Origin of the sequence: Leptolyngbya sp. GGD (assembly GCF_026735145.1) — a bacterium.
GTDB classification, from domain to species: Bacteria; Cyanobacteriota; Cyanobacteriia; order Leptolyngbyales; family Leptolyngbyaceae; genus Leptolyngbya; species Leptolyngbya boryana.
This window is the reverse complement of the sequence record NZ_JAPQKE010000002.1, coordinates 862,427-920,097: the sequence shown is the minus strand read 5'-3', so window position 1 is coordinate 920,097 and position 57,671 is coordinate 862,427. Positions and strand designations below refer to the sequence as shown.

At 46.7% G+C, this 57,671-nt stretch carries 56 protein-coding genes (2 of these 56 running past the window's edge); 25 read left to right on the top strand and 31 right to left on the bottom strand.

Annotated features, from left to right (window positions below; all coding sequences use genetic code 11):
• Together ftsH2 and OU814_RS13120 are read left to right on the top strand one after the other, a co-directional pair.
• On the top strand, positions 1-1,320 hold the 3' portion of the coding sequence (gene ftsH2, locus OU814_RS13125) for an ATP-dependent zinc metalloprotease FtsH2 (protein WP_017286410.1). It extends 567 nt beyond the left edge of the window; 1,320 of the gene's 1,887 nt are visible here — the last part of the coding sequence; the start codon falls outside the window, past its left edge; it ends in the stop codon at positions 1,318-1,320.
• Positions 1,321-1,452: 132 nt separating this feature from the next.
• Entirely contained in the window at positions 1,453-1,968 is a 516-nt protein-coding gene (locus OU814_RS13120) for a DUF1993 domain-containing protein (protein ID WP_268183414.1), read from the top strand.
• 207 nt (positions 1,969-2,175) lie between these two features.
• Here OU814_RS13120 and OU814_RS13115 read toward each other — a convergent pair whose 3' ends face one another.
• The gene (locus OU814_RS13115) at positions 2,176-2,688 is read right to left on the bottom strand and encodes a DUF4168 domain-containing protein (protein WP_144056143.1); all 513 of its coding nucleotides are present in this window, start codon (positions 2,686-2,688) and stop codon (positions 2,176-2,178) included.
• A 94-nt stretch (positions 2,689-2,782) separates the two neighbouring features.
• Entirely contained in the window at positions 2,783-3,772 is a 990-nt protein-coding gene (gene holA / locus OU814_RS13110) for a DNA polymerase III subunit delta (protein ID WP_017286407.1), read from the bottom strand.
• 142 nt (positions 3,773-3,914) lie between these two features.
• Between holA and OU814_RS13105 the strand changes: the two genes are divergently transcribed.
• Complete coding sequence (locus OU814_RS13105; RefSeq protein WP_026148424.1) at positions 3,915-4,700, top strand: DUF1868 domain-containing protein; 786 nt, start codon at positions 3,915-3,917, stop codon at positions 4,698-4,700.
• A 119-nt stretch (positions 4,701-4,819) separates the two neighbouring features.
• Here the strand turns inward: OU814_RS13105 and OU814_RS13100 are convergent, their stop codons facing one another.
• The 4 genes from OU814_RS13100 to sufR all read right to left on the bottom strand — a co-directional run bounded on the left by OU814_RS13100 (position 4,820) and on the right by sufR (position 6,389).
• Positions 4,820-5,200, bottom strand: a complete 381-nt coding sequence (locus OU814_RS13100; protein ID WP_017286405.1) for a hypothetical protein — start codon at positions 5,198-5,200, stop codon at positions 4,820-4,822.
• An 11-nt stretch (positions 5,201-5,211) separates the two neighbouring features.
• Positions 5,212-5,421 carry a type II toxin-antitoxin system HicA family toxin gene (locus tag OU814_RS13095; RefSeq protein WP_017286404.1) on the bottom strand — a complete coding sequence of 70 codons (210 nt, stop codon included), beginning with the start codon at positions 5,419-5,421 and terminating at the stop codon, positions 5,212-5,214.
• On the bottom strand, positions 5,418-5,618 hold the full coding sequence (locus tag OU814_RS13090) for a type II toxin-antitoxin system HicB family antitoxin (protein ID WP_017286403.1): 201 nt from the start codon (positions 5,616-5,618) through the stop codon (positions 5,418-5,420). The genes OU814_RS13095 and OU814_RS13090 overlap by 4 nt, the downstream gene beginning before the upstream one ends.
• Positions 5,619-5,753: 135 nt before the next feature.
• The gene (sufR, locus tag OU814_RS13085) at positions 5,754-6,389 is read right to left on the bottom strand and encodes an iron-sulfur cluster biosynthesis transcriptional regulator SufR (RefSeq protein WP_017286402.1); all 636 of its coding nucleotides are present in this window, start codon (positions 6,387-6,389) and stop codon (positions 5,754-5,756) included.
• A 203-nt stretch (positions 6,390-6,592) separates the two neighbouring features.
• Here sufR and OU814_RS13080 point away from each other — a divergent pair, with 203 nt between their 5' ends.
• The 5 genes from OU814_RS13080 (at position 6,593) to OU814_RS13060 (ending at position 11,964) form a co-directional block, all read left to right on the top strand.
• The gene (locus OU814_RS13080) at positions 6,593-6,955 is read left to right on the top strand and encodes a ferredoxin thioredoxin reductase catalytic beta subunit (protein ID WP_017286401.1); all 363 of its coding nucleotides are present in this window, start codon (positions 6,593-6,595) and stop codon (positions 6,953-6,955) included.
• 72 nt (positions 6,956-7,027) lie between these two features.
• Positions 7,028-8,464 carry a Fe-S cluster assembly protein SufB gene (sufB, locus tag OU814_RS13075; RefSeq protein ID WP_017286400.1) on the top strand — a complete coding sequence of 479 codons (1,437 nt, stop codon included), beginning with the start codon at positions 7,028-7,030 and terminating at the stop codon, positions 8,462-8,464.
• Positions 8,465-8,591: 127 nt separating this feature from the next.
• Positions 8,592-9,374, top strand: a complete 783-nt coding sequence (gene sufC / locus OU814_RS13070) for a Fe-S cluster assembly ATPase SufC (protein ID WP_017286399.1) — start codon at positions 8,592-8,594, stop codon at positions 9,372-9,374.
• Positions 9,371-10,699, top strand: a complete 1,329-nt coding sequence (sufD, locus tag OU814_RS13065) for a Fe-S cluster assembly protein SufD (RefSeq protein WP_268183407.1) — start codon at positions 9,371-9,373, stop codon at positions 10,697-10,699. Before sufC ends, sufD begins: the two co-directional genes overlap by 4 nt.
• A 2-nt stretch (positions 10,700-10,701) precedes the next feature.
• A complete protein-coding gene (locus OU814_RS13060; protein ID WP_268183404.1) occupies positions 10,702-11,964 on the top strand; it encodes a SufS family cysteine desulfurase in 1,263 nt (420 codons plus the stop codon).
• A 79-nt stretch (positions 11,965-12,043) separates the two neighbouring features.
• Here OU814_RS13060 and OU814_RS13055 read toward each other — a convergent pair whose 3' ends face one another.
• The 5 genes from OU814_RS13055 to rsmH form a co-directional block, all read right to left on the bottom strand.
• Positions 12,044-13,648 (bottom strand): DUF3352 domain-containing protein, encoded by a 1,605-nt coding sequence (locus OU814_RS13055; RefSeq protein ID WP_268183402.1) that lies wholly within the window; start codon positions 13,646-13,648, stop codon positions 12,044-12,046.
• A gap of 168 nt (positions 13,649-13,816) precedes the next feature.
• Entirely contained in the window at positions 13,817-14,236 is a 420-nt protein-coding gene (locus tag OU814_RS13050) for a helix-turn-helix domain-containing protein (protein WP_268183399.1), read from the bottom strand.
• A complete protein-coding gene (locus OU814_RS13045) occupies positions 14,208-14,516 on the bottom strand; it encodes a type II toxin-antitoxin system HigB family toxin (RefSeq protein ID WP_268183397.1) in 309 nt (102 codons plus the stop codon). Before OU814_RS13045 ends, OU814_RS13050 begins: the two co-directional genes overlap by 29 nt.
• Before the next feature lie 10 nt (positions 14,517-14,526).
• The gene (locus OU814_RS13040; protein ID WP_268183394.1) at positions 14,527-15,600 is read right to left on the bottom strand and encodes a histidinol-phosphate transaminase; all 1,074 of its coding nucleotides are present in this window, start codon (positions 15,598-15,600) and stop codon (positions 14,527-14,529) included.
• An 80-nt stretch (positions 15,601-15,680) separates the two neighbouring features.
• Positions 15,681-16,544: a 16S rRNA (cytosine(1402)-N(4))-methyltransferase RsmH gene (gene rsmH, locus OU814_RS13035; protein ID WP_268183392.1), complete on the bottom strand. Its 864-nt coding sequence runs from the start codon at positions 16,542-16,544 to the stop codon at positions 15,681-15,683.
• 191 nt (positions 16,545-16,735) lie between these two features.
• Between rsmH and OU814_RS13030 the strand changes: the two genes are divergently transcribed.
• From OU814_RS13030 to OU814_RS13020, 3 genes are all read left to right on the top strand, one after another.
• Positions 16,736-17,920 carry an NAD(P)H-quinone oxidoreductase subunit H gene (locus OU814_RS13030; RefSeq protein WP_017286391.1) on the top strand — a complete coding sequence of 395 codons (1,185 nt, stop codon included), beginning with the start codon at positions 16,736-16,738 and terminating at the stop codon, positions 17,918-17,920.
• Positions 17,921-18,644: 724 nt separating this feature from the next.
• Positions 18,645-18,863, top strand: coding sequence for a hypothetical protein (locus OU814_RS13025; protein WP_017286390.1), 219 nt, complete (start codon positions 18,645-18,647; stop codon positions 18,861-18,863).
• Positions 18,864-19,132: 269 nt separating this feature from the next.
• Positions 19,133-20,215 (top strand): class I SAM-dependent methyltransferase, encoded by a 1,083-nt coding sequence (locus OU814_RS13020; protein WP_268183389.1) that lies wholly within the window; start codon positions 19,133-19,135, stop codon positions 20,213-20,215.
• A gap of 202 nt (positions 20,216-20,417) precedes the next feature.
• Here the strand turns inward: OU814_RS13020 and OU814_RS13015 are convergent, their stop codons facing one another.
• Entirely contained in the window at positions 20,418-21,470 is a 1,053-nt protein-coding gene (locus OU814_RS13015; protein ID WP_017286388.1) for a septal ring lytic transglycosylase RlpA family protein, read from the bottom strand.
• A gap of 343 nt (positions 21,471-21,813) precedes the next feature.
• On the opposite strand from OU814_RS13015, the gene purM reads away from it, so the two are divergent.
• The gene (gene purM, locus OU814_RS13010; RefSeq protein WP_268183386.1) at positions 21,814-22,842 is read left to right on the top strand and encodes a phosphoribosylformylglycinamidine cyclo-ligase; all 1,029 of its coding nucleotides are present in this window, start codon (positions 21,814-21,816) and stop codon (positions 22,840-22,842) included.
• A 1-nt stretch (position 22,843) separates the two neighbouring features.
• Entirely contained in the window at positions 22,844-23,656 is an 813-nt protein-coding gene (rsmA, locus tag OU814_RS13005; RefSeq protein WP_268183383.1) for a 16S rRNA (adenine(1518)-N(6)/adenine(1519)-N(6))-dimethyltransferase RsmA, read from the top strand.
• Between the two features lie 120 nt (positions 23,657-23,776).
• Here rsmA and OU814_RS13000 read toward each other — a convergent pair whose 3' ends face one another.
• A complete protein-coding gene (locus OU814_RS13000) occupies positions 23,777-24,397 on the bottom strand; it encodes a hypothetical protein (RefSeq protein ID WP_017286385.1) in 621 nt (206 codons plus the stop codon).
• A 148-nt stretch (positions 24,398-24,545) separates the two neighbouring features.
• Here OU814_RS13000 and ispE point away from each other — a divergent pair, with 148 nt between their 5' ends.
• Positions 24,546-25,487: a 4-(cytidine 5'-diphospho)-2-C-methyl-D-erythritol kinase gene (ispE, locus tag OU814_RS12995; protein WP_017286384.1), complete on the top strand. Its 942-nt coding sequence runs from the start codon at positions 24,546-24,548 to the stop codon at positions 25,485-25,487.
• A gap of 112 nt (positions 25,488-25,599) precedes the next feature.
• On the opposite strand, the gene OU814_RS12990 is transcribed toward ispE, so the two are convergent.
• The 10 genes from OU814_RS12990 to OU814_RS12945 all read right to left on the bottom strand — a co-directional run bounded on the left by OU814_RS12990 (position 25,600) and on the right by OU814_RS12945 (position 34,283).
• Positions 25,600-26,079, bottom strand: a complete 480-nt coding sequence (locus OU814_RS12990; protein ID WP_190647160.1) for a DUF3368 domain-containing protein — start codon at positions 26,077-26,079, stop codon at positions 25,600-25,602.
• On the bottom strand, positions 26,076-26,360 hold the full coding sequence (locus OU814_RS12985) for a UPF0175 family protein (protein ID WP_017286382.1): 285 nt from the start codon (positions 26,358-26,360) through the stop codon (positions 26,076-26,078). The genes OU814_RS12990 and OU814_RS12985 overlap by 4 nt, the downstream gene beginning before the upstream one ends.
• 91 nt (positions 26,361-26,451) lie before the next feature.
• Positions 26,452-28,575, bottom strand: coding sequence for an NACHT domain-containing protein (locus tag OU814_RS12980; RefSeq protein WP_268183378.1), 2,124 nt, complete (start codon positions 28,573-28,575; stop codon positions 26,452-26,454).
• A gap of 112 nt (positions 28,576-28,687) precedes the next feature.
• A complete protein-coding gene (locus OU814_RS12975; protein ID WP_268183376.1) occupies positions 28,688-29,482 on the bottom strand; it encodes a tryptophan-rich sensory protein in 795 nt (264 codons plus the stop codon).
• Between the two features lie 47 nt (positions 29,483-29,529).
• The gene (locus OU814_RS12970) at positions 29,530-29,952 is read right to left on the bottom strand and encodes a hypothetical protein (protein WP_268183374.1); all 423 of its coding nucleotides are present in this window, start codon (positions 29,950-29,952) and stop codon (positions 29,530-29,532) included.
• Positions 29,953-29,961: 9 nt separating this feature from the next.
• Positions 29,962-30,924, bottom strand: coding sequence for a protein translocase subunit SecF (secF, locus tag OU814_RS12965; protein WP_268183372.1), 963 nt, complete (start codon positions 30,922-30,924; stop codon positions 29,962-29,964).
• Positions 30,921-32,345 (bottom strand): protein translocase subunit SecD, encoded by a 1,425-nt coding sequence (secD, locus tag OU814_RS12960; protein ID WP_268183370.1) that lies wholly within the window; start codon positions 32,343-32,345, stop codon positions 30,921-30,923. Before secD ends, secF begins: the two co-directional genes overlap by 4 nt.
• A gap of 154 nt (positions 32,346-32,499) precedes the next feature.
• The gene (locus OU814_RS12955; protein ID WP_268183368.1) at positions 32,500-32,892 is read right to left on the bottom strand and encodes a type II toxin-antitoxin system VapC family toxin; all 393 of its coding nucleotides are present in this window, start codon (positions 32,890-32,892) and stop codon (positions 32,500-32,502) included.
• Positions 32,893-32,925: 33 nt separating this feature from the next.
• Positions 32,926-33,156, bottom strand: a complete 231-nt coding sequence (locus tag OU814_RS12950) for a hypothetical protein (protein WP_190647153.1) — start codon at positions 33,154-33,156, stop codon at positions 32,926-32,928.
• Positions 33,157-33,299: 143 nt separating this feature from the next.
• Positions 33,300-34,283: an alpha-ketoacid dehydrogenase subunit beta gene (locus OU814_RS12945; RefSeq protein WP_268183366.1), complete on the bottom strand. Its 984-nt coding sequence runs from the start codon at positions 34,281-34,283 to the stop codon at positions 33,300-33,302.
• 111 nt (positions 34,284-34,394) lie between these two features.
• Here OU814_RS12945 and OU814_RS12940 point away from each other — a divergent pair, with 111 nt between their 5' ends.
• Positions 34,395-35,540 (top strand): aminotransferase class V-fold PLP-dependent enzyme, encoded by a 1,146-nt coding sequence (locus tag OU814_RS12940; RefSeq protein ID WP_017286371.1) that lies wholly within the window; start codon positions 34,395-34,397, stop codon positions 35,538-35,540.
• Positions 35,541-35,597: 57 nt separating this feature from the next.
• Here the strand turns inward: OU814_RS12940 and OU814_RS12935 are convergent, their stop codons facing one another.
• Together OU814_RS12935 and OU814_RS12930 are read right to left on the bottom strand one after the other, a co-directional pair.
• Complete coding sequence (locus OU814_RS12935) at positions 35,598-35,981, bottom strand: DUF4346 domain-containing protein (RefSeq protein ID WP_017286370.1); 384 nt, start codon at positions 35,979-35,981, stop codon at positions 35,598-35,600.
• Between the two features lie 30 nt (positions 35,982-36,011).
• Positions 36,012-37,202 carry a GNAT family N-acetyltransferase gene (locus OU814_RS12930; RefSeq protein ID WP_017286369.1) on the bottom strand — a complete coding sequence of 397 codons (1,191 nt, stop codon included), beginning with the start codon at positions 37,200-37,202 and terminating at the stop codon, positions 36,012-36,014.
• A 341-nt stretch (positions 37,203-37,543) separates the two neighbouring features.
• On the opposite strand from OU814_RS12930, the gene OU814_RS12925 reads away from it, so the two are divergent.
• The gene (locus OU814_RS12925) at positions 37,544-39,580 is read left to right on the top strand and encodes a sensor histidine kinase (protein ID WP_190647149.1); all 2,037 of its coding nucleotides are present in this window, start codon (positions 37,544-37,546) and stop codon (positions 39,578-39,580) included.
• A gap of 43 nt (positions 39,581-39,623) precedes the next feature.
• Here the strand turns inward: OU814_RS12925 and OU814_RS12920 are convergent, their stop codons facing one another.
• Entirely contained in the window at positions 39,624-40,571 is a 948-nt protein-coding gene (locus OU814_RS12920; RefSeq protein WP_144056321.1) for a phosphodiester glycosidase family protein, read from the bottom strand.
• Positions 40,572-40,796: 225 nt separating this feature from the next.
• On the bottom strand, positions 40,797-43,145 hold the full coding sequence (locus OU814_RS12915) for an HD family phosphohydrolase (protein WP_268183361.1): 2,349 nt from the start codon (positions 43,143-43,145) through the stop codon (positions 40,797-40,799).
• A gap of 401 nt (positions 43,146-43,546) precedes the next feature.
• Between OU814_RS12915 and OU814_RS12910 the strand changes: the two genes are divergently transcribed.
• Complete coding sequence (locus tag OU814_RS12910; protein ID WP_268183359.1) at positions 43,547-44,161, top strand: Crp/Fnr family transcriptional regulator; 615 nt, start codon at positions 43,547-43,549, stop codon at positions 44,159-44,161.
• A gap of 75 nt (positions 44,162-44,236) precedes the next feature.
• Positions 44,237-45,223 carry a methyltransferase domain-containing protein gene (locus OU814_RS12905; RefSeq protein WP_268183357.1) on the top strand — a complete coding sequence of 329 codons (987 nt, stop codon included), beginning with the start codon at positions 44,237-44,239 and terminating at the stop codon, positions 45,221-45,223.
• A gap of 95 nt (positions 45,224-45,318) precedes the next feature.
• Here OU814_RS12905 and OU814_RS12900 read toward each other — a convergent pair whose 3' ends face one another.
• Positions 45,319-46,032 carry a PEP-CTERM sorting domain-containing protein gene (locus OU814_RS12900; RefSeq protein WP_017286363.1) on the bottom strand — a complete coding sequence of 238 codons (714 nt, stop codon included), beginning with the start codon at positions 46,030-46,032 and terminating at the stop codon, positions 45,319-45,321.
• A 540-nt stretch (positions 46,033-46,572) separates the two neighbouring features.
• Between OU814_RS12900 and metG the strand changes: the two genes are divergently transcribed.
• From metG to lptC, 3 genes are all read left to right on the top strand, one after another.
• The gene (gene metG, locus OU814_RS12895) at positions 46,573-48,171 is read left to right on the top strand and encodes a methionine--tRNA ligase (protein WP_017286361.1); all 1,599 of its coding nucleotides are present in this window, start codon (positions 46,573-46,575) and stop codon (positions 48,169-48,171) included.
• A gap of 74 nt (positions 48,172-48,245) precedes the next feature.
• Positions 48,246-48,863 (top strand): LabA-like NYN domain-containing protein, encoded by a 618-nt coding sequence (locus OU814_RS12890; RefSeq protein ID WP_268183353.1) that lies wholly within the window; start codon positions 48,246-48,248, stop codon positions 48,861-48,863.
• A 14-nt stretch (positions 48,864-48,877) separates the two neighbouring features.
• Positions 48,878-50,101 (top strand): LPS export ABC transporter periplasmic protein LptC, encoded by a 1,224-nt coding sequence (gene lptC / locus OU814_RS12885; protein ID WP_071596141.1) that lies wholly within the window; start codon positions 48,878-48,880, stop codon positions 50,099-50,101.
• Between the two features lie 165 nt (positions 50,102-50,266).
• Here the strand turns inward: lptC and psaB are convergent, their stop codons facing one another.
• Both psaB and OU814_RS12875 read right to left on the bottom strand, forming a co-directional pair.
• Positions 50,267-52,486, bottom strand: coding sequence for a photosystem I core protein PsaB (psaB, locus tag OU814_RS12880; protein ID WP_268183350.1), 2,220 nt, complete (start codon positions 52,484-52,486; stop codon positions 50,267-50,269).
• A gap of 303 nt (positions 52,487-52,789) precedes the next feature.
• On the bottom strand, positions 52,790-53,950 hold the full coding sequence (locus OU814_RS12875; protein WP_268183348.1) for a helix-turn-helix domain-containing protein: 1,161 nt from the start codon (positions 53,948-53,950) through the stop codon (positions 52,790-52,792).
• Positions 53,951-54,296: 346 nt separating this feature from the next.
• Between OU814_RS12875 and OU814_RS12870 the strand changes: the two genes are divergently transcribed.
• Both OU814_RS12870 and OU814_RS12865 read left to right on the top strand, forming a co-directional pair.
• Complete coding sequence (locus tag OU814_RS12870) at positions 54,297-55,241, top strand: ParA family protein (protein WP_017286356.1); 945 nt, start codon at positions 54,297-54,299, stop codon at positions 55,239-55,241.
• Positions 55,242-55,367: 126 nt separating this feature from the next.
• Positions 55,368-56,054, top strand: a complete 687-nt coding sequence (locus tag OU814_RS12865) for an SAM-dependent methyltransferase (RefSeq protein WP_268183346.1) — start codon at positions 55,368-55,370, stop codon at positions 56,052-56,054.
• On the opposite strand, the gene OU814_RS12860 is transcribed toward OU814_RS12865, so the two are convergent.
• Entirely contained in the window at positions 56,041-56,445 is a 405-nt protein-coding gene (locus tag OU814_RS12860) for an NIL domain-containing protein (RefSeq protein WP_026148420.1), read from the bottom strand. The two genes, OU814_RS12865 and OU814_RS12860, sit on opposite strands and share 14 nt — an antisense overlap.
• 221 nt (positions 56,446-56,666) lie before the next feature.
• Between OU814_RS12860 and OU814_RS12855 the strand changes: the two genes are divergently transcribed.
• The gene (locus tag OU814_RS12855; RefSeq protein ID WP_017286353.1) at positions 56,667-57,368 is read left to right on the top strand and encodes a PTPA-CTERM sorting domain-containing protein; all 702 of its coding nucleotides are present in this window, start codon (positions 56,667-56,669) and stop codon (positions 57,366-57,368) included.
• Positions 57,369-57,502: 134 nt separating this feature from the next.
• Positions 57,503-57,671, top strand: partial view of a SpoIIE family protein phosphatase gene (locus OU814_RS12850; protein WP_268183342.1) — the start only. It continues 1,010 nt past the right edge of the window; only the first 169 of its 1,179 coding nucleotides appear in the window; the start codon lies at positions 57,503-57,505; its stop codon lies off the right edge, out of view.

Genomic DNA, 57,671 nt, shown 5'->3' with positions numbered 1-57,671 from the left:
ACTTTCTTGAAGAAGCCAGAACGCTTTACCGCAGTCGGCGCGAAAATCCCCAAAGGAGTCTTACTCGTTGGACCTCCTGGAACCGGGAAAACTTTATTAGCAAAAGCGATCGCAGGCGAAGCGGGTACACCATTCTTTTCGATTTCGGGTTCTGAATTCGTCGAAATGTTCGTGGGTGTCGGGGCTTCCCGAGTTCGCGATCTGTTCAAAAAAGCCAAAGAAAACGCCCCTTGTATCATCTTTATCGATGAAATTGACGCAGTGGGTCGTCAACGTGGAGCAGGTATCGGTGGCGGTAACGACGAACGTGAGCAAACCTTGAACCAGCTTCTCACTGAAATGGACGGGTTTGAGGGCAACTCTGGCATCATCATCATTGCGGCAACAAACCGTCCTGATGTTCTAGACTCCGCCTTGCTCCGTCCGGGTCGTTTCGATCGCCAAGTGACCGTCGATGTCCCTGATATCAAAGGTCGCTTAGAAGTTCTCAATGTTCACGCTCGCAACAAGAAGATTTCCGAAGAAGTCTCGTTGGATGCGATCGCGCGTCGGACTCCTGGCTTCTCTGGGGCTGACTTAGCCAACTTGCTGAACGAAGCTGCGATTCTCACCGCACGTCGCCGCAAAGATGCGATTACGATGTCCGAGATTGATGATGCAGTTGACCGGGTTGTTGCAGGGATGGAAGGCACACCGCTAACCGACAGCAAGAGCAAACGGTTGATTGCATATCACGAAGTTGGACATGCGATCGTCGGTACTTTGGTGAAAGAACACGACCCCGTTCAGAAAGTAACCTTAATTCCTCGCGGTCAGGCTCGTGGTTTAACTTGGTTTATGCCGAGTGAAGACCAAGGATTGATCTCGCGGGCGCAAATCTTGGCGCGGATTAAAGGCGCATTGGGTGGACGCGCAGCAGAAGAAGTGATTTTCGGAGATGCTGAAGTGACGACAGGTGCAGGCGGTGACATTCAGCAAGTCACAAGCATGGCGCGTCAGATGGTCACTCGCTATGGCATGTCGGATTTAGGGCCTCTGTCGCTAGAAAGTCAGCAAGGCGAAGTTTTCTTGGGTGGTGGTTGGATGACGCGATCGGAGTATTCCGAAGAAATCGCGGCTCGAATTGATGCTCAAGTCCGTTCCATTGTTGAACATTGCTTAGAAGACACTCGCAAGATCATTCGCGAAAACCGGGAAGTAATTGACCGATTGGTTGATCTACTCGTGGACAAAGAAACGATCGATGGTGACGAATTCCGTCAGATCGTGGCTGAGTACACGGCAGTTCCTGACAAAGAGCGCTACGTGCCTCAACTGTAATCTGAGACTCTGTTCATAAACTAATCGGGGTAGTTTTCACTACCCCGATTTTTTATATGAGATAAGCTTGTTAGGCTGAAATCCATCTGAGTTACAGCTAGGATTTACAGAACAAGTCTTAAAAATTACAACATGCAACGGCAAAATATAGATTTAATTCAAACCCTCTTTCAAAGCCGCTTAGCAACTCTTGAGCATCTCTTGAAGACCGCTCAAGCTCATTTTTGTGATGACGAATCGTTTCTTCAACAGCGCATCGCGGCTGATATGTTTCCCTTCGGGACTCAGATTGCTTTCACCTGTAATCAGCCACGCAACTTTGCTCTCTGGTGTGATGGTAAGTCTGCGGATAATTTAGATCCAAATGTCACATCTCTTGCACAAGCATACGAACTTATCGCAAACACGAATGAACTTCTTTTGAGCATTAACGTTGAAGATATAAAGCTAGATGAGATGACACGCATTTATGACAAGAACCTATACATCGAGCTATCTGGTAGCGCCTATGTGAATGAATTTCTCATCCCAAACTTTTACTTCCATTTGGTCACAGCGTATGACATTCTTCGTATGGCTGGTGTACCCCTTGGTAAACGCGATTACATGATTCACCTCGTGCCATTCATCAAGCAGGCTGAAGCCTAATCAGTTAAATGCAGCAGACGATCGAGAGTCAGTGCTAGAGCCGAAATGGCTGCCGTCGCTGAGTTGATCGATCGACATTCACAGGATTAGGCAAGCTAGAAGCTATGTGTCTCAACTGTGACTGTCTGTTGAAACTCTGTTCATAGACTAATCGGGGCAGTTTTCACTACCCCGGTTTTTTAGCCTGATCAAGAAATGCTTGTGAAACTACTTCGTGCCTTCACAGCTAATATCGCCAATTTTCAAGCGTCGAGCTTCTTGAGCCACTCGATCGCACATTGCACGACTGCCGACTTGACTTTGGAAGGAGTTGAATTCATCCAAACTCAATTGAGGATTTTGGCTGGCAAGAATTTTATAAAAACTTTGACGAAACTCCTGACATAGCCCACGCACTTGATCACGGGCACCAGAATTCACTTGATTAATATTTTGACACACCCCTTTAGGCACGCTGCCACCTGTGACTTGTCGCAGTTGATTTTCAAGTTCAAGTCGGCGTTGTTCTAGCGCAACCGCAGACCGAACGTACCGGGTAAAGGCAGTTTCCTGTGCAAAAGCAGATTGATCAAACATTTTTGCGACTGGAGCGGAGAGATTCGGTGTCCAGCCTGCTAAAACAGCGATCGTCGAAAAGGCACCGATTGCAAGAGAGCGTTTGATCAGCATTTGAGAGAGAGAAGAGGGTTCACGATTCATCATCATAAGGCGGTGTGACATCCGGCAAAGTAGCACACAAGAGAGGTACAAATAATCTGAATTATTTTACTTGCAAGAAGTTCCGCGAACCAGAAAAGAAGTGAGAAATTTTCGATCACTTTCTGAATTGGAAAATTTGACAAAGTTCAATCACCTTTGTTTGCAGCGTGATCGTCTCATCGCTACCTCGTTTTAGGCTAAATTCTAACTCCAGCAAAATTGGGAGAACCTGTTGCAATTGTTGAAGTGACGCAGATTGAAGTTCTTGTTTGAGAAAATAAAGCTGTTTCGGGTTGCCTAGTTCTGCGGCTTTGGCAATTTCTCGATCGTCGCGTTCTCCTGATTCGAGCATGAGCTTGATCCACAATCTCAGCCGGAATTGCCCCACGAGAGTGCTGACAATTCGCAAAGCAGGCTCATTTTGGCGTAACAAGTCAGCCACCAGTTCTAATGCCTGAGCCGTTTTCCCTTGCCGAATTGCAGCGAGCAGTTGCAGAGAACTTTGCGTACTGGCGGTAATCAGAGGCGCGATCGCAGATTCATCTAAAGGTTTCTTAGAATCAGCGGCAAAGACTTTCAGTTTCTCTAATTCGCTGTAAAGCTGGCGCGTATCATTGCCGACTGCTTCAGTGATGTAATCGATCGCCTTTGACGTAAGTTTGAGGTCAAATTCCTGCGCCACTCGCTGCACTTGAGTCCGAATTAATTCAGTTTTCCAGGGCGGAATCAGTGAGAACTCTTGAATCGTGGCGTGAGTCTGTAGAAGTTTCGTGGATTTGAGCCGTCCGTCTGGTTTTGAGGAACTTGTCAGCAGCAGCGTTGTGGTATCTGGTAGAGCAGTCAATGTGCGATCGAGTTCAGATAGCATCTCTTCCGGGCATCGTTGCGCTAGCGTCGTCTCAGAGAGCCAGACAAGACGATTTCCAGTGCCGAAGGGGGGAGTCATCGCTTGATTAAGGGCTTGAACGACCGCATCGCTTTGCTCCGGGGAAAATTTATCAAAGTTAAAGCTTTCCCACATGGGGTCAAGTGTCTGTTGTTTCAGGGCTTTCACGGCTTGAGCGATCGCGAAACTATCTTCCCCCCAATAAAAGTAAATCCCCATACCGAATTTAGTCTCCCCTTAGTCCTAGAGTTAATCCCTGGCATTCCAAGTTCTTATTTCTCTCGCAGCGAGATGACACTTTACCGTTAGATTTAAGAATGGATTTCTAATTTATCGATTTACGGCGCGAGGCGATCGCACATTGGACGAGAATTATCAAACTTTCCTCAATCGGGTGATGCGGCTGACTTTACCAGAAACGTATAAGTCACAGGTGCAGCATATCCAAGAGTCTCCGAAGTTCCAGCTTGTGCCGGGGCAGGGCTGGCAACCTACTGCTTTTCCAGGGTACACGGTGATTACGCCTCCAGGGTCGGAGGACGGCAAGAATCGTGGCATTTATGCGTCCCTGAAACAGTATCAGTCGCAAATTGTGGAGAAATTGGGCGCAGATATGTTTGTGCCGATTCCGGCTGAGAGTTTTCATCTGACGATCGCGGATTTGATCTGGAATGAGGCGTATCTTCATGCAAAAGAAACGCCAGGTTTTGATGATCGGTTGCGCGATCGAGTGGCGAGCAGTTTTCGACAGTCGCAGTTGAGTTCCACGGGGGAATCGATCCGATTTCAAGTGGTGGGCTTGATGGTGATGGCTCGCGCGATCGCGGTCTGTTTGGCGACGACGGATAGTGCGGGATATGAGCGGATTTTGAAGTGCCGTCGGGCAATTTATCAGAATCCAGACCTCATTGAGATTGGGATTGAGCAGCAGTATTACTTTACGCCGCATATTACGTTGGGGTATTTTGGCAAGCTGCCAGAAAATCTCGATCGCGATCAGTTAAGTCAGACCTTTGATGAGTTGCATCAGGAATGGCTGGATCATTATCCAGAGAACGAGTTTTGGATTCATCAAGCTGAATTCCGCAAGTTTAATAACATGACGGAATATGTGAGAAATCCAGACTGGGCAACGTATCAGTTCTAAAATGCGTGTCGATCTTCTGGTTGCACAGGAGATCGATTCTCTCAGACTATCAAGCGAGATTGGGTAATCGTATTCGTTGATCTCAGATGGGCCAACGATCGCTATATCTCCCTCAATCCTTAATTCTTTGATTGCATCTCCGCTTTCGCTTTCGCCTCAAACCAAGCGACTACTTGCTGAATGTTCAGCTCTTCGATCGGACTTCCGTTCGCTGCTGCAACTTGATTCAACGGATTAATCGACGCAATCACAAGTTTGGAGAAGAATTTCTTAAATTCGTTGTCGATTCCACCTTGTAAGCTCTCATCCTGGTAGATCCAATCTTCGATTTGAGTCGAGTCAAGGTTCGCGATCGTTTTACCTGAAGCTTGAGCGATTTGTTTCAGCGATCGCAGTGAGTAGATCGCAACTCGTGCAGAAAACTTATCTCTTGAAGTCAAAAGCGCTTTATCCACTTCAAGACATTCTTCTGGTGTGAGAAATTCTGAATCTGGTTGCATAAAAAGTTGGATTACTCTAAGTCGTTTTCGGTCAGGTCAGCATCTTTCAAAATACTTCTCAGTGTCCCCTTGGGCAAATCTCGATTACCGTGAACTGGAATTGAAAGAATCACATCTACTCCTTCCTTAGAATAAATGTGGTGACTGCCTGTCGTTCGCTTCAACACCCAACCTTGACGCTCCACAATCTTGCAAAGCATCTTCCCCGAAATAGATTTCATACAGAAATCTCGACTAATTGCTTCTCAGGTTCAAGTACTTCTCGCTCACTTGCTACCTCTAACCATCCTTGAATCGCATCTTGTAGCATTTCAGTTAACTGTTCACGATTTTCTGCCCAAGTGTGACAGCCTGGTAACGCTGGAACAGAAGCACACCATACATCATCTTCTTGCCAGATTACTGCTTTGATTTTCATGGTTCATCCCCTTGACGAGCGTAATTAATCCTTTCTCTAAATATTGCTCTCTGATTAGATTGCTCCTGAGAATTTGAGGCACATTCACACCTGCAATTCAACTTCACGAACCTCAGCATCTTGCAGTCGATCTGCTTATCCTTTCAGTTGAATCAAATATCCGCAGCGATGCTCACCATTCACAAGCCAGTGAGTTCGCTCAACTTTACAGTCGGGAAGCGCGATCGCAAACATCTCTAACTCATGTCCGCATACACTCGGAAACGACTCGGCGATTTGCGCGATCGCACAGTTATATTCAGTCAGAATAAATCCACCCGTTTCAACAGTGTGACATTCTGCCATGTAGCCTTCTGAGACCCGCAGTTCGACTAATTTTGCCACTCGTTCTTCGAGAGAACCAGAACCGAGTCGATCGCGATATTCGATCGCTTTACGTTCCCATTGTTTCTGCAAGATCGATTTCATTTGATCTTTCGTGACCGTCTCTGCCAACGTCCCCAGCAGAGAAACGGCAAATTCGTCATAGCGATCGGGAAACTGCGATCGACCTTCTCGGCTCAGTTCGTACACATAATTCGGGCGACCCATTCCAGCCTGAATCTTTTTGTGAACAATTAAGCCTTCTGCTTCGAGTTCATTTAAGTGCCGTCGAATTCCTTGGGGCTTTAAATTTAATTGTTCTGCTAAATCTTGCGCGGTCGATTCGCCCTGCTTCAAAAGGTGACGCAGGATATCTTGTTTCGTCGAAGGCTGCTGAATCGTCGTCATCTCCTGCCTCAAGTCATCAATTCCTAACCGACTTTGACAACTCTAATGTTGCTAAAGTACTCTACAATAGGATTAAGCAACACGGAAGTTGTTTTAATTATAAACTGCTTCGTCCTGTTCTGGCTCGCTTTTCTCGATCGCGCAACGCAACACAGGTGTTGTTTTAGTAATAAGATCCTCTAAATGTACTGCTGATCTGACTCATGAACACTGACCCTCAAGCTACACAAGCATCAGACAAAAACCTTGAAGCGATGCGCCACTTTTCCGAGCAATATGCGAAGCGCACAGGCACGTATTTCTGTATCGATCCGGGCGTAACCGCCGTTGTGATCGAAGGACTCGCGAAGCATAAAGAAGACTTAGGATCGCCACTCTGCCCCTGTCGTCACTACGAAGACAAAGAAGCAGAAGTCGCGGCGGCGTACTGGAATTGCCCCTGTGTCCCAATGCGAGAACGCAAAGAGTGTCACTGTATGTTGTTCCTCACGCCCGAAAACGATTTTGCCGGAGAGAAGCAAGACATTACCTTTGATGAGATTCGTAAAGCTACGAGTAACATCTAGGTCGCACCCAGGGGCGGTTTCGTCCCTCCTTAAAAAGATCCGATTCAGAGAACACGATCGATAAATTCAACCATGAGTGCAACTGTTCAAACGCTCGTTAACCAACCCTACAAATACGGATTCGTCACCAACATCGAATCCGACACAATTCCACGTGGATTGAGCGAAGATGTAGTTCGTTTGATTTCTGCGAAGAAAGAAGAGCCGGAATGGATGCTGGACTTCCGGTTGCGCGCCTATCGGCAATGGTTGAAAATGACCGAGCCAGATTGGGCGGCGGTGGGATATCCCGCGATCGATTATCAAAACATCATTTACTACTCGGCTCCAAAAGTCAGCGAGAAGAAGAAAAGCCTCGATGAGGTTGACCCTGAATTGCTGGAGACGTTTGAGAAGCTTGGAATTCCACTCTCGGAGCAAAAACGGCTCAGTAATGTGGCAGTCGATGCGATTTTTGATAGTGTCTCTGTCGCAACGACATTTAAAGAGAAGCTGGCGAAAGATGGTGTGATCTTCTGCTCGATTTCAGAAGCAGTGCGGGAACATCCAGAGCTGGTGAAAAAATATCTGGGTAGCGTCGTCCCCGTTGGCGATAACTACTTTGCTGCTTTGAATTCGGCAGTGTTCAGTGATGGCTCATTCGTCTTCATTCCGAAAGGCGTGAAATGTCCGATGGAGCTTTCGACCTACTTCCGCATCAATAATGGTGATTCAGGACAGTTTGAGCGCACCTTGATTGTGGCGGAAGAAAGCGCACAAGTCAGCTATCTCGAAGGCTGTACTGCACCGATGTACGATTCAAATCAGCTTCATGCAGCAGTTGTCGAATTAGTGGCGCTAGACGATGCGGATATTAAATATTCGACCGTTCAGAACTGGTATGCAGGAGACGCAGACGGGAAAGGCGGAATCTATAATTTTGTGACCAAGCGTGGATTGTGCCAAGGGAAGAATTCTAAGATTTCTTGGACACAGGTGGAGACGGGTTCTGCGATTACTTGGAAGTATCCGAGTTGTGTTTTAGTCGGCGATAATTCTGTCGGTGAATTCTACTCGGTTGCTTTGACGAACAATCATCAGCAAGCTGACACGGGTACGAAAATGATTCACATCGGTAAGAATACTCGTAGCACGATCATCTCGAAAGGGATTTCAGCGGGTCAGTCGAAGAATAGCTACCGCGGTTTGGTGAAAATCTCACCGAAAGCAACTGGAGCGCGGAACTATTCGCAGTGTGATTCGATGCTGATTGGCGATCGCGCTCAGGCGAATACCTTCCCTTACATCCAGGTGCAGAATAATCAGGGCAAAGTCGAACACGAAGCCTCGACTTCTAAGATTGGCGAAGACCAGTTGTTTTACTTTGCTCAGCGCGGCATTTCTCCAGAAGACGCAATTTCAATGATGATTAGCGGCTTCTGTCAGGATGTCTTTAACCAATTGCCGATGGAGTTTGCAGTCGAAGCAGATAAGCTGCTCAGCCTCAAGCTAGAAGGTAGCGTGGGTTAAGAAAATCGATTCAGCAGAGTGGGACACCCTTGCTCTGCTGAACTTTAGCGATCGAGGTTAGTCAAGTTTTGAAGCTCCTGATCGCGCCGAATATTAATTGGCATAGGGCACAGTTAGGAGGGAGCGAATGATTGTTGAAAATGGTGAAGTGATTCTGTCGGTTAAAAATCTCACGGCTGAGATTGATGGGACTCCGATTTTAAAAGGAATGAATCTCGAAATTAAAGCTGGTGAGACTCACGCGATTATGGGCCCGAATGGATCGGGGAAAAGTACGTTTTCTAAAATTTTGGCAGGACATCCCGCTTATACCGTAACGGGTGGAGAAGTTCTGTTTCGAGGAAAAGATTTATTCGAGCTTGAACCTCACGAACGCGCAAATTCTGGCGTATTTCTCGCGTTTCAGTATCCGCTTGAAATTCCAGGCGTAACGAATGTGGATTTCTTGCGAGTGTCTTACAATGCAAAGCGCAAACAGGAAGGCTTAGAAGAGCTAGATGCATTTGACTTTGACGATATCGTGCATTCTAAGCTTGAGCTATTGAAAATGGATGCAGGCTTTCTCACTCGCAGTGTTAACGAAGGATTTTCAGGCGGGGAGAAAAAGCGCAATGAAATCCTACAGATGGCTTTGTTAGAGCCGAAGTTAGGCATTTTGGATGAGATTGACTCTGGATTGGATATCGATGCGTTGAAAGTCGTTTCGCAGGGTGTCAATGCTCTTAAGACTTCAGAGAATGCAGTGCTAATGATTACGCACTATCAGCGGTTACTGAACTACATCACACCTGATTTTGTCCATGTGATGGCAGATGGGCGGATTCTCACAAGCGGCGGAAAAGAATTAGCGCTAGAGCTTGAAGAAAGAGGATACGACTGGGTTGTAGAAGGTGAAGCGGTAGGTGCATGATGATTGAAGTCTCAACCGTTCCCGAAGTTGGAAATTTAGGGACAGTCCCGAAAGTTGATCGGGCTGAATATCTCGCCAATTTGCTCAAACTGCGATCGAATCTTGCCCCCGAATTGCAGGACATCCGCGATCGCGCTGCTGTGATTGTTCACGATCGAGCAATTCCCTCGACTCGTGATGAAGAATGGCGATTCACAGATTTATCTGGGTTACTTTCTCTCAGCTTAAAATCTGCTGAACCTGCAAGCTTAGGCTATCCGCAAATTGAAGCTTTTCTGCTGAAAGAAGCCGTGAATTCGCGCTTAGTCTTTGTCGATGGTGCTTTTGCTCCTGATCTTTCTGCGATAGACGACTTGCCGGATGGCGTTGTCGTGAGTAACTTCGCAAACGTTGCAGAATTTATTCCAGATATCAAAACTCATCTGGCAAAATTGCCCGGTGGAGAGGAAGTTTTCACCGCGTTGAATACAGCAAATTTGAGTGATAGCGCGATCGCGTTTATTCCGAAAAATCAAGACGTTGAAGCACCGATTCATATTCTCTATGTTTCAACTCAAAGCGAAACGGCTCAATACCCAAGATGCTTAGTCGTTGCGGAAACAGGCAGCCGCGCAACAGTGGTTGAAGATTTTGTCACCTTAACCGAGGGCGCATACTTCACCAATACAGTTACGGAAATCGCGATCGCGGAAAACGCAGAAATTCGCCATACTAGAGTTCAGCGAGACAGCACTGCTGCGTTTCACATTGGCAAAACCGCTGTTTCTCAGGCAAGAGATTCTCGCTATTCCTGTACCGCAGTTCACTTCGGCGGCAAGGTGTCTCGACATAATCTAGAGATTTACCAGACCGGGGAGCAAACTGAAACAACGTTGAATAGCTTGACTGTGCTAGATGGCGATCGCGTTGGGGATACGCACAGTTTGCTTTCTCTGAGCAGACCTTATGGGGTCGGAAATCAGGTGAATAAGACGATTGTTAGCGATCGTGCTCATGCTGTTTTCAACGGCAAAGTCTTCGTTCCTCAAGCGGCTCAGCAAACCGATGCGAGACAGCTCAGCCGAAATTTATTGCTCTCTCCGAAAGCACGAGTTGATACGAAGCCACAGCTAGAAATTATTGCAGACAATGTGAAATGCGCTCATGGTGCGACCGTCAGCCAGCTCGAAGAAGATGAAGTCTTTTACCTTCAGAGTCGAGGCATTGATCACGAATCGGCTCGGAAATTGTTGACCTATGCGTTTGCCATTGAAGTAATTGATCAAATTCCCGTTGAGTCTTTGCGCGATCGACTCGCTACGTTTATTCGTTCCCAACACACCTAACCATGACTTTCCTGCAAGAAAAAACCCTCGCTGCTCAAGTGCGATCGGACTTTCCGATTCTAAATGAGCGTGTTCATGATAAGCCGTTAGTCTATCTCGACAATGCCGCGACTTCACAAAAGCCGATCGCGGTTCTCGATGCGTTGCGTCATTACTACGAGCATGACAATGCAAATGTTCATCGTGGCGCACATACGCTGAGTGCGAGAGCGACTGATGCTTATGAAGGCGCACGCGATAAGGTAGCAGCGTTTGTGAATGCAGCATCCCGACAAGAGATTGTTTACACGCGAAATGCGAGTGAAGCAATCAATATCGTGGCGTATGCTTGGGGCTTGAATAACTTGCAGGCAGGTGATGAAATCATTCTGACGGTGATGGAGCATCATAGTAACCTTGTGCCTTGGCAACTCATTGCGGCAAGAACAGGTGCTGTGATTAAGCATGTCCAACTGAACGAAGAAGAAGGCTTTGATTTTGAGCATTTCAAATCCTTGCTGTCTGAGAAGACTAAGCTGGTTTCAGTGGTGTATGTCTCGAATACTTTGGGATGCATTAATCCGGTTCATGAGATTTGTGCAGAAGCTCACAAAGTTGGGGCGAGAGTTTTAATTGATGCATGTCAGGCTGTGCCGCACATGCAAGTTGACGTGCAAGCGATCGATTGTGATTGGCTCGTGGCATCGGGGCATAAAATGTGTGCACCGACTGGAATTGGATTTCTGTACGGCAAGTTAGACGTTCTGCGATCGATGCCTCCGTTCTTCGGCGGCGGTGAAATGATTGCGGATGTGTACTTGGATCATTCGACTTATGCAGATTTGCCGCATAAGTTTGAGGCGGGAACTCCGGCAATTGCAGAAGCGATCGCTTTAGGTGCAGCCGTTGATTACTTAACGAACATTGGCATGGATAAGATTCATGCTTACGAAGAAGAGTTAACAGCGCATCTATTCCAACGGTTGGCTGAGATTCCGAATCTGCGGATTTATGGAACTAAGCCAGATGCACGGGGTCGAGGCAGAGCGGCTTTAGCATCCTTTACGGCTGGAGAATTGCATCCTCACGACCTTTCGACTCTGCTCGATCACGAAGGCATTGCGATTCGATCCGGGCATCATTGCACACAGCCTTTGCATCGATTGTTGAATGCTCCTGGATCAGCGCGAGCTAGCTTGTATTTTTACAATACTCACGAAGAGATTGATCAGTTTATTGAAGCGTTGAAAAGCACGATCGAGTTTTTCAGCGGAATGATGAACTAGAACGCAAGAATGATTGAAAAAATAAGGGTGTCGAGCTTTTCTTTGAGCCGACACCCTTATTTTTATCTCCAAGGCTGCTTCAACTTAATTGCACGAAAACACCGCCGCGTTGAATACCCGATCGATTGCCATAGTTACTAATCGTCAGTGATTTCAAGTGCTCAAAAATCGATCCACCTGCTAATTCAGCAATTTTCAAAATCGGCAATTGCTTCTCTAAAATCGGCTGTGCTGCATCCCAATCAATATAGAGATAACCCGTGTTCGTTTTTTGTAATCCAGCGATCGCATTTGTGAATTCTTGACTGTTGGCGAGTGTATTGTTCTGCGCCGTCAAGATCGCATTCATCGCATTGATGGAAGTTGCAAAAATTTCGTATTTCCCGATCGTAGTATGTACTCCAACTACATCTGCTTCAATTTTCTTCGTTGCCGCACCCGACGAGAACTTCGTCCAAACTGAAACAGACTGATTGCCGACATCAATCGTACCTGTACTGATTCTTTGAGCTTTGGCTAATTCGTCTAAATGCGCGATCGCGCTTTCTGCTCCTTCTGTCTTCTCTGCCACAAACACCCAATCAGAATCCGGAATCAAAGCCAGCGCATACTCTCCAGTTACCCAACTAAAAATATCTTTCGGTAAATTGAGGTTCCATCGCTGACCCAAGGTATCAATTGGAGAATTAACCAACTTTGCCAAACTGCTCTCGCTTGAAAGCCCTGACCATAATTGATTGAGATTGATCCCCGAAGCCGAAATTGAAGCGATCGCAGGAATGTAATTCAATGCGCCAACTGCTTTGTCGCTTAATTTGGATGTTTCACCATCTCGCACGATCGCGGTTTCTGCAACTAATCCTTTGCGATCCAAACTTAGCGAAATTGCAGCCGTGGAAGCAGTTGGAGGTTCTTTACCATTGAGCTTTGCAAGTTCAGGCAAATTTGCAAACACAACTCCAATTCGTCCTCGATCGAGCGCCGCGAGTGCTGCCTGATACTGACTCGAATGTTCTAAGTTCAATTCCGCCGCTTGCACATTATTAATCGCATCCCGCAGCACTTTCGGACTATTGGCAAACAAGACATACTGGCGACCCACAACCGCACTTGCAACCGTTATGGGAACCGATTCTGATTCAATCTTGCCATAAATAATTTTTGTGCCTTGATACGCATCGAATACTAATTCAGTTCCAGCAATTGCCCGTTTCTGCCAAAACAATTGCAGAAATTCTCTCGATCGCTCAGTATCTTTCGTCGCTAAAGCCAGTAAATATCCAGCTTCTTTGCCGTTTGTCTCATCGCGATCGATATCTAACGTTGTAATTGCAGCCGTCACTTCATTGCCTAACCAGGGCTGCACATCTCGCTTGTAGTTCAGTTCCGAACTTCCTAAAACTCCTTGTTTGAATTGTTCAAATTCGGCGCGTGTTGCAGCTCGATCTCCTGGTTTTGCGGACAATTGACGCAATGTTTCTAACTGATCTGGATTCACCAAGAGCGATGCCAGTACTGGAGCTTGTTTTGGAACAAACATCGCAGCAGTAGGTGCATTTAGCCGACTGCCTTGGAATAAGCCAAGTGGACTTTGAGCAAAAATCCAGACCAAGCTAACGACTCCAATCACTAAGAGAACGCCAGCGATCGCAAAAACAAGGTTTTGAAAAGAACGGAACTTCATAAGCAATACAAGAGGCGCAAGTCACCAGACCTATTATCTAGGACGTAGGCAAACTTGCAATCGAGACTGCTGAATTTCGTTACTTTTTCATTCATTTGCTGTTTTTAATGGAACGATCGCTTCACGCCACAAAGCGATCGCATCTGAAACAAAGCGCGATCGCATTTCTTACACTCGCGATCGCATTTCTAGAGACTGTGGAGACACCCGAAAGAACGTCGCTAACTGTTGCACTTGAAGCTTCGAGGGTTGAACTGCATCGCTTAAAATCCCATCTACGATCGATGCATCTTCCAAAATCGGCACTAGATCTTGAGGCAGCAAATTCATCTCCGTCATCAGCGACCTAAGCAATGCAAGTCCCGTCAGCCTTGGAAAAACTTCCGTCCTTTCCTCATACTCATAAACTAGCGTCCCTAAAACCTTGAGATAATCCTGATCATCCTGCGTCAAAGGACTGCGATCCAGAATCGCATTAATCCGAGCTTGCGTTGCGAACAGTTCCGCATCATCAGTAATCGGACGAGGAGGAAACGCATTAATCAATTGCATATAATAACTACTCGGCATCTTCAAACCAGTCGTCATTTTTCCAATCCTCCTTGTCGTATTCTGCATGAGTCAGAACTGCTCGAATAAAAATGATCTGAAACCGATAATCCAAGTACGTGATTAATCGATAATTGTTACCACCAATATTGACGATAAAATTTCCGACTAAATCCGCAGAAGGAAACACCTCTCTGACTTGAACAAAGGTATCAAACGAGTTCGACACCACACGCTCATACCAAGTTAGCAAACTGGTCTGAGCATTCGCGTGTTTCTCCCAAAACTTTCTCAGGGTGCTTCGACTAATGACTCGCATAGAAATTGAGCTAGGTCACAGCATTCTTTAATCGATCGAACATTCGTATATTTTCATCCGGTGTTCCAATCGTAATCCGCAACCCGCCACCTGTATGCCGAATAATCGTTCCTTGCTGTCTCAATTGTTCAGTTAATTGCTCTAAATCATGACTCGATCGCGCGTAAATAAAGTTTGCTGCACTCTGCCAAAGTTGCAGATTTGGCAGTTGTTCGAGTTTTTGATAAACGATCGCTCTTTGTTCTAAAATCTCTGACACGACTGCTAAAAGGGAATCCCGTTCTGCCAAAGCTAACCGCGCCGCAGCGATCGAGAAACTTGGTAAATTAAACGGCAAGCGCATTTTCTCTAACGCTTCAATCATTTCAGGATGCGCGATCGCATATCCAACCCGATGCGCTGCTAATCGAAATGCTTTAGAAAACGTTCTCAAAATGATCCAATTCGGGTGTTCCAGCAATTGATCCGCCAAAGTCGTCTGGCTAAATTCAAAATAAGCCTCATCAATCACAACTAGAATGTTTTGCGGCAGACTTTTTAACCAGGCAATTTCGGCAGAAGTCAGCGCATTTCCGGTCGGCGAATTCGGATGAACAACAAAAACAACACGAATCGCTTGAGTATCGATCACATTCTGAGCCGCTTGCAAATCAATCTCAAAATTCTCAGGAGAACGATCCACACTCACCACTGGAATTCCCAAAGTCTTCGCCAGAATTCCATACATGGAGAACGTTGGATTGGCAACGAGAATCGACCCTTCGCCATTCAAACAAGTACACATCAGAATCGAGCGAATCAATTCATCTGAGCCGTTGCCCACTGAAATATTTGAGTTGGTGAATTGCGTTCCAGCGTATTGCGCGATCGCATCTTTCAGCGCTAAATATCCGCCATCTGGATATCGATTGGACTCGATTTCATTTTGCCAAGTCCAGGCTAATTTTTGCTTGAGTTCATCCGGGAGGTCGTATGGATTTTCATTCACATCTAAGCGATCGGGATGATCCAGATGTGAATTATCTGTATGCTGCGTGTTATATGCCGCAAATTCAGCCAGATCGGAGCGAATGAACTCAAGCATGATCAAAAAATTAAAGAGTTTGGCAGAGATCTGAGTCTATCAAACTCTTTAAAGCCTGAGACGAGGAAGAACTAGAACAATTAATGGTCGATCGCTTTCCTCTCTGCAATTCGCAACTTCGCCGATCGAGATCTGACATTCTCCCGAATCTCATCCTCCTGGGCAATAATCGGCTTCTTTGTGAGTACTGTCAAAAGTTCCGACTCTTTCAGTCGATGCTTAACGATCCGATCTTCCAAACTATGAAAACTAATAATTGCAATCCGCCCGCCTGGTTTTAGCCACATCGGAGCTTTCGCAATCAACGTCTCCAACACCTCAAGTTCTCGATTCACTGCAATTCGCAATCCTTGAAACACGCGAGTTGCCGGATGAATTCGACCATATCGATATTGCTTAGGAACGGAGTGTGCGATCGCATCCGCTAATTCCGTCGTCGTCCTAAACGGTCGCTGTTCGACAATCCGCTTGGCAATTCGCCGCGACAACCGCTCCTCACCATAGGTGTAAAAAATATCAGCCAGCTTCGACTCTTCCCAATGATTAATAATCTCGGCAGCCGTCAACTCCTGCCTGCGATCCATCCGCATATCGAGTGCCGCTTCCTGCCGAAAACTAAACCCGCGATCGGCAACATCAAGCTGCACCGAACTCACACCCAAATCCGCCAAAATTCCATCAAATCGTGTATCACCGGGATCAAATTCTGAGAAATTTTCGTGATAGAACGTAACACGCTCGCCTAATTTCGCTTTTGCCGCCGCGATCGCAGTTTCATCTTGGTCGATCGCGCTTAACCGCACCTGATCCGCTGCCGCCAAAATCAACGCACTATGCCCACCACCACCAACCGTTGCATCCAAATAATGTCCACCGCTTTGAATCGCCAAACCTTCGATCACTTCGCGACTCAAAACTGGAATATGGTGAAAATCTAAAGTCATGAAAAAAAGGGCGATCACTGCGCCATCGACTTAATTCTATCCGGGTCTAAGTGTAAATTGAATCCTGACAAAATTGATTCCAAACCGCACGAAGAGGCATGATTCTCTATAATTAAAAAAGTGCAACAAGCGCCCAAAAGCCCGAAATCTAAGCTTTTCCCAAAATCTGTGAATCGAGAGGCAGAACACCGATGGCAATGATCGAAACCAAAACAGAACCCATGGTTCTCAACATGGGTCCGCATCACCCCTCCATGCACGGGGTAATGCGCTTAATCGTCACGCTCGACGGCGAGAACGTGGTCGATTGCGAACCTGTCATTGGCTATCTTCATCGCGGCATGGAGAAAATCGCCGAAAACCGTACCAACATTATGTTCGTGCCTTATGTCAGCCGTTGGGACTACGCGGCAGGCATGTTCAACGAAGCCATCACGGTCAATGCTCCCGAACAACTCGCTGGGATCCCCGTTCCGAAACGCGCCAGCTACATCCGCATGATCATGCTGGAATTGAACCGGATCGCAAATCACCTCCTGTGGCTTGGTCCGTTCATGGCAGATGTCGGCGCACAAACTCCTTTCTTCTACATCTTCCGCGAACGCGAACTGATCTACGACCTGTGGGAAGCAGCAACAGGCTACCGCATGGTCAACCACAACTACTTTAGAATCGGCGGTGTTGCTGCGGATCTGCCGTACGGTTGGGTGGATAAGTGCTTAGACTTCTGCGACTATTTCATGCCGAAAGTCGATGAATACGAGAAGCTGATTACTGATAATCCAATCTTCCGTCGTCGCGTCGATGGTATCGGAGTCATCACTCGTGAAGATGCTATTAACTGGAGCTTATCCGGTCCAATGCTGCGCGCTTCTGGCGTGAACTGGGACTTGCGGAAAGTTGACAAATACGAGCGCTATGACGAGCTAGATTGGGATGTGCATTGGGAAACCGCAGGAGATTGCTTTGCGCGTTACCTAGTGCGGATTCGCGAAATGCGTGAGTCCGTCAAAATCATCAGACAAGCAATTAAAGGCTTGCCAGGTGGACCATTTGAGAATTTGGAAGCGAAGCGGATGCTCGAAGGTCCCAAATCCGACTGGAATGGACCCGATTATCAATTCATTGGTAAAAAAATCGCACCGACGTTCAAGATCCCCAAAGGAGAACACTACGTTCGACTCGAAAGCGGCAAAGGCGAATTGGGTGTCTTCATCATGGGAGAGGATCATATCTTCCCGTGGCGCTTCAAAGTTCGGGCAGCAGACTTCAACAACGTCCAGATTCTCCCCTACTTGGTCAAGGGCATGAAGGTGGCAGATATCGTTACGATTCTCGGTAGTATCGACATCATTATGGGATCAGTCGATCGCTAAACTCCTTGCCCAGACCTCATCAACTCCAGGCAGGTAACGAACCTGCCTTTTTTGTTGCATTCTGTATCGCGTTTGATAAAACACAACATGATGTCCTCAAATGCTTCATTTTAAGCTAGTATGAGTTGCGGCTAGATTTTAAGCTTTCAATAAACTTTTTTTAATCTCGTTCTGTGCTCACACGGAGGCAACCCAAAATCAGTTTCCGTCAACAGCTCAGTGCTAGATATTGTTTGAGAAGCGTGACTTTATTTTCGTCTGTCTACGGATATTCCTGCTAGAGACTCAGCTAGTGCGTATGCTGGAGTAGCTTTCAGGGATGTATTTCAGGCGATTCTATGGCTCGCAGCACTCTAATGAGTTCAAGGATTCGATCGAGGAGTTTCGTAGAATTTGTAGCGTATCTGGATTAACAATCTATACTTCTGTGAGAGCGTTTGGCTATTCGACTAAAGTAGGAGATTTTTCTACTTTGCCTACTCTGCTGTGAAATGGTGCTCCATTCTAGCCACTCGTCCGCCAATTTCAGCAATAACACTGAGCGAATGCACGGACAGACGCTCTTGCAGCAAAAAGATTGACTTTTTTCAACTTAGACGCTATCAATAGTATGTGAACTGAAGCGCGACCCCTAGATGTAGCGTTTCTCTCCAAAACCGGATCTTAAGCTTAATTCGAGTGATTGTTCATTTCTTGTAACGCCCTTATTCTCCACGGTTGAATTATGAAGTACCAAGAGCAGCTAACTCCCTGGGTTGTATATCAGTTGACTTCTGACCTCCAACGTCAGGTTGTCATTCGGTTCCGTCGTCGTAACGATGCAGATTCGTATTTGAAGGTTCTGACTCAGACCCGTCCAAACGCGAAGTTCATCGTAGCATTTGATGCTCCGCAGGCTACAACGAATGTCGCAGCAGAAGAACCTGCTTTGGCAAAAGCGTAAACCCTAGGCGGAGTGTGGTGCAGTTTTTGATTTTTAGTGGACGTGCATCCCTCCTTCCTGAATCCTAGATTTCAGTTTAGATAGCGATTTAGTACAGATACTCTACTGTAGCCAGCTAAAAAATGCAATAGAGTGAAGGACGATCGTTTCTAGTATTCAGGTGAATTGTGTTTGCTCAGGACAATCAATCTTTGGACGAGTCGAGTCCTCTTTACAATTTAATATCGCAGCGAATTCGCGGATGTTCACGGTTAACGTTTGCCGAATTTATGGATCTTGCGCTGTATTGCCCGCAATTGGGCTATTACACGCGACAGCGCGAGAAAATTGGGGCGAAGGGTGATTTTTTCACTTCGTCCCATTTGTCTTTTGATTTTGGGGAACTGCTGGCGGAACAGTTGATCGACATGTGGCAGGCCTTGGGTCAGCCGAATCCATTCACTGTGGTAGAAATGGGTGCGGGTCAAGGATTGCTGGCTGTGGATATTTTGCGATATCTGGAGCGCCGAGATTTAGATTGTTTTTCTGCGCTATCTTATTTAATCCTTGAGAAGTCGGCAGCCCATGTGATTGAACAGCGGCAGCGATTAGGACGTTGGATTGAAAAAGGCGCACGTATTGATTGGACGACGATCGAGAATATTCCAGAAGCCTCGATCGTGGGATGTTTCTTTTCCAACGAATTAGTCGATGCCTTTCCAGTACATTTGGTGACGGTTCAGGATCATCAACTGAAAGAAATTTATGTTGAACTCATCGATAACAGATTCAGTGAAGCGATCGCTGAGCTGTCAAGCGAGAGAATCACGAAGTATTTTGATTTTGTGGGCGTTGATGTTTCTCGCTATGCAGAAGGGTATCGCACCGAAGTGAATTTAGCTGCGCTCGATTGGATGGATGCGATCGCGAAACGGCTAAAATCTGGGTTCGTTTTAACGATCGACTATGGGTATTCAGCGACGCGGTATTACAATCCCATGCGATTAGGGGGAACATTGCAATGCTACTACCAACACAGCCATCACAACGATCCCTATATATATGTGGGAGAACAAGATATTACGGCTCATGTGAATTTCACGGCGCTGCAATTACAGGGAGAATTGTCAGGATTGCAGACTGTGGGATTGACTCAGCAGGGATTATTTTTAATGGCTTTGGGCTTGGGCGATCGATTATCGCAATTGACTCTCACCGAACCGACCAGTAGCGAGGATTTACAAAATCGATTGCAGCGCCGCGACGCATTGCATCAACTGATGAATCCAATGGGATTAGGTGGATTTGAGGTTTTGATTCAGAGCAAAGGGCTAAATGCAGACATCAAACTAAAAGGGCTAACCCACGATTGAGCCGAATCACCTGTAGGTGTAAATCAGTGAGGATAAATCCTCTATCCTCACTGATTCAGCGAGGATAGAGGATCAGAGTCTGTACTCAGAAAAATCAACTCAATCTAGAAATTCATAGATGGGTGCTGCAAATCAACCGCGAAATTTCAATTGCAGCATTGAACAGGAGTGAACAATTCACCCATCCGAATGTCCTAAACTTCTAATTTCCTGCAATTCTGTCTCGAACTTCAAGGCGAACGGGAGCAACGCCGCTTTGAACTAATCCGAGCACACGAGCCGCACCTGCAGACAAATCAATCACGCGACCACCGGAGAACGGTCCACGATCGTTAATCCGCACTGTCACTGTTCGACCATTGTCTAAATTGGTTACTTGCACCAGCGTACCAAAGGGCAAAGTTCGATGAGCCGCGGTCATCGCGTTCTGATTGAACACTTCACCACTCGCGCTCATATTGCCGTGAAAGCCAGGTCCATACCAAGACGCCATCCCCTGAGAGCGGAACCGAATGGGACCGAGAGCCACTTCTTGAGGAGCACGTTGCGGACGATTCGACACTTGGCGCAGGGGTTCTGCATTTCCAAGCAATCGGCGGAGACGATTTGCAACCTGGAGCGCATCTTGCTCAGGATCACGCGTTGAGTTTGGCAGAATCGTTTCTGGATCGACCGCGACGATCGTTTTTTTATTTGCCTCGATCACAAATCGATCGCCGGACTTTTGTTCGTTCCATCGGACGGTGATTTGATCTGCGTTAATACCGTCACGGTGGAGTTGGTTTAATTTTGCTGCGATCTCAGTGGCTCTTCTAACTGGATCAGCAGAGGAATTCTGGCGCGATGGAGTGCGAGTATCAACTTGGGAATTAGACGCACCGTATTTCAGTTTCGCGGCTTGGGTAGAGGAGTCAGCAACCTCACCGACTTTCACTTCGTCTGAGGAAATCCGGGACTGACCTAGAAACGTAACAACGGGAATATTACGGACATAGAGGGTAGCGGCTTTACGCCCAGAGATTTCGTGCGAATGAATCTTCGCGATCGATTCCTGGCTTTGGGGGGTCAGCTGTTCACCGACTTTTTGTTCTTCGCCCATCTTCACCACGGTTGGAGAAGACGGTCGGGGAGCCTCAGTAGACTCTTTCGATCCTTGGCTGGCTGCCTGGGTGGACTCCGCAAGGGCGGCGGTCACACCGACCGTACTGGAACACAGTAACGCGGCAGTCAATCCGCTAATCAATTTTTGGTTCATACATCCTATATGAGATTCACTTCAAACCTTGAGTCCGAGATGTGGCGGTCTGCCAACTGACACAACTTAAGCTGTGCTAACTCGTACTCGCTCCGTGTTCACTCCTGAGTTCAGAACTGCAACAGACTAGCATGAAGTTTTTACCCAGGGGATCAGGGTGCTATCAGTGCGAAATGAAACTTCATATTAGCTTCAAATTCTGACAAAAGACGAAGGTCTTGCATACAAAGGCTTTTAGGGATTTATAGGCAGGCTGAGGATTTTTCAGCTTCACGATAACTTTACGATAACTTCATACATTTTGTGAGGTATGCTGTTGTTTTGCAGATTCACGCGCAGGTTCATGGATTACCGGGAAGCAGGAGTTGATGTTGAAGCAGGACGGGCGTTTGTTGATCGCATTCGCGATTCTGTCAAGCGTACTTATCGTTCTGAGGTTTTAGGAGGCTTAGGTGGATTCAGCGGGTTATTTCAATTGCCGTCTGGATATCAAGAGCCGATCTTAGTTTCAGGAACGGACGGAGTTGGGACGAAGCTAAAATTGGCACATCAACTCGATGTTCACAATACGGTTGGCATTGACTTAGTGGCGATGTGTGTGAATGATGTGTTGACCTGTGGAGCCGAACCGTTATTTTTCCTCGATTATGTCGCAACAGGAAAATTGCTACCGGATCAGCTTGCAGATGTAGTAGATGGAATTGCTCAAGGCTGTGAGATGTCAGGATGTGCCCTGATGGGGGGCGAGACAGCAGAGATGCCCGGTTTTTACCAGCCGAATGAGTATGACTTGGCAGGATTTTGTGTTGGAATTGTTGAAAAGAGCAAAATTTTAGATGGCTCGCGCGTGAAAGTTGGCGATGTCGCGATCGGGCTTGCGAGTTCAGGTGTTCACAGTAATGGGTTCAGTTTGGTTCGGAAAATCGTGGTCGATCGCGGATTTGATTGGAGCGATCGACCGAGTGATTTGGGCGGTGCGACTTTAGGTGAAGTTTTACTCACACCGACTCAGCTTTATGTCAAACCGATCTTGGCAGCATTGAAAGCCGGAATTGAGATTCATGGCATGGCGCACATTACGGGAGGCGGTTTGCCAGAGAATTTGCCGCGCTGTTTAGCGCCCAATCAAACGGTTGAAATTGATCCCCATGCTTGGGAAATTTTACCGATTTTTCATTGGTTAGCGAGTCAGGGCAATGTTGCACCCAATGCCATGTTTAATACTTTTAATATGGGGATTGGTTATGTTGTGATTGTTCCAGAAGAAAGTGTCGATCGTACTTTGGAATTTTTCACAACTCACGAGTTGAAACCATCAAGAATTGGAACAGTCGTTCCAGGTTCGGGTGAATTATTAGGATTACCGGAATAACGTGCCAAAAGCGAGAAAACAGTTTGGGCAACATTGGCTAAAGAGTGAGAAAGCTTTAGCCAAAATTGTCAGTGCCGCTGAATTGAACGAAAGCGATCGCGTTTTAGAAATTGGACCAGGAACGGGGATTTTAACGCGGCAATTATTATCGCAAGCTCAGGCAGTTGTTGCGGTTGAAATTGATCGAGATTTGTGCCCGATTTTAGTTCAAAAGTTTGGGCAATTTGAGAATTTCGTCTTACTTCAAGGCGATTTTCTCACGCTCGATATTGATGAATTATTAGAGCCTTTTCCAGCATTTCAGCAGCCTCGAAAAGTCGTTGCTAATATTCCGTATAACATTACAGGTCCAATTCTCGAAAAGTTGCTAGGTACGATCGCAGCTCCCAATCCGCAGCCTTTTGAATCGATTGTCTTGCTGCTTCAAAAAGAAGTTGCTTTAAGAATTTGCGGGAATCCCAATTCGAGTCATTATGGGGCGTTGTCGATTCGAGTACAGTATTTGGCAGATGCAGAATTTATCTGTGATGTGCCAGCAAAGGCATTTTCACCTCCTCCGAAAGTCGATTCGGCAGTGATTCGTCTGAAGCCAAGAGCGATCGAGCTTCCTGCAAATGATCCGAGAAAATTAGAGACGCTTGTGAAACTAGGATTTGCAAGTCGGCGGAAAATGCTGCGGAACAATTTGAAGAGCTTAATTGAGGTTGAAGAGTTGAATCAATTGCTTGAGCGTTTGAATCTCAATCCTCAAGCAAGAGCCGAAGATTTGAGCGTGGAAGAATGGGTGACATTGAGCAATGCCTTTGTTAGGTGATATTTGTCCCTAGCGAACGGCTTGAATTTCGCTCAACCTGGCAAGAAATTTGATAGCAGATCTCTCATGTTGAGCGAAGCCAAAATACAACTCACTCGTAAATTGATCTCACTTAATGATTTACTGCCCACACGTGCGCTCATAGTAACCGTGCACATCTTCATCGATGCAACGTTTCTTTTTCTTGTCATATCTTCGGCAGTATTTTTTCTCGCGCCAAACGTTTCGAGCGCTGCGATTTTGCTCGATCGTTCTTTCTTCAAATGAGGCTGTAAACCCGCCTGATTCAAGTACCTGATTTCCCCGTTTGATTTCGTATTCAAACTGATTTTCTCCAGGGCGTACAGCTAGAAATCGACCTTTGTGCTCATCCCCAAATCGGATATCAAAATCTTCTGAAACATCTCCGTTGAAATATTCTCGATCGGTAAACGGTTTCGTCTCTCCCGGAAATCCAAATGTCACATTTCTAATGACTGCCCGAAGTTCTGGGGCAGGGCGAGTTGTCTTTGAGTAAAATCGCGATCGCGCAGAAGCCACTTGTTCGCCGGGACATTCACCTGTGTAGCGAATTCCGACGAGTGGAACGGTTGCTTGACCAGTATTGCCAACACTTCGACCTGAAAAGAGAAATCCAACCATGGGCAGATCTTGGGCATACCCTGACGTTACGGCAACCATTAGTCCAATCACTGCGAATCCAAATAGACCAAGCACTTTTTTCAGGAATGTTGTTTTCATTGTTCTACGTAAATCAAGATGACTGCTGTTGCGATTGCTTCTGTTTTCAACTGTTTGGGAGAGTTTACGGAAACACCCGTAAAAAATTATTGGTGTGAAGGTGTCCCTACAATCCCGATAATGGTATAGGTCTGACTCAGCGAATCTTATGCGATCGTATTCTCTTGTTGCTCCCGCTAAAATTAATCTCTATCTGCAAATTGTGGGCGATCGCCCCGATGGCTTCCATGAACTCGTCATGGTGCTGCAAAGCATTGAACTGGCGGATTTAGTCACAGTTCGCGCGATCGGCACGGATCAAATTCGGGTTCACTGCGATCATCCGGCAGTTCCGGTCGATCAAACAAATTTGGCATACCGAGCCGCAGAATTGATGATGCAAGAATTTCCTGAAATGGCTGCTCGATTCGGCGGTGTGGAAATTGATTTGCAGAAGCGGATTCCGATGGGGGCAGGCTTGGCAGGCGGATCGAGTAATGCGGCTGCGGTCTTGGTTGGAATTGATCTGATGTGGAATTTGGGGTTAACGCAGTGGGAACTGCAAGAACTTAGCGCCAGACTCGGATCGGATATTCCATTTTGCATTTCAGGCGGGACAGCCTTGGCAACAGGACGAGGAGAACAGCTTGCCCCGCTGACTAGCCTGGATCATCTCTATGTCGTTTTAGCAAAATATCGGGATCTGCCTGTTTCGACCCCTTGGGCGTATAAAACCTATCGGCAAAAGTTTGGTGGCACTTATCCAAAATCGCCATCAGAGATTGAAGCGAAGAAAGCGCGATCGAGAGAAATGCTCAATGCGATCGCTCATCATGATTTCAAACAAATCGGACAGCACTTATACAACGATTTGGAATTGGTCGTGTTACCAGAATTTGAGAAAATTCAACAGATCCGAGATCAGTTTGCGAAGTTTAATCCGATTGGAACGATGATGTCTGGGTCGGGATCGACTGTGTTTGCTTTGGCGGAATCGCGATCGCAAGCGGAAGAAATTCGGGAAAGAATGCGATCGAGTATTCCTGATTCGGATTTGGATCTTTGGGTGACGAAATTAAGCCAATGTGGTGTGCATTTAGCAAATTCTTAATCTACGCGATTCAGATAGCGCATTGAAGTTTTGGGCAAGTTCTTGAAGAAATTGATGTTTTAACAAGCAACCGAGATTTGTTGCCGTTGGCTTTCTCTGAGAGCCATTGGTTTTACAGTTGTTCAAATTGATCGATTAATGTTTGGATTAGACTCGCAGAAGCACGGAAGGTTGTTTGCTGAAGTCGAGCAATTGCAGTTGGAAAATCGATTTTTCCTTGTTGACCTGCTTTGACTAAGATACCTAAAACCCCGACGATGGCTAAGCCTCTTTGTGTAGCGACCGCTCTTGCAGCTTGATCGTCGAGGAGAATTAAGTCGGCTTGCAGTTCTTCAGCTAATACGATCGCGTCTCGTTCTCCTGGGTCGAGTTCATCAGCAGATAGATTGTTTGAGGTTGTAACTGCTCTGATTTCTACCCAGCTTGGAGGTTGGGCAATCCAAGCTTGAACAATTGCAGGAGATTTGGGAGCGGCTAATTCATCTCGAATGATTTCGGGAATTACGATGCGATCGTACAACTCTGGGAGTAAGTCAATCAAATCAATCAGTAAGAGATAGCAAAGAGGAGAAGTGTCAGAGATAACGATCATGGTGTAGCTAGATTACCTTCTGATTGAAGGGTTTCCAGAGTGTCTAGATCCTTCTTTAAATCAGACAGATCGTAATTGAGATCAACGGCTCGCTGCTTGAAGAAAGCATCAAGTTCCAACCGGGTTGAAAATCCAAGGAGTTCTCTCGCTTTGCCTGAGCTAATCCATGCGTTTCGATAAGCTTCAATAACGCAAAGTTCGAGCATCTTTCGCTCTAAATTTCCTGGGTTGGTTTGTAGCTGATTTCCCAGGATGTCAGGAATCTCGATCGTAATTTGCATTGTTTTATCCAAGATAAATAATTTTCAATCGCGCTCTTGTAAATAAATTACTTATACAGGTTTGGCAAGGATGGAGGCAAATGATCACGTTTTACAAGTTGATTTCATTATCGCTTACGGTCAGCATTCGGGATTCGATCGCGTCCCACACCTGTGGCGACACTCGCAAAGCAGTTTCCTTACATTGAATTATTAATTGGTTAGCGTAGAGATAATCTCTCAGAAGCCGAACATCAAGCTGAGACAAAACAGCTACCTCTATTGGTAATTGAAGCTGAGCGCACCAACTGTTCAAGATGAAATTTGCAGACTTTAAATATTCTTCAGTAGAGAGTTGCTCAATAGATTTAGTGATTCGAGGTTCTTGAAAAGATTCTATGTCCTCAAAGAAGCGCGAACTGCTAAATCTATTTTCAAAAATTTTCGTTCCTTCAATCTCTTCAAATAGAAGATGAGAAACATTATGAATGTCGCGAACCGAGCCACTAACATTTGCAATAGGCACAACGGAACGGTAGTGCATAAACTCGCGAGCTAAATCAGCAGCAAGTCTGAAGAGGTGATTTAATCTCTGAGATTTATCGAGAGCAAGCACTAGGTCTTCAGCAAGGTTTGTCTGAAGAGTGATATCGTGGGCTAAGGCAAGGAAAATTGCTAAAGCACGCTTAGTAGTAGAACTATAATCACTCTCGGTATTTGTTGTAATCAAGCTTGACCAAAGCATCAGTCTGCTAAGATCAGTACTTGTACTGATTATGTCTTTGGTCGCGCGCTCCATAAGCTCCAGCATTCTATCAGAATTTTTTAATAAGCCTGAAACCATCAGGAAAACCTCGCGCCAACGCCGCTTTGTTAGATTTGTAGTGATGAGGGCTTCGATTTGCTGTTCATCAACAATGTATTGAGCCGTAAGATATTCCTGAAACGTCAGATGCGAGAACGAATAAGTATCTCTGGCACGTTCGACTAAAATTCCTTGTTGCACTTGGATCGCATAGAGTACAGCTTCCGCATCAAGATGCTTCGGTGCATTGAGATTATTGACGAGAAAGGCTCGGATTTGCTCGGTCAGTTCTCGCTTCGAGAAAAATAGCTGATCTTCTGCAAAGCTTTGATAAGCAATCTCAGACAGTAAGACTTGTTCTAGCTGAAGGTGCAATTCTTGATAAATCGAATCGCGGTGAACTCGTCGTTCTGCTGCCCATTTCTTCAGCCAAACCTCTAGCGCTTCACCATACAGCGCTGATCTTCGCTTCGGTAAACTCTGCGATTCGTCATAAACGGCACAAAGCAAAGTCAAGAGTAAAGGAGTTTGACCGAGTTCTTTGACTGCTCTGTACTCTGAACTATCGAGCAATTGCCAATACTGCTCTGCCACTTTCGGCTCTCGTCGAAACCATTGCCGCACAAAAGTCTGCATTTGCGAATCATTAAAGTTCGCCATCGTCACATCTTTGAAACGCCGGAATCCCCCTTTATACGCAGCAATTCGACAGGAAGCGATGAAGCGGTTTTTGTCATACTTATCGACGAATGTTTCAATTTGGCTGATTGCCCGATCGACATAAACGGTCGGCACTTCATCCAAACCATCCAGCAAAATCAAAAGCTTCCCTGCTTTCAAAAGATTTTGCGTAAACACTTCCGCATTGGGAAAACCGCAAGTCTCAAACTCTTCAGCAATCAGCTTTTCAATCTCACTATGTTGATCCCCAAACTGCTTTAACTCGATAAATACCGGAATCAATTCATGTCGATACCTTGCCGTTTCCCACTTGAGCGCTTCGAGTCCGACCTTCCTTAGAAAAGTCGATTTGCCAATTCCCGGACTTCCTAGCACCATCAATCGAGGCTCAAGATTTGCGACCGCAATGCCTTCTTGCCGAGGCGTTTTCTCAAAGATAAATCCTCGTCCCATCTCTAGAAACAATTCTTTCAACGCTTCAGGACTTTCAAACCGACGGCTCTCACGGGTATTCAAAACCTGGACATCTGTATAGATCTCTTCCAAAGTCAGCGGATTATCCATCCGCAGACAATCATATTTCAGCGTACAGTGTCGCTTTTCGTAAGTTCGGACATACTCTTCGATCGCATGACCCACTTGCTGCTGGATTTTCTTATCAATTTGGTTGCCAGCTTGTTTCCAGCCTGTCTCGATCGCAAGTTTGATCAGATTCGTAATCACTGCCTGCGAGATAGGATCGATCGTCATAAGGTATCAATAGGAGGCTTTCTCTCATTGATACACTGCGATCGCGCTTCTACACGGATGATCTAGAGAAATTACAGAAACTTTCGCGATCGCATACCGAATCAATTAGAATTCATCCCCGTAGCGAGTTTGTCTGTCTCTTTGACACTCTCAACAACAGCAACACTAAAAGCCCGATCGCACAACCCAGCGCAGTAATCGCGATCGCAGGCTGCGCAGATTGCCGCAGTGCAACCGCCACAAATGCCCACACGATTACACCCGTAAAAGCCACATCTCGATATTGCAGAATAATCACACCCGTTATCGCCGCTGCAATCAATAGCATCAACACTGTCCAAACACTTGGCGCAATGCCAAACCCATTCCACTGAGAAGCGTATAAAGCAGAGGCAACATTGACGATCGTTGCAACACTAATCCAACCCAAGTAAATCCGAATTGGAATCTGAGCCAACCATTTTTCTTCACGTGAAATCCGAGTATTTTGAAATCTTGACCACCAATATGCAGCAATCAAATTCAATAAAATCCCCAACATGAAGACAACAGACCACCAGAACTGCTGCAATTGAAATAAATACACCCAAACAATCTGAAAAATCGATGCCCAGATGATCGGAGCACGTAATTTGAGTAAACGGGGATTATATCGCTGAGCCGGAAGCACTTGATAAATGCCAAAGCTGACTAAACCAAGATAAATCACACCCCAAATCGCAAACGCATAATTCGCTGGCGTGATCAAAACTCCGCCTAAAACCTGATTTGCGATCGCTCCAATATTCAAGCCTCGCAACGGAAACACATTGGAAAGCGCATTAATCACGATCGCCGCGAGAATTGAGATCAAGGTTGCACTCTGAAGCAGCGGTGCAGCGGGAGAATTGCGCTCAGAATTTTGCATATCGCTTTCTAGAATTCACTGATCTAGCGTAGCGGGTTTTCTGCACTTCAACTTCTACTCGATGACTTGGGCTGAATCCACTTCCAGAGCGGATGACTTTCACCCTGTTGCCAAATCTTGAACACCATTCGTTCCAGTCTTTCCTGCTCAGGTTTGGGCAGACCAAACAGAATATTTCGGCTCTGCCAAACCAGGACACTCACCGTTAGACCAATACACAACCCTAAGCCAAGTGCAGCAACCAAATTGTTCGCTAACCCATGCCGCAATGCTGCCCAGGTAAAGTAATCTTGCATCAACGAAATCGGATATCGTAACCCCCAGAGACTCAGTGCCCCGAGCGTCAACCACAGTCCGATGAGGGTCAGCCACCGACCCAATACTGTCAATTGATGCAAGCGTTGCACAGCGGCTTGAAATTTGGGGTCAAGTTTGGGTGCATTCGGGTCAATGAAATCTGGAGGTGTCATACTTTATCGTTACTCGGCTTCTACTGCTGCCGTTTTCACCGGGGCAAAGGCTCGACCCCGCTTCTCACGCCACAGTGCCAATAGTGTACTCGCGATAAAGATACTTGAATACGCTCCCATAGCAAATCCGATAATCAACGCCAATGCAAAATTCTTCAGCGTTTCGCCTCCGAAGAAAAACAGCGCAAATAACGTCAATAACACCGTCAAAGTTGTGTTGATCGATCGCGTTAAGGTCTGATTGACTGCATCATCGACAATCTCATTGATATGCTGACCTGGGTTAAGTTGAATCGTCTCGCGAATACGATCGTAGATGACAACCGTATCGTTGACCGAGAAACCCACGATCGTCAGTAGCGCCACAACGAACAAGCTATCGACTTCGGTTCTCAAAGACGTTAACCCCAGAATTGCGAAGAAACCAACGGTGATCAGCACATCGTGGAAAAGCGCGAGAATTGCAAAAATCGCATAGTCCAACTCAAAGCGAATTGTCATGTAGAACGTGATGCCTGCAAAGGAAACAATCAGCGCCAAGAGTGCAGATTGAAATAGCTGTTTCCCGATCGTCGGACCGACAGTATCAATCTGCGTTTTCGCCGCATCAAATTTGCCAATTTTCGATTGCAGTTCTGCTTGCAGCTTGGTGCGCTGATCCACGCTTAATGTATTCGTCCGAATCAACACTGCTCGCTGATCCTGACCGACAAGTTGAAGGCTCGAGTCGCCTAAATTCTCAGTCTTCAACACTTCACGAATTGCGTCGAGGCTGATGGGCTTATCACAATTTCCAGGCTGACTGCAATCGAGTTCTAGTTGCAGACGCGTTCCACCTTTAAAGTCGAGTCCCGGACGTAAGGGTGTGCCGATTTGAGTTTGGAGCATCAGCATGGCAATGATGCTTGCGAGGATACAGATTGCAGAAATCGCCCACCACAGTCCTCGCTGGCGAATGACATTCAGTTTCATGAAGCGGTCTCCGAGATCGATTGATTAGCTTTGGGAACGTTGGGGCTGTACCATTCAGGCTTGCGTAATCCGGCAAAGGTCAAGGCATACAGCAGGAGGGTGCGGCTACAAGTCACAGCCGTAAACATACTAATGGCGACACCGAGCAGAAGTGTAACTCCGAATCCACGAACTAGCCCAGAACCGAGAAAAATCAGAGCAAGACAAGCGATCGCGGTGGTCACATTACTATCGAGAATGCTGGAAAAGGCACGGAAGAATCCAGACTCAACCGATCGATACAGGGTTTTACCAGACTGCAATTCTTCACGAGTCCGTTCAAAGATCAGAATATTCGCATCGACTGCCATGCCAATACTGAGAATAAATCCAGCGATTCCAGGCAAGGTCAGCGTTACGCCTAAGAGTTTGAATCCGGCATAGGTGAGGAGCGCATAGATGACAAGCGAGATTGCTGAAATCACGCCAGGGAGCCGATAATAGACAACCATGAAGCCCAACACAAAGAGCAATCCACCCAGTCCAGCGTAGATACTGCTCTGAATACTATCGCGTCCCAGAGTTGCACCGACTGTCCGGTTTTCGACGACTTCAACAGGCAGCGGGAGTGAGCCGCCTCGCAACTGTACAGCTAAGTCTGTCGCTTCTTGGGCTGTAAAGTTTCCGGTAATGACTGCACCTCCACCTGTGATGCCAGTCTGTGCGAATTCTGCACCGACGCTAGGAAAGCTAATTAAGCCGTTGTCTAAGAAAATTCCGAGGGAGCGACCTGTTCCTGCCAAGCTTTTGGTGAGTTGGGCAAATTTATCGCCGCCTTCTTGATCAAATCTCAGTGCGACACTGAAAGCACTTGAACCGGGGGCAGATTCGGGCTGAGCATTCTGTAAGTTTCTACCACCTAATGCAGGTGAGTCGAATAAAGCGGCGATCGCGTCATTGCTACGCTTGAGAGCGGCCTGATTTTCGGCGATCGCTTTTTCGTCGTTTGATTTTCGCAGTTCTTTTTGTTTGTCGAGCAATTCTCGGCGAATTTGATATTCGATCGGGAGTTGCTGTTCTGTTCCAGGTTTTTGTGCCCGAAAATCGAGTTGAGCGGTTCCGCCGAGTACTCGTTCTGCCTGTTCGGGATCGCTAACTCCCGGTAACTGGACGAGAATCTGATTTTCGCCTGCTGTTTGTACGAGCGGTTCTGATACACCGAGTCCATTAATCCGCCCTTCGATGACGCGCTGGACATCTCCAAGCTGTTCGGATGTAATGTTTTTGATCTCTGCGGTGGGTTTGACCTGAATCGTAATTTGCGACCCGCCGCGTAAGTCCAATCCTAATAGTGTTGGAAAGTGCCGCTCATCCACAATGATGTAAATGGAGGCAAGCACCATCACCAAAATGAGTATTAATAATCCTCGTTGCCGTCCCATAGCAAATCCCGTTATGACAAAGGTTATGATAGCGCTTTCTATGCAGGACGTTGCATTCGATACGGTTCGAGTAATAAAAATAGCCTTACGAAGCCGCTAAGAAATTTGCTCCGGGGTTAGAACATTTGCAACAAGCTGACAATTCGATCGCACCCTAATCACCATTTTGCTGCCTGACTTGCTGCAACAATTCTTGAATGGATAACACGGGTATAGGGGAATTCAAAAACCCTTGAACATCACGGGTCACAATTGCTGCCAATCCTTGAGCAACCGCACTAAAAATTTGCACAGCATCTTCAAAATCAAGCACACCAGAGTTGAAAGCTGAGTCTAGAACGACACGATCGACCGGACAAACCATCATGGCAGTCAGTGTTTCTGAGACTGCTTGCCGCGCTTGCTCAATACTTCGGGTGTGCCTACGTGAGATGTAAAAAATATCCGTTAAGGTTGTCGCTGTAACGTATCCGATAACCTCTCCCACATCGATCGCCTGAAATAGCAATTCTGCATCTTGGGAAAAAGGCTCTCGTTGTAGCAGCAAAGTCTAGAACAATATTGGTATCAATCAAAACTCTCACTGAAGATACTTCTCCAACCGTCGCTCTTCCAGCATCGTTGCCACTTCTTCATCAGTTGGGGCAGGCTGGTCTGTTTTCAACAAACCTCTCATTCGTTGGATTGCACCAGAGCGGACAGGTTGGGGTACTGAAGTATCTTGCAGAGATTCAATAATGGCAGAGATTAGTGCAAGGCGATCGCTGGGCGGCAACTTGAAGATTTGTGCCTTTAGTTCTTGTGACAACATAGACTTTCCCAGAATCAACAGGATTTACCGTCTAGTATGAGCGATCCCGTTCTTAATCACCAAGTTGATGCTGACTTGATTGACATCGGTGAATCAGTTTAAGGTCAATCGATCGCTGTTCTTCGATCGATTGACCCTTCTCGCTACACCTTAAGCGGAACCATATTCCGAACTGCTTCCACAATCTGCGGCGGTTGCACGATCGTTAACGCTTCCAGTGTTCCGTTATAAGGAGTCGGAATATCTTGCGAGGACATCCGCAACACCGGAGCATCTAACTCATCAAAGAAGAGATCGTTAATCGAAGCGGTCAACTCTGCTCCAATTCCACCCGTTCTCATACATTCTTCAACGATGATTACACGATGAGTTTTCCGAATCGATTCACCGATCGTTTCAAAGTCTAAGGGCTTCAGTGAAAGCAAATCGATCACTTCCGCGTCATAGCCTTCTTTTTCCAACGTTTTCATCGCTTGCATCACGTGGTGACGCATCCGCGAATAGGTCAGAATCGTCACATCTTTACCTTTGCGAACGATTTCTGCCTTATCGAGCGGCAAGTAGTACTCTTCGTCTGGCAAATCTTCTTTCAAGTTGTACAGCAGAACATGCTCAAAGAAGAGAACAGGATTGTCATCACGAATGGCAGATTTGAGTAATCCTTTCGCGTTATATGGCGTTGAGCAGGTCACAATTTTCAAACCTGGAACCGCTTGGAAATACGCTTCTAATCGCTGAGAGTGTTCTGCACCTAGCCGACTTCCGACTCCACCGGGGCCGCGAATCACAACCGGAATTTTGAAATTCCCGCCAGACGTGTAGCGCAACATGCCCGCATTGTTTGAAATCTGGTTAAATGCCAGCAGCAAAAATCCCATATTCATCCCTTCAATAATGGGACGCAATCCAGTCATTGCTGCACCAATCGCCATACCCGTGAAGCTATTTTCGGCGATCGGGGTATCTAACAATCGCAAATCGCCGTACTTCTTATGCAAATCTTTGGTGACTTTATAGGAGCCGCCATAATGCCCGACATCTTCTCCCATCACCAATACTGTCGGGTCTTTTGCCATTTCTTCGTCGATCGCTTCCCGAAGGGCGTTAAAGAAGATTGTCTCTGCCATTGCGTTTAAGGTGTAATGTGCTGCAAATACTTATCTTAGAGGAGCAAGCGCAATCCGCAAAGAGTCACGAATATTTCATCGTAGGATGAAGAGAGTGCTTAGAGTTGCGTTATGTCTTTACAACAGCATCGGGCTGAATTTCCATATCTCGCTGGGAAAGCGTATTTTAATTACGGCGGACAAGGAACGATGCCGCGATCGGCAATTGCAGCCCTCCAAGATGCAAATATTCGCTTTCAGGAATTGGGTCCTTTTTCCAGTGCAGCGAATTCCTGGATTGTGCAAGAAGGAAATTTGACGCGAGCAGCGATCGCGAAAGAACTCGGCACAACTGCAGACACGATTACTCTCACCGAAGATGTCTCGGTTGGCTGCAATATTGCCCTGTGGGGAATCGATTGGCAAGCAGGCGATCACATTCTGCTCACCGATTGCGAACATCAAGGAATCGTGGCAGCCGTTCAAGAACTTCAGAGACGATTTGATTTAGAGGTTTCGGTTTGTCCCCTATTAGAGACTTTGAATTCGGGTGATCCAAGCGCGATCGTCGAACAGTTTCTCCAACCCAATACTCGTCTCTTCGTGGTTAGCCACATTCTCTGGAACACGGGGCAAGTTTTACCACTTCAAGAAATGGTGGAAATTTGTCATGCGCGATCAGTACAAGTTCTCGTCGATGCCGCTCAGTCTGTAGGCGTTTTACCCCTAAATCTCACTGAATTAAACGCAGACTTCTACGCCTTCACTGGTCATAAATGGTGGTGTGGAGCGGCGGGAGTTGGTGCTTTGTACGTTCGCCCTGAAGCAAGAGAAACCTTACATCCAACCTTTATTGGCTGGCGCAGTGTGATCACCGATGCCAAAGGAACTCCCGAGTGCTTTCAATCCGATGGTCGCGCTTTTGAGATTGCCACTTCTGCGATTCCGCTGTATCCAGCTTTGAGAGAGGCGATCGCGTTTCATCAGCCCTTTGCCGAAACAAGATATTCAATGATTTGCGATCGCAGTGCGTACCTCTGGCAACGATTGAAAGCATTGCCGAATGTGAAATGCCTCAAAACCTCGGCTCCTGCTTCTGGACTCGTCTCGTTTCAGTTAGAGAATGGCAAGCATCCGCAACTGGTTCAATATTTAGAGGCGCGAAATTTCTTTCTGCGGGTGATTCTGAATCCGAATTGTGTTCGGGCATGTGTACATTACTTCACTACCGAAGAAGAAATCGATGCGTTAGCCCATGCGATCGAGGAATTTCTATAGGTTGCAAACCTCGGCTCCCCTTCACCAACCTCAGCACCAGCGGAGCCGAACCCGATTCTAATCTTGCACGTATTCTTGATCGCCAAACAAACAGGATTCTGCCCGGACAAATTCCCGACCCAAATACGCTGCATGATCCAATCGAGTAATACAGCAAGTTTCAGGCTTCTCAAACACTTCAATACACAACTCTTTCGCCGTCCGACCCCGAAAAACTGCGCTCGGCTGTCGCTTCAACCCGCCGCTACAAGGTAACGGTTCACCCGTTTCTGGGTCGCAGGCTAACCCTTTTTCGTTAATCGTATTCGTGTAAAAATCGGCGCAAATGACCCCGCCGGATCGATCGAGATAAATCAAAAAATAGCCGCTCGGATCGAGTTCAATAAACCGATTCGAGAGCTTGTCATCCAAAGCAGTGGGATTAAAAACCGCTTGAGTCATGAGAGTCCAACCCGTGTCAGCTTATCCATTCTAAATTTTGAAGTCGATTGTTTGTTGCTTAAACGGCAATTCTTGATTAATCGCGTCAATTTCTTGTTGTTCGAGATCATTAATCTGCTCGATATGCGATCGCAAAATCTGCGACAGCCGACTGTTATAGAACCGATGCAGCGAATGATTTGGCATTGCCGGAAAGCCTCGCCGCTTCTTATGCCGCCCGCCCGCACCCGGATCAAATAGTTGAATGCCATTTTGAATGCCCCACTCGATCGGCGCGTAATAGCAAGCATCAAAATGTAAGCAATCAATTTCCTGAGTACAACCCCAGTAACGACCATATAAGCGATCGCCCTTCGTCAGACAAAACGACATGCCGATCGGATGCTCATCCCCTTCTGCATAAGCCGCAAAAAACACAACGCGATGACGGTAGCTCGTATAAAGCTGCTCAAAGAATTTCTTGGTTAAATACTTACTCCCCCACCAGCCAAACTTGTCACAAGTATCACTGTAGAAGTTGTACATCAGCGAAAACATTGACTTTGGGATATCATCCCCAGTCAGAATCTTGAAAGATAAGCCCGCATTTGTCACGGCTTTCCGCTCACGCTTAATATTGCGGCGTTGATTCGCATTAAATGCGCCTAGATAGTCATCAAACGATTGATAGTTCTGATTCGACCAAATAAAACTGTGATGCAGCCAAGAACTAAACCCGTGACGTTCCATCACCACACGCCAATCGGGATCAACATAGAGAAAATTACAGCCAGAGATCCGATTTCGCGAACAGAAATGATCGATCGCGCTGACCATCAGGTCGGTAATCTCGTCCTCATCTTCTCCCGGTGCAATCAAAAATCGATACCCCTCAGCCGGGGTAAACGGTGACATTCCTAAGAGTTTTGGATAATACTGAATCCCTAAGCGATCGGCTAAATCCGCCCATTGGTGATCAAAAACAAACTCACCATAACTGTGACCTTTGATATACAGCGGCGCGGCAGCAATTAACTCATGGTCTCGCCAAACCGTTAAATGATTCGGTAACCAGCCAGAGCGAGCCGTTGTACTGCCCGATGTCTCCAGAGTATGCAACCAGTCCCATTCGAGAAACGGCGTTTTCAGCGGCATTGCCAGAGCATCCCAGGCGAGCTGCGGAACTTCAGAAATCTTATTGATCCAAGCGATCGAGGTTCGGGGCTGGAATTGTTCAACCATATCCACAGTTCAGTAGCTTCATACAGGGTAATAGAATTTGCTCAAATCTGGCATATCAGTCCGCAGCATATCCCCCGCCTGGGTACTGCCATTTTGAAGAAATTCGCGCAAAACTGGTTAGAACGCTCTATCGCCGTTAAAGTAAAAATATGATTTTTGGTGCGAATTCGCTCAAGATCGTACATATAGCGGATGAATCATCTCGAACTATGCCGATAAGATCGTTCACTACTCGTTTCGGCAAAATTCTGCCTTGCCTCCGCTCATCGCTCTAGAAACTTGTCATCGCTCTTCTGCTCTGCCGCTTTCCTGTCTTCGTCCCCTATCCAGTCCTAGGGCTTATGGCAAAGTCACGTCAATCTTCGTTTCGTCGCATCCTGCTATGGCGTTTGTTACTCCTTAGTATTCCGGTGCTATTGACAGGCGAAGTTGTTGCGTATAAGAAAGCAAAATCAGGACTCCTTCAAACAGCGCGGTCTACCCTCACAGCTAGCGCTGTCCGCAAAGCAGAAGAACTACAAACTTCGATCGCCACTTTACGATCGAATCTCGCTTTAGCAACCACGTCTGCCACACTTCAACTCGATTCTCCTCAAGCAACCTATGACTTTCTCGAGCAGTTGCAGCGCAATTCCCCACTCTCGCTGCAATGTATCCAACTGCTGAACTTGAAAACTCAAACTGTTCAGTCCAGTACATGTGGCAATCAACCGATCGTGCAGTTTCCGCGAGATCCCTGGCAAAATAGAGAGACTCCTGCCAATGTGGTCAATTCCAACAATATTGAGGTATCGCCTGGACAGCCTGCTAAAGTTGGCACAGAAGTTTCGGTTGATCATCAATTGAGCTTAGTCATGAGCGCGCCCGTGGTTCTCAAATCTGGAGAGCGTTATGCCTTGAGCGTGCAGGCATCGCTTTACTCAAAACCAGAGCCAGCAGTGAATGCAATTTCATCGGGCTATACCGTTGTCATTGATGATACGGGCGTAATTCTGGCGCATCCGATTCCTGAACGGATCGGGCGGAATATTCGCCAAGAAGCAAACTCTCAGCAGCTACAACGAGTGTTTGAACAGGCAATGGCGAGCAGTACCGTGGGAGCACGCGCCTCAAATGAACGCGAATCGCTTGCACCTGTCCTGTTTGAAGAGAACGGTGCAGAGTGGCTAGCCGGGAGCAGTGCGATTCAGGTGTCGCTGAAGAATGGAGAGACTTCGACGTGGGTTGTGCTCGCGGCAACTTCGGTTGACAGTGCGCTGTTTGGCTTAGGGGATATCAAGCAGGTTTTGATTATCCTCACCTTGGGTTTGTTAACTGCAATTTTATTAGCAACCCTCTATCTCACACGCGATTTGGCTCGTCCGATCGAGAAATTGAGCGAATACGCACTGAAAATCCGCCAGCGTTTTGATGGTGAGCGCGCCCCCAAGAATTTCAAGGTTCGAGAACTCAATTATCTCGCTGAAGCACTCGACAATATGGTGGAGCGTTTAGAAGAACGAGCCAGTGAGTTAGAAGCAGCGTGGCAAGAAGCGCAAGCAGCGAACCAAGTCAAAAGCGAGTTTTTGGCAACGACCTCTCACGAATTGCGAACTCCTTTGAATGCAATTATTGGCTGTGTCCGCTTGGTGCGCGATGGCTGTTGTGACGATCGTGAAGAAGAATTAGAGTTTCTTCAGCAAGCAGATGATGCGGCAATTCATTTGCTGAAAATCATCAATGATTTATTAGACATTGCCAAAATCGAAGCGGGCAAAGCAGAGCTGAGTCTGCAACCTGTGAACATTCGAGAAATGTGTGAGCAATGTCTGAAAATGGTGCAGCCGAGCGCCGAGATGAAGCGGCTGAAATTGGAAATGAAACTGGGCGATGATCTCGATCGTGTTCCCCTCGATGAACGGCGGGTTCGTCAGATGGTGATTAATCTGCTCTCGAATGCCGTGAAGTTTACGCCCGAGGGAGGCTCAGTGTCACTGATTGCCCGGATTGGGTATGGCTATCAACTGGTTCAAGATGTTCGCCCCGATCGCAGTCCGATTAATCAAGAGACCGCTTATCTTTGTCTAGAAGTCGAAGATTCCGGCATTGGCATTCCCAAAGATCGCTGGCATTTATTGTTTAGACCCTTTCAGCAGATTGATTCTTCCATGACTCGCAAGCATGAAGGGACAGGATTAGGACTAGCGCTGACAAAACGATTAGCAGAAATGCACGGGGGCACGTTGTCGTTCTGGTCGGTTCCAGATAAAGGCAGTACGTTTCGGATTTGGTTGCCGTGGTTAGATCCGTTTGCAGAAATAGAGGAAACGGATGCAGATTTATCGATCGCGCCTTCTCCTGTCAAACAATCTCAGCCGCTCAGCATTCAGAACAGCTAAGCACCCCGAATTCAATTCGTCTGACCTGATTGAATTGACAGGGCTACGGGCTAGCTGGATTAAACCTGAGTGCAACCTGATCATCTTGCTGAAAGGTTTGCCACGATCGCTTTAACGCTTCCGGCGCTGGAAATTTTGTGTCGTAAACCGTGATCACATTCGTCAAATCTCGACCCGCCGACTGTAAAACGCGATTGCCTGCCGCCAATGCCACCGACGTTCCCCCATCGAGATTCATCGCTTCATGTGCCCCGATCGCTCTCATAATCTCCGCTTCTTTCTGCAAGGTAATCGGCTTGTGGAAAGTTACCAAATACAACCGATTCGCGCTTTTGGGAAAGCCGATCGCCGATCGCGTCGCCACTCCCATAACCGATGGATCACTGAATCCTTCCTGCCGGGGACGAATCGATATTCTGCCTTGCTTCAACAATCGCGGACCCGCCGTCAACGAGAACCAATGCCGCTCCCACTTGGGCTTTCCCTCCGTTCGAGCGGTCACCATTTCGAGCTGATTGCCGCGCTTGAGTCCTAAAGTGGTTCCATAATTTTCCCAAGGACTGTATTTCAGGAAGCGACCAGCGGCAACCATATTGCCCATGACGCGCTTCTGCTCATCCATGCTAAAGAAAGTTCCGCTGGCGGTGATCGCAGCGCGATGCCGCTTCACCAGAGATTCAAACGCTTCATCGCCCCGAGTCGATCGGGCACTATTTGCCCGAATTGCCTCGTTTGCCAGCCCAATATTAATAAAAGTCTGCGGGTCTGTTAGATCGATCGTGACGAGGCGGATCGGCACTCCCGCAATCTTTCTTTCCACAACTGGGACTGGGCGCGCTACCCGAGACCGCTCAATTGGATCAGCAGCTTGAGCGATGCGAACAGGTTGAGGGGTAATGCCAACGCGAGGCAGCAAAATCGCACAGCTCAGCAGTGTACAGGTAGCCGTAACGGAAAAACTACCGGAAACAGACGATAACCAACGAATCATGAAGCGTTTCTTGGGAAAAACTCTGTCAATCATGCCTTGCTCGTGATTTTTTCAAGGACTGATTAAAAATACGTAATAACTCTGAGCAGAGATCTATCCTCAGGCAGAGGTAAAACCCTAACATTCTCACACCTAGCTTCATTCTCCATACAATTGCCGAGATGATCTGGAAAAGCTTCCAAGTTCAGCAAGATTTCATCAATTCATCAATATTAGGTATCGAAATTACTTCGCTTTCGGATATGCAATACGTTGATGATTCGATTGTTGCCAGACTTGCACAAAAACTTCTGCAATCGCGCTCATTTCTGATCGCGTCAAGCCGGATTCACTCAACTGCCCATCCTTCCACCGGGCTGCCAAAATCTTGTTAATCATATTTAAGGCATCGTCTGGTGTGGCATCCTTGAGCGATCGCAGTGCCGCTTCACAAGAATCAGCCAACATCAAAAGCCCGGTTTCTCGCGATTGGGGAGCAGGTCCGTCATAGCGAAAATCCTCATCGTTGACGATGATCGTCTGATCCTGCTGAGCGCGTTGTAGGGCTTGGTGATGAAAATATGCGATCGTCATTGTCCCTTGATGCTCTGGGATAAACGCTTGCACGACCTTGGGCAATCGCGCGCGACGTGCCATGACTAAGCCTTCTGTCACATGCTTCTTGATAATGGCTGCACTCTGCCACGGATCATCAATCAGATCATGTTTATTCACGCCCCCCATTTGATTCTCAATAAATCCGAGGGGGTCATGCATTTTGCCGATGTCATGATAGAGCGTTCCCGCTCGGACTAATTCCACATTGCACCCCAGTTTCCGTGCAGCGGCTTCTGCCAGATTCGCAACAAATAAAGTATGTTGAAACGTGCCCGGAGTTTCCGCTGCCAACCGCTTCAACAACGCTCGATTAGGATTGGCAAGTTCGACCAAGCGTAAGGTGGTGACCACATCAAACAGATGTTCAAGATAGGGGCTAATCCCGATGGCAATAATGCTCCACCCTAATCCCAACAAGCCTTCTAAGACGGCTCCTCCGAGCAAACTGTACCAAGCAACTCCAGAAAGAGCGCCAAGCAGTAGAAAGAGCAAGCCTTGAGTCACTCCAACCCCTAATCCTAGAAAAGCTAACTCCTCGCGCGATCGCACTCTTGCAGCGAACAGTGCCACCGTGAGTCCAGCGATCGCACTCGGTAACCACTGCGTCCAAGTTAATCCCATGGCGATCGGCAAAATGATCGTCAGTAATCCTACCCCAGTGACAGCTAAAACCGAACCATAGAACGTTCCCATCAACACCCCGATCGCAGGTAAATTCGTTGAAGGCACATTGACCAAAATGAACAAGGGCGTGCTGAGACACATCAAGCCCACCAGCCAGTAGTCTCGATTCCGCAATCCTTTGGGATGATAGCGCTGTTCTAATCGCCAAAAAATAACAACGGAGCCACTGACACAGCCAAAGAGTGCCACTAACCCCCACCAATTTGTTTCGCGGCGACTCAGCTTAAAATAGTCAAGCAAAATAAACGCATCCTGCGTGATCTCTTCTCCCTGCTGAACGATCGCTCTACCCCGGTAAGCGTTCACCATCACAAGCTCAACATTATTTGCCGCAAGTTCGGCTTGTTGGCGGGTTCGATCTTCATCTTTGACTAAATTCGGTTTCAGCGCACTGACGAGGATTTGGGTTGCGATCGCTCTTGTTTCGGGCGGAGTCGCAATTTGCAAATTCAGTGTGATCGCATTTCTCACATATGTTTCTTCTAGCCCAGGTGCAATCCCTTGCATCAACATGCGATCGAGCGTTGCCATCACTTCGCCCTGCATTTTCTGCCACGCTACGTCAGAAACATCAAACAAAGTTGGATCGTAAGGCGCACTAAGCTGTGAACGAGCCGTGACATAGTGCTGCTGGGCCGTTGTGATTTTCGCTTCTAGACCCGATAGCCCATCCAGAGTTGTTTGATTTTTATTCCGAAATAGCTCTGTTGCTGCTCGGCGTTGGACTGGATCACTGATGCGATCGACGAGTTGAGTATTCGGAGCTTGAGTCGCTTCTAAGATCGCTTTCCATTCCCAGACTTCGGCTTTGCGTAAATATCGTTGAGTCGGTTCTGACAGCTTTTCAAGTTCGACATAGGGAAACTCTCCAGCGTCTTTCCGCAGTTTTAGTCCTGCATCTAAGTGGGATTGCACCGTTTTGCGAATTTCATCGGACAGAGCCACATCGGGCATCCAGACCGGAGTCGAAATGCTGCGCGCTGCTCTGCGTTTCTCTTCTGTCGCTTGTTTATTTTCGACTTGGGCATCTCTCGGCGCTGTGATCGTTTCAGGCGCAATCTTACCTATACTCAAACGAGGTTGGTCATAAAATCGCTGTCCCAATGCAGCAGATAGCACCAGCGAAGTGAGCACAATCGTCACAGGTTTCGGGACTTTAGGCTGTTTCCCTAACTGTTTTTGCAGCGCACTGACTCGCTGCAACGATCGCATCGACGCGGACTGCTTAAGATGCTTCCCCGACTCATTGCACACGTGTTGAATTTGTTGCGCCCAAGATCGAAGGGAGTTCATCACTAGCTCACCACCTAGTTTTAATCTTGTGGAATCGACAATGATCACACATGACCTACGCACCACTCTACTAGGTTTTGAGACATTTGATTAACCCTTCAACTACGGAAAAATGCGAGATCAATGCCCGTGATAATCGAATCTATCTATCGCCATTAAATATCATTAACTGACCTAGCATAAGATTTTCAAAGTTAAACGATAGTGATAATAAAAGGAACGTTTTTCGGGGCGATCCCGGTATAGTAAGTGAGAATAATTGCATTAATTTTTAGCCGCGTACAGCCTCTTTCCTCGGGTCTATGTCCTAAAAAATTGCAGTTACAAATCCCAAAGAATCCTGAGATTTGAGTGTAACTTTCATCACATTAGCCTGTTCGTTCCCCTATCCCCAAATTCTTATGCCCCTGGTTCATTCCTCCTCCCTCAACTCACCCCTCACCCTGTCGCTTTTGAGATCGCCTAAGCTGCAGTTTCAGCGCAAAAAACTGTTAACGCTCCGTCCCGACTGTCTCTGGGAAATCGAAACAGGATATGTGCGTTCTGTAACTTGGACTGGATCTGGAGAAGTCACAACCCTTGGAATTTGGGGAGCAGGTGACATGATTGGGAAACCGCTGTCTCGACTCAAGCATTATCAACTCGAATGTCTCACAGACGTGACCGCACAATTAATTCCGACCTCAAACGCGGAAGCCCAAGCAGCATGGATGCGCTACACGAATCAAACCGAAATCATGCTGCAATTCATGCATATTCGATCGACATCACAGCGATTACTCAAACTGTTGTACTGGCTTGCCGCAAGATTTGGCGCCCAGGTCGATCAAGGGTATCTGCTTGATGTACCTCTCACTCATCAGTTAATCGCGGAAATGCTTGGCACGACGAGAGTCACGGTAACGCGGATGTTCAATGACTTCGCTCAACAAGGCAAAATTTGTCCGCTGCCCCGACGTAAGCTGTTGATCTTGTGTGCTGATCTGGGGCGAGAACTGGCTGAATTTGAATTCTGAGATTGAACTGCGTTAGATTGACAGAAGTACAAACGTAGTAGATCCGCTTCGCTGCAGGCAACCATCTCTGAATTCATGAATTTATCTCTCGTTCTCTGGCTCTTGATTGCCCTACCCATTCTCGGCATTGCTATTTATCTGATCACTCCTCGTCGATATCAATCTTCTGATTCGGTCGCAACGTCGTATGACGCATGGACAGAAGATGGCATTTTAGAGTTTTACTGGGGCGAACATATTCACCTGGGGCATTATGGCGTACCGCCTCGCCGCAAAGATTTCCTTGTCGCAAAATCTGACTTTGTGCATGAAATGGTGCGCTGGGGTGGATTAGATCAGCTTCCCCCTGGCACAACTGTTCTCGATGTCGGGTGTGGAATCGGGGGCAGTAGCCGAATTCTGGCAAAAGATTATGGATTCGAGGTCACTGGGGTGACAATTAGCCCCCAACAAGTCAAACGCGCTCAAGAATTAACGCCCGCGGGCGTCACCGCACAGTTTCGAGTCGATGATGCGATGGCACTTTCTTATCCCGATGCCAGTTTCGATGTCGTTTGGTCAATTGAAGCAGGACCGCACATGCCAGATAAGGCGATTTTTGCTAGAGAATTAATGCGCGTTCTCAAACCCGGCGGCATTCTAGTGGTGGCGGATTGGAACCAGAGAGACGATCGTCAAATTCCGCTCAATTTTTGGGAGCGCCCGGTGATGCAACAACTTCTCGATCAATGGGCACATCCCGCTTTTTCGAGTATTGAAGGATTTTCTGAACAATTGGCGGCAACCGGATTCGTGGCAGGTGAAGTGATCACCGCAGACTGGACAGAACCGACGCTGCCATCCTGGCTCGATTCGATTTGGCAAGGCATTGCCCGACCCCAAGGCTTAATCAAATTTGGGGCATCAGGCTTGATCAAATCCCTGCGAGAAGTTCCGACCTTGATCCTGATGCGAATTGCTTTTGGCACAGGTCTTTGCCGATTTGGTATGTTTCGCGCTCAACGCAATACTGCGACCTCTGATCGATCGCACAATCTTTCAACGGCGACCGCTCCCCTGTAATTGAAACCGCAAAATAAAAACCCCTCGATTGAAGAGGGGTGAAACTCGTTAAACACTTTTAGATGTAATCCAACTCACAAGCAAGGCGATCGAACTTACTCTTCAATTTGAGTTTGTTTTTTGCGCTTCAGCAGCAACGCGCCACCGACCGCGGTCAAGCCCAAAATTGCAGTTGGTTCAGGAACCGAAGCCATGCGGAAGGAGTGGTTGTCCGACTCAAACCCGCCGCCCCCGATTTGCGAAATCACAATCCGGTTGAAGTACTGATTCTTCTGGGTAGCGGTGAAATGGACGAACCCATTTCCTTCATTGCCATGTTGGGATGCCCGCACTTCCGCAAGCGGATTCACATCGTTGTAGCCAATCGTCTGAATCAGACGATTGCCATCGAAGAACGAGAACACGTTGCCAGGACTCATTGCGCCCCAGTTGATTCCGAAGTAATCCAAATGGTTGGCTAAATCGATCGTGACATCGTTACCAGCAAATACAGCGAGGTATTTGCTCGTATTTACTTGTCCACTGACACCTGCGGGCGCCCAGACATCAGAACGGACGCTGCTAGACCCATTGTTTTTCTGAAAGCTGTATTTTGCAAATCCCGTCGTCGGCACACTGCCAGAGTTGAAATCTACAGTTTTCGTTCCTGGAAGTTGCAAGTCAGAGTATGCACCTTGATTGGTAACACCGCCCGCTCCAGGAGCACCGTGGGTAATGCTGAAGCTGATCGCTTGAGCCGATCCCGTGTGACTGATAATTGCGATCGCCGACAAAGCCGTAACCGAGAGTAAACCTTTGACAAATTTCATAGACTCGATTTCACGCACTAACTCTATGCGACCATTATTTGTCCGACTCAAGATGGAAGCTTTGAGAGAATGTACTGAAGTTTTGCGAGAACGTGATCTGCCGAGATTTGTAAACCTTGAATTAAGAACCGCGACACAGATCCGTAAAAGTTCTCGGCAGCGAGCATGAATTTTTGAAGACTGTTTCCCCAGTTTTACTGATTTTTTTCAGCAACTTAAAGAAGTTTATGCTGACCTTCATATGAGAATTCGTATCCCCACGAAGCGGGAAAGGTAAACAGTGCAGATAAATTCCGGAAATCTGCGCAGATTTCCAGAGATGGTTTTATAGTGAGAGTCACTGAGGCAAAGTTAGAAGTGCCCAACATTCCCTGAATTGCCCTGGCAAGATTTAAGATTTGACAGCACATCTTGCACAACGTTGCTGGTTAGAATTGGAAAGTGCTTTTACTCGATGTACGCTTTTTCTATTATTGTTGTTTAGCCAATTCAATCCAAGCCTTGCCCGGATCACTTACAAGGCTTATTTCCAGATAATCTATGAATTTTCAACCCACAGAAAAATCTACTTTCTCGCTCACCACTCCACTCTATTATGTGAATGATTCACCGCATATTGGCAGTGCATATCCAACAATTGCGGCGGACGCTTTAGCGCGATTTCAAAGGCTTCGAGGTCGATCCGTGCGATTTGTGACCGGGAGTGATGAACATGGACAGAAGATTCAGCGCACTGCAGAAGCCTTAGGACGCACTCCTAAGGAGCACTGTGATCTGGTCGTTGAAAGCTTCAAAAAGCTGTGGGCGCAGTTAGATGTGAAATACGATCGCTTTATTCGCACCACCGATGAGCCACATGCTGCGATCGTCAAAGAATTTTTTCAGCGAGTGTGGGAAAATGGCGACATTTATCTGAGTCAGCAGAAAGGCTGGTATTGCGTTGCCTGCGAAGAGTTTAAAGAAGAGCGCGACTTATTAGAGAACAAGCACTGTCCGATCCACGTGAATAAACCAGTGGAATGGCGCGATGAAGAGAACTACTTCTTCAGACTTTCTAAGTATCAAGAGAAATTAGAAAAGCTTTATGCCGAGGTGCCTGAATTTATTCAGCCGGACATTCGGCGCAATGAAGTCCTGAGCTTTGTCAGTCAAGGCTTGCGGGATTTCTCAATTTCTCGCGTTAATTTTGATTGGGGTTTTCCGGTTCCGAATGATCCGAACCATACAATATATGTATGGTTCGATGCGCTACTCGGTTACATCACAGCATTATTGGAGCCGGATCAAGCGCCAACTTTAGAAAATGCCATTTCTGAGTGGTATCCCTTCAACGTTCACATCATTGGCAAAGATATTCTGCGCTTTCATGCGGTCTATTTTCCAGCCATGCTCATGTCTGCCGGATTGCCACTGCCCGATCGAATCTTTGGTCACGGATTCTTGGTGCAAGATGGTGTCAAGATGGGCAAGAGCGCGGGGAATGCGATTGATCCGGTCGCTTTGGTTGAGCGCTACGGAGTCGATGCCTTTCGATACTATTTTCTAAAAGGTATCGAATTCGGACGCGATGGAGTCTTTGATGAAGTTCGCTTTGTCGATTTGTGCAACGCCGACTTGGCGGATAACTTCGGAAACTTACTCAATCGCGCTTTGGGACTGATTCACAAAAACAGTGGGGGAGTGGTTCCTGAGGCGGAGATTGCGATCGATCATCCTTTGCGATCGATTGCAGAAGGATTAGAAGACCGAGTTGCACAAGCTTACGAAGCCTTGAGGTTTGATACAGCCTGTGAAGAAACCTTAACTCTTTTACGAGCAGGTAACAAATATATCAATGAACAAGCTCCTTGGTCATTGTACAAACAGGGGAAACCCCAAGAAGCAGAGCAAGTTCTTTATGCAGTATTGGAATCAGTCAGGCTTGCAGCGTATTTGCTCGCCCCTATTGTTCCACACACGAGTACTGCGGTTTATCAACAATTAGGTTTTAGTATTGATTTTAATAACAGTAGCTTAATTGATGTGTCAACCTCCTTCCCCAATCAAGCAAGATGGGGAATACTTCGAGCTAAACAACAACTTCAGAAACCCCAACCTGTCTTTCAAAAACTTGAACTTCCGATTGAAGGTTCATCTTAGTTTTCTAAGTCTCTGTTGAATGTCGCTTCTTTATTTCGTTCAAAACCTTTCATAAAAAATTGAGGATATCAATTGTGTTGAATCATCTGAATCATGAGCCGGAGACGGTATTTTCTCCGGAGCACGTCCTAGAAAATCGCGGGAGAGTTGCCATTTTCATTGATGGCTCAAATTTGTTCTATGCAGCCCTTCAGCTTGGCATTGAGATTGACTACACTAAGCTGCTGGTGCGCTTAACTTCTGGATCAAGATTGCTGCGATCGTTTTTCTATACTGGGGTCGATCGTACCAACGAGAAACAGCAGGGGTTTCTCTTGTGGATGCGACGCAATGGGTATCGCGTCATTTCTAAAGATTTAGTACAATTGCCAGACGGCTCGAAAAAGGCAAACTTAGATGTCGAGATTGCTGTCGATATGATGTCACTGGCAGGGTCTTATGATACTGCTGTCTTAGTCAGTGGCGATGGGGATTTGGCATATGCAGTGAACGCTGTCAGCTATCGTGGGGTGCGAGTTGAGGTTGTGAGCTTACGATCAATGACCAGCGATAGTTTGATTAATGTTGCGGATCGCTATATTGATCTCGACAATATTAAAGAGGATATCCAGAAAACACCGCGCAGCTACACGTATCGTCCGCTGTCAGGAATTGGCTTGATGGATGAACACGACGATCAACATTCATCCTAAAGTTAAGTGATAATTTGGGGAGCAGAATCGAGATTGATTCGTCTAAATTCTCGATCGCTCCCCAGATTTTTTACTTGAGGGCTTGTATTTTGCGTCGTTTTATTCTTTTGAATCTAGCGTTAATCACACTTTTAATGAGCACGACTGCCTGCGGAAATCGTAACCGAGCGGCAGAGCGTTTGGCAGAGGGAACCAAAGAGGCTCAGAAGTTTGATAGTAATCTGACCTTTAAGAATATTACGTTGGAGCAGGCGAACGAGAAAGGACAACTTTTGTGGAAAGTGAATGCCGAGGAAGCCGTTTACGCGAAGGATAAGAAGACGGCAACCATTCAGAAACCCAGAGGTGAGCTTTTTCAAGATGGGCAAACCGTTTTTAAGATTGAAGCAGCGCGCAGTGAAATCAAGGAAGATGGAAAATCGATCTTGATGCGAGGACAAATCACGGCGACCGATGTTCGAGATGGCTCTGTCCTAAAAGGCAAGGAATTAGAGTGGAAGCCTGCTGAAGATGTGTTGATCATTCGGGACGGCTTTACAGGAGATCACAAACAGGTGCAGTTAGCTGCCAAAGAAGGAAGATTTCTCACTCGGGCGCGTCGCGTGGATGTCATGGGGCAGATTGTCGCTCAGGTGAAAGAGCCGACGATGCAAATGCGGGGAGAAAAACTGAGTTGGGAGATTCAGAATCAGAAATTGAAGAGCGATCGTCCTCTGCAAGTCGATCGCTATGAAAATAAACAGCTCACGGATCAAGGCAGCGCCGAACAAACCGAAGTCGATCTCAAAGCGAAAGTCGTGAATCTGCGTCAGAATGCTCGGATTGCACTCAAACAGTCTGGCACTCAGATTACGGGCAATGCTTTGAATTGGAACATTGATCAAAAAACTTTGGTGGCAAGTGAGCCTGTAACGATCGTCAATTCGGCTCAACAAGTCAGATTGACCGCGAACCAAGCAGAGATGCAAATCGATCAGCAAGTGGCAACCTTAACGGGCAATGTGCAAGGGGTCGGGGAGAAAAATGGATCGCGGTTGAGCGCCAATCGAGTCGTGTGGTATCTGATCACGCAGCAATTTCAAGCCAATGGCAATGTGAGCTATCAACAGAGCAATCCGCCCTTTAGCATTGCAGGTCCGCAAGCATCTGGAAAACTCGATGATCAGCAGGTTGCAGTTCAAGGCAGCCAAGAAGGGCGAGTCGAACTACAAATTACACCTCAAGGAGCAGGGCGATAATTTTCCGATGAAAATTGCAAAACTCCGAGCTTTTGTAAAAACTCGGAGTTTTTTCGACTAGGAATTGCTTAGTCTGTAGTCAGCAGAGACAAATCGTGAGCTTAGGAAGCAAATCACAGCGATCAGACGAGCCGCAAATTCATCGCTTTCCATTTTTCGCCACCGTCAGCTAAATTTACCTGTTGTCGCTGCAATCAAGAAAGCAGCATACGTCAGGATATAGCCGACCGTAAAGTGAACTAAGCCAACCAGCCAACCTTGAACGATCGATAAAGCAACAGGTTTATCTTTGAATCGAACTAAATTTGCCAGCGGTGTGCGTTCATGTGCCCAGACTAAGGTTTCAATTAGCTCTTGCCAATAGCCACGCCAGCTAATCAAAAACATAAAGCCAGTTGCCCACACTAAATGACCAAACAGGAACATCCAAGCCCAAACAGACAAATTACTCGTTCCGTAAACGTTATAACCATTGATCAGCGGAGCCGAGTACTGCCAGAGATAATCGCGCAGCCAACCCATCAGATAAGTTGAGCTTTCATTAAACTGTGCGACATTGCCTGACCAGATCGCTAAATGTTTCCAGTGCCAGTAGAAAGTCACCCAGCCGATCGTGTTCAACATCCAGAAAGTTGCTAAGTAGAAAGACTGTTCCCAAGAAGCAATCTGACAAGTACCACCGCGTCCAGGACCATCGCAGGGGAAGTTAAAGCCAAAGTCTTTCTTGTCTGGCATTAGCTTACTTCCACGAGCATCGAGCGCACCTTTCAGACAGATGAGCGTCGTCACATGTAATCCTAATGCGATCGCATGATGCACTAAGAAGTCACCCGGTCCAATCGTTAAGAACAACGAATTTGTCCCACTGTTGATCGCATCGAGCCAACCGGGTAACCAGACATTACCGTGATTCGGCCAAGCCGTCGTTGCCAAGCTATCCGCGTTCGACAGTAACGTATTGAAACCATACAGCGCTTTACCATGAGACGCTTGAATCCACTGAGCAAACACAGGCTCAATCAGAATTTGCTTTTCTGGTACACCAAAGGCAACCTGTACATCATTGTGAACATACAGCCCTAAGGTATGAAAACCAAGGAACAAAGAAACCCAACTCAAATGCGAAATGATCGCTTCTTTATGACCTAGTAATCGAGCTAGTACATTGTTTTGATTGTTGTCTGGATCATAGTCACGAACCCAGAAGATTGCACCATGAGCAAATGCACCGATGAGAAAGAACCCTGCTAGATACTGATGGTGTGTATACAGTGCTGCCTGCGTCGTGAAGTCTTTGGAGATAAACGCATAGGGTGGCATTGCATACATATGCTGTGCGACCACAGATAGCGCTGTTCCTAAAGCAGCTAAATGGATTCCAAGCTGAAAATGCAGCGAATTATTGTAAGTATCGTACAGTCCTTGGTGGGGAAGGTTTCCTTGTCCTTGAATTCCCTTGCCGCGAGCATTGAGAATATCCTTAATGCTATGACCAATGCCAAAATTCGTGCGGTACATATGCCCCGCAATGATAAAGATAACGGCGATCGCTAAATGATGATGCGCCATATCGGTCAGCCACAGCGATTCGGTTTGAGGATGAAAGCCTCCGAGAAATGTGAGAATTGCAGTTCCCGCACCGTCCGAGCTATTAAAAATATGCTCTGCTGTATCTGGATTTTGAGCATACACGCCCCAGTCTCCAGTAAAGAAGGGTCTAAGACCAGCCGGGTGCGGCAGGGTTGTGAGGAAGTTGTCCCAACCCACATGCTGACCGCGAGATTCAGGGATAGCAACGTGAATGAGATGTCCTGCCCAAGCGAGAGAACTGACACCAAATAAGCCAGCTAAATGGTGATTTAGGCGAGATTCCGCATTTTTGAACCAAGCTAGGCTCGGGCGAAATTTCGGTTGCAGGTGCAGCCATCCTGCAAATAAAAACAGTGCTGCTAGCAAAAGTAGAAAAATAGATCCCTGATAGAGATCCGCATTGGTTCTCATACCGATCGTATACCACCAGTGATACACGCCGGAGTAGGCGATGTTGACTGGATAGCTCGCTCCACCTTGGCTAAACGCTTCGACCGCAGGTTTACCAAATTGAGGATCCCAAATCGCGTGAGCAATGGGGCGAAGATGGATCGGGTCTTTGATCCACTGAGGAAAGTTGCCCTGCCAAGCAACGTGGAACAACAGACTAGATGCCCAGAGGAAAATGATTGCAACATGACCAAAATGAGTCGCAAATATCTTTTGATATAGCTTCTCCTCAGTCATGCCATCATGCGTTTCAAAATCGTGCGCGCTCGCAATTCCATACCAGATGCGGCGTGTCGTTGGATCTTGCGCAATGTCTTGGCTAAACTTTGGAAATTTTGTTGCCATAGTTTCTACCTACTCTTATGGGATGAGTAAAGTCGGAGTAGTATTAGCTGATCAATTTAGCGGTGGAGCTATCTCAATTGGTATGTCTATGGGGGGAACTTTCGTTAAATCTAGATTGTGTTAGCAAATACAATTTTGCACGAAAAAGCTTCTAGATTTCCGGGAGGGAAGGCTCTAGAAGCGGCTACGGCAACTAAGTATTAGCTTTGAGCTTAGTGGCTTACACAGCGATCGCATTCTACTGATAGACGGAGATCTGTGTAAAACCTGGATGTAGCCAGGATATCAATCTCGATAGTTTTTTTATGTTGCTGCTCGTAGGATGATGTGATTGCTCGAATCATACTGAATCGTACCTTCTTCTTGAAGTCGATTGAGCAATCGAGTGATAGTTACCCGTGTCGTCGAACAAGCATTCGCGATATCTTGGTGAGTCAATCTAGCTTTGAGCCGAATCCCCTCGCTAGTAGGCTCACCAATCTCTTGAGCGAATAGGGTGAGCAGCCCAATCAAGCGATCGCTGACGCGAAGCTGTCCATGCAGCGTGAGTAGCCGTTCCGTTTGCTGTAATCGTTGGGTAATCAGCGGAACAAGCGCTTGTGCTAAAGTTGCAGACTGACCCAATTCCAAGAGAGAAACAGAGACAAGCTTTACTTCTGATGAAAGAGCCATAGCTTGATAGATAGGGAGACTGGTTAAACTTTTTCCAAAGACCATTCTTTCTGCGACAATGCCTACTAAAACTTCTTCTCCGGTCTCTGTAAAACTACAAAGCTTAACAACTCCCTGTGTGACTAACCAAATCGATTGGGCTGCTAGAGGAATAATTTCACCGCGATTGTATTGGAGCAGCGATCGCGGTTCAAAATTTGCTGGACTGAGTGCATCGGTCGTTGCTTCCGGCTCACAGTTTCGCGGCTCACTGATGATCCAGCGTAGCGCCAAGAGCTTTCCTTGAGCGCGAATTGTATCTACAGTAATTCGCGCATCAAACTGCTGATGTGCATTATATTGAAGCTTGGCTGAGAATTGAATATGATCGCACCCTACAACATCGGTCAGCGCAGTGCGAAATCGATGCCGATCCTCTAGTGCAATGAGAACTGAAAACGGTTTATCGATTAAATGTTGCGATCGTCGATTTAGCAATGCTGCGGCTGCTAAATTAACATCTTGAATTTTGCCTTGAATATCAGTAACAAGATAGCAGTCAGGTGCAAATTCAAATAAATTTTGATATCGTAAGCGCTCAGCATAAATGTCATGATAGTTGCTGTCCAAGACTTCACTCTGACGATTTAATTCTTCGACAGCAACTTCAAGTTCTTCTGAGACAACGCCTAGTTCCTTTAAGGCGATCGAGAAAAAATCACCCGTTGGAGTCTGTTTCGAGTTTTTATATAGATCAAGAATCTTCACGTTCATTGTTTGAATTTGCTGACTTAACAAATTCCCTGTCTTCATGCGAATTCTCTCCTCCTAGCGTGAATATAAAACAGCATATCTAACGATTGCAGGAGCGCCTATTCACCATAATGTAGATGTCTGAAGCGTTTACGTTGCCTAGATCACATTCATTGTTGTGATGACCAATACCAGAAAAGTTTACATTCCCGCTGAAATAGGCTAGAGTTCCCGCAATCCGAAATATCATGCGAATTGAGTCTCGCTTAAGCGTAATACTTATCCTTGATCTTTAGCTCTCCCCACGAACTGTTCTAGGGATTTGTGTGTCTGAGGCAACGCAGTACGGTATGATGTGCCGCATGTTTCGGTGGCATTTTTGACAAGCAATTTGCGGGAGGAGAAAATGACTTATACGATCGCAATGACCAACATGAAGGGCGGCGTGGGCAAAACCACGATGTCTGTGAATTTGGCGACTTGTTTAGCAAAGTTTCACCAGAAGCGGGTGTTGCTCGTCGATTTGGATACGCAGATCAGCGCGACCTTGAGTTTGATGACTCCTGCCGATTTTGCCAAGCTACGGAATGATAAGCGTACCTTGAGGCATTTAATTCATCGTGCGATTCTGTCTGATCCGAAACTCCCCCAGATCGTTCCCGATGCCATCCACAAGTATGTGTGTCAAGTAAAAGGCTTTGATCTTTTGCCAGGAGATATTGATCTCTATGATGAGTTTTTAGTCTCTCAAATGTTGCACAAAACGGCCGTGCAGAAAGGTCAAGCAGATTTTGAGCAAGTCTGGAATGAATTTGAAAAGAATCTGATTCGGCAAGTACTAGACCCGATCGCGAAAGATTACGATTTGATCATTCTCGATTGTGCGCCGGGATATAACTTGATTACTCGGAGTGCATTACTCGCGAGTAATTTTTATCTGATTCCAGCCAAGCCAGAACCTCTTTCTCTGATTGGAATTCAACTTCTAGAACGTCGTCTTGCTAAGCTCAAAGAAACTCACAAAACAGATACCGAGCAAGTGGAATTAGAACTGCTCGGCATTGCCTTTTCGCTCTCTGGCAATCTATTGACGAGCCGTTACCACGGACAGGTAATGAAGCGATTGAATGAAGATTTTAGTGAGGCGAAGCTGTTTAAAACGCGAATTCCATCCGATGTCAATGTCTCGAAAGCAATCGATAGTTTTACTCCGGTTGTCCTCAATAATCCAGGAACTTCAGGATCAAGAGCCTTTGCAATGCTAGCTCAAGAATTGCTACAAAAGCTCTCGCTTCTGACTCGCACAAGCCAGGCAGCGTCGAAAAATCTCTCGCTAGCAGCTTTAGACTAAGATGCCTGGGAAACCGCTATACGAAGCTTGATCCGTTCAATCGTCTCGGGCTGAGACGCTCCCACTCAATTAACTGCCGCAAATGTGGGAGCCAGAATTTTATCTTGATTGTTGAGCGAGGTTAGCATGGGATTACGACTGGAGCAGATTGTACCGTGGGGTCGATCGCTTGCTGAATATATTCAGATGTTTGATCTTTCTGAAACCGATCTTCAGGGCAAAATTCTAGACTGTGGCGGTGGGCCTGCAAGTTTCAATGCAGAACTGACTCAGCAGGGGCATTCGGTCATTTCCTGTGATCCGATTTATCAATTCTCAGTGGCAGAAATTCAGCAGCGAATCGATGAAACTTATGATGTCGTTCTGAGCAAGGTTGAGGCAACGCGAGACAATTTTATTTGGAAGACGTTTCGATCGCCGAAAGAAATGGGACAGTCTCGGATGAATTCGATGCAGAATTTTCTCCAAGACTTTCCGATTGGATTTCAGCAAGGACGCTATCAAACCTGCGAATTACCGAATCTGCCTTTTGCATCGAAACAGTTTGATTTAGCGTTGTGTTCTCATTTACTGTTTCTATACTCTGACCAGTTGTCACTAGAATTTCATTTAGCCTCTATTTTAGAAATGTGCCGTCTATCTGCTGATGTGAGAGTTTTTCCACTTCTACTGAATATGACGGGTGAAATGTCTCCATTTGTTGATCCCATCATTCAAGCATTGCAAGCTCAAGGCTACTCTGCCACAATTCAGCAAGTGCCTTATGAATTTCAGCGCGGTGGCAATCAAATGCTACGGGTTAGAACGTTGTAGAAATCGCTTGGACTGGACAAGTTGGAATACATTGCTCACAGACGATACAGCGCGATCGTGTAAAGGTCAATCGAAACGTCTGTGGATCGAGCGTTAATGCCTCTGTCGGGCAAACTCCCGTACACAGTCCGCAATGTACACAGATATCTTCATCGATCGTAATTTCGCGACTGGCAAATGAGACGTGAATATCCTGCGATCGCATCCAATCGATCGAGGCATCGAGTTGATCAATATCTCCTGACAATTCGACCACTAATTTACCCACTTGATTCGGCGCAACCTGAGCGCGAATAATATTCGCTGCCACATTGAAATCTTTAGCTAATCGATAGGTCACGGGCATTTGCACAGACCGTTTCGGAAACGTTAGGGTGACTCGTTTTTTCACAGTTCGATCTCCAGGTTGCTTCACTGAAATTATATGAATTTTTTGTAAAGCGCTCCGTACAATCCCGGAATTCCGGCAGAATAATTAAGGCACCGTGTCTACCAACACTTTAACTTTATACAACCTTCACGCTCTGTCTATTTTTTATCCGATTCGATTTCCGAATCTCTTGAGCTTCATCAGGGGCAGCCTATCGTCCACCTCACATGGAGTACGTTGAAATGGCTACCTCGCTTCAGAAAGGCGGATTTGCCCTGTTTCTCACGGCGGCTGCAAGTTTAAGCACGATCGCACCTGCCCATGCCGCGATTGTCACGGTCAATAATTCTGGTAATTGGATCAATGGAACAGATACCCTAGCCAATTTAGGACTCAATCTCGTTTCAATCCCAAATGGTGCAGAAGCCTTTGGAGTTTATTTAGACAAGATCAGTTCACCACTCGGTGACATTGAATTTAGCCCCAGTGTTGTTAAGCGACCCATCGGTCCCAATCAAGCAACAGATTGGCTCACTTGGAGTAATGGCTATCAGGGCGAAGTTTATGCGGCCTATAACACCACAACGCTCAACCTGAAGTTACCCAATCTCATCGCGTTTGATTTTTATGCTGAGCCGAACGTATTGGATTCGTTTACGATTTCTGCGATCGCCCAAAGCGGGGTCGTTTCTGATGTCCTAGCTCAGTCGATCAATGGCAACGCAGGGGCACAGTATTTCGGCTTTTACTCCGATGATCCGCTTGATCCAATTCAGTCGATTCAGATTAGTGCTCCGGAGACAGCAAATGGATTTGCGATCGCACAGATGCGAGGTGCTAGAGCTTCCTCAGCCACGGTTCCTTCTCCCGCCCTTCTCCCTGGAATGATTGTCATGGGCTTAGGGATGTGGCGAAAATATCGGTCAAAATCCGATTTAGGCTAGTACTCGCCGAAAGTATTACTCCAGCCAAAAATATCAGCGGGCGCGCGCATGAATGCAATGTCACATCTCATGCTTAAGTCGAACTAGGTTCGGGCATTCTAGGCATTAAGAGAAGCGCCCCGCTGAGTTTTCATATGTTCCGAATCCTAGTGATTGACGATGATCAATTAATCCGTAAACTTCTAAAAAAACTTCTGCAAAATCAAGGTTATGAAGTCTTTGAGGCAACCAGTGGAGAAGAAGGGTTAACACTCATTTCCTCGATTTGTCCTGCACTGATTCTCTGCAACTGGGATTTACCCG

Bases quoted from the DNA above. Each gene is read 5' to 3' on its own strand.
- OU814_RS12990 (WP_190647160.1), bottom strand. From the start codon at position 26,079: ATGATCGTTATCTCTGACACTTCTCCTCTTTGCTATCTCTTACTGATT.
- secF (WP_268183372.1), bottom strand. From the start codon at position 30,924: ATGAAACTGAATGTCATTCGCCAGCGAGGACTGTGGTGGGCGATTTCT.
- ispE (WP_017286384.1), top strand. From the start codon at position 24,546: ATGCGATCGTATTCTCTTGTTGCTCCCGCTAAAATTAATCTCTATCTG.
- OU814_RS12945 (WP_268183366.1), bottom strand. From the start codon at position 34,283: ATGGCAGAGACAATCTTCTTTAACGCCCTTCGGGAAGCGATCGACGAA.
- OU814_RS12855 (WP_017286353.1), top strand. From the start codon at position 56,667: ATGGCTACCTCGCTTCAGAAAGGCGGATTTGCCCTGTTTCTCACGGCG.
- OU814_RS12920 (WP_144056321.1), bottom strand. From the start codon at position 40,571: ATGATTCGTTGGTTATCGTCTGTTTCCGGTAGTTTTTCCGTTACGGCT.
- OU814_RS12980 (WP_268183378.1), bottom strand. From the start codon at position 28,575: ATGACGATCGATCCTATCTCGCAGGCAGTGATTACGAATCTGATCAAA.
- OU814_RS12875 (WP_268183348.1), bottom strand. From the start codon at position 53,950: ATGAAGACAGGGAATTTGTTAAGTCAGCAAATTCAAACAATGAACGTG.
- OU814_RS13115 (WP_144056143.1), bottom strand. From the start codon at position 2,688: ATGTCACACCGCCTTATGATGATGAATCGTGAACCCTCTTCTCTCTCT.
- purM (WP_268183386.1), top strand. From the start codon at position 21,814: ATGGATTACCGGGAAGCAGGAGTTGATGTTGAAGCAGGACGGGCGTTT.
- sufB (WP_017286400.1), top strand. From the start codon at position 7,028: ATGAGTGCAACTGTTCAAACGCTCGTTAACCAACCCTACAAATACGGA.
- sufC (WP_017286399.1), top strand. From the start codon at position 8,592: ATGATTGTTGAAAATGGTGAAGTGATTCTGTCGGTTAAAAATCTCACG.
- OU814_RS12925 (WP_190647149.1), top strand. From the start codon at position 37,544: ATGGCAAAGTCACGTCAATCTTCGTTTCGTCGCATCCTGCTATGGCGT.
- OU814_RS12910 (WP_268183359.1), top strand. From the start codon at position 43,547: ATGCCCCTGGTTCATTCCTCCTCCCTCAACTCACCCCTCACCCTGTCG.
- OU814_RS12935 (WP_017286370.1), bottom strand. From the start codon at position 35,981: ATGACTCAAGCGGTTTTTAATCCCACTGCTTTGGATGACAAGCTCTCG.
- OU814_RS13060 (WP_268183404.1), top strand. From the start codon at position 10,702: ATGACTTTCCTGCAAGAAAAAACCCTCGCTGCTCAAGTGCGATCGGAC.
- OU814_RS12900 (WP_017286363.1), bottom strand. From the start codon at position 46,032: ATGAAATTTGTCAAAGGTTTACTCTCGGTTACGGCTTTGTCGGCGATC.
- secD (WP_268183370.1), bottom strand. From the start codon at position 32,345: ATGGGACGGCAACGAGGATTATTAATACTCATTTTGGTGATGGTGCTT.
- OU814_RS13095 (WP_017286404.1), bottom strand. From the start codon at position 5,421: ATGAAATCTATTTCGGGGAAGATGCTTTGCAAGATTGTGGAGCGTCAA.
- metG (WP_017286361.1), top strand. From the start codon at position 46,573: ATGAATTTTCAACCCACAGAAAAATCTACTTTCTCGCTCACCACTCCA.
- OU814_RS12865 (WP_268183346.1), top strand. From the start codon at position 55,368: ATGGGATTACGACTGGAGCAGATTGTACCGTGGGGTCGATCGCTTGCT.
- OU814_RS13025 (WP_017286390.1), top strand. From the start codon at position 18,645: ATGAAGTACCAAGAGCAGCTAACTCCCTGGGTTGTATATCAGTTGACT.
- holA (WP_017286407.1), bottom strand. From the start codon at position 3,772: ATGGGGATTTACTTTTATTGGGGGGAAGATAGTTTCGCGATCGCTCAA.
- OU814_RS13045 (WP_268183397.1), bottom strand. From the start codon at position 14,516: ATGCGAGTCATTAGTCGAAGCACCCTGAGAAAGTTTTGGGAGAAACAC.
- psaB (WP_268183350.1), bottom strand. From the start codon at position 52,486: ATGGCAACAAAATTTCCAAAGTTTAGCCAAGACATTGCGCAAGATCCA.
- OU814_RS13050 (WP_268183399.1), bottom strand. From the start codon at position 14,236: ATGACGACTGGTTTGAAGATGCCGAGTAGTTATTATATGCAATTGATT.
- OU814_RS13055 (WP_268183402.1), bottom strand. From the start codon at position 13,648: ATGAAGTTCCGTTCTTTTCAAAACCTTGTTTTTGCGATCGCTGGCGTT.
- OU814_RS13100 (WP_017286405.1), bottom strand. From the start codon at position 5,200: ATGCAACCAGATTCAGAATTTCTCACACCAGAAGAATGTCTTGAAGTG.
- OU814_RS12915 (WP_268183361.1), bottom strand. From the start codon at position 43,145: ATGAACTCCCTTCGATCTTGGGCGCAACAAATTCAACACGTGTGCAAT.
- sufD (WP_268183407.1), top strand. From the start codon at position 9,371: ATGATGATTGAAGTCTCAACCGTTCCCGAAGTTGGAAATTTAGGGACA.
- OU814_RS13040 (WP_268183394.1), bottom strand. From the start codon at position 15,600: ATGCTTGAGTTCATTCGCTCCGATCTGGCTGAATTTGCGGCATATAAC.
- OU814_RS13090 (WP_017286403.1), bottom strand. From the start codon at position 5,618: ATGAAAATCAAAGCAGTAATCTGGCAAGAAGATGATGTATGGTGTGCT.
- OU814_RS12985 (WP_017286382.1), bottom strand. From the start codon at position 26,360: ATGCAAATTACGATCGAGATTCCTGACATCCTGGGAAATCAGCTACAA.
- OU814_RS13000 (WP_017286385.1), bottom strand. From the start codon at position 24,397: ATGAAAACAACATTCCTGAAAAAAGTGCTTGGTCTATTTGGATTCGCA.
- OU814_RS13120 (WP_268183414.1), top strand. From the start codon at position 1,453: ATGCAACGGCAAAATATAGATTTAATTCAAACCCTCTTTCAAAGCCGC.
- OU814_RS12930 (WP_017286369.1), bottom strand. From the start codon at position 37,202: ATGGTTGAACAATTCCAGCCCCGAACCTCGATCGCTTGGATCAATAAG.
- OU814_RS13020 (WP_268183389.1), top strand. From the start codon at position 19,133: ATGGATCTTGCGCTGTATTGCCCGCAATTGGGCTATTACACGCGACAG.
- sufR (WP_017286402.1), bottom strand. From the start codon at position 6,389: ATGACGACGATTCAGCAGCCTTCGACGAAACAAGATATCCTGCGTCAC.
- OU814_RS13080 (WP_017286401.1), top strand. From the start codon at position 6,593: ATGAACACTGACCCTCAAGCTACACAAGCATCAGACAAAAACCTTGAA.
- OU814_RS13030 (WP_017286391.1), top strand. From the start codon at position 16,736: ATGGCAATGATCGAAACCAAAACAGAACCCATGGTTCTCAACATGGGT.
- OU814_RS12870 (WP_017286356.1), top strand. From the start codon at position 54,297: ATGACTTATACGATCGCAATGACCAACATGAAGGGCGGCGTGGGCAAA.
- rsmH (WP_268183392.1), bottom strand. From the start codon at position 16,544: ATGACTTTAGATTTTCACCATATTCCAGTTTTGAGTCGCGAAGTGATC.
- OU814_RS12940 (WP_017286371.1), top strand. From the start codon at position 34,395: ATGTCTTTACAACAGCATCGGGCTGAATTTCCATATCTCGCTGGGAAA.
- OU814_RS12950 (WP_190647153.1), bottom strand. From the start codon at position 33,156: ATGTTGTCACAAGAACTAAAGGCACAAATCTTCAAGTTGCCGCCCAGC.
- OU814_RS12975 (WP_268183376.1), bottom strand. From the start codon at position 29,482: ATGCAAAATTCTGAGCGCAATTCTCCCGCTGCACCGCTGCTTCAGAGT.
- OU814_RS12970 (WP_268183374.1), bottom strand. From the start codon at position 29,952: ATGACACCTCCAGATTTCATTGACCCGAATGCACCCAAACTTGACCCC.
- OU814_RS12905 (WP_268183357.1), top strand. From the start codon at position 44,237: ATGAATTTATCTCTCGTTCTCTGGCTCTTGATTGCCCTACCCATTCTC.
- OU814_RS13015 (WP_017286388.1), bottom strand. From the start codon at position 21,470: ATGAACCAAAAATTGATTAGCGGATTGACTGCCGCGTTACTGTGTTCC.